This window comes from Lentzea albidocapillata subsp. violacea, from assembly GCF_900100275.1.
GTDB classification, from domain to species: domain Bacteria; phylum Actinomycetota; class Actinomycetes; order Mycobacteriales; family Pseudonocardiaceae; genus Lentzea; species Lentzea violacea.
In genome coordinates, this window is sequence record NZ_FNET01000008.1 from 281064 (window position 1) to 331077 (window position 50014).

A 50014-nucleotide genomic window follows, 5' to 3' on the forward strand; every position below is an offset into this window, starting at 1 on the left:
AGCGCATGGTCTACGACGAGGTGGGCGGCGCGGGTGCTTCCGTCGCCGTTCCCGCTTCCGAGGACGTGGCGAAGGCCCGGGGGATCTTCTCCGATGGCGTGCTGCCTGCCGACCTGCTGAACAAGAAGCACGGCATGTCGAACGCTCTAGCGGTGTCGGGTGCTCACACGGACAGCGGGAACCCGATCGCCGTGTGGGGGCCGCAGACCGGTTACTTCGCGCCGCAGTTGCTCCTGCTGCAGGAGCTCAACGGGCCCGGCATCCGTTCGCGCGGCGTCTCGTTCGCAGGCGTCTCGATGTACGTGCAGCTCGGCCGGGGTGTCGACTACTCGTGGAGCGCCACCTCGTCGGGCCAGGACATCGTCGACACCTACGCCGTCGAGCTGTGCAACCCGGACGGCTCTGCTCCGACAAAGGCCTCTTCGCACTACCTGTTCCACGGCTCCTGCCTGCCGATGGAACGGCTGGAGCGCAAGAACGCCTGGAAACCCACGGTCGCGGACGGCACGCCCGCCGGTTCGTACACGCTGGTGATGTACCGGACCAAGTACGGCCTGGTGACCAGCAGGGCGACCGTCGGCGGCAAGGTCGTGGCGTACACGACGCTGCGTTCGACGTACATGCACGAGGTCGACTCGATCATCGGCTTCCAGGAGCTGAACGATCCTTCGGCGATCCGTTCGGCCGCCGACTTCCAGCGCGCGGCCAACAAGATCGGCTACGCGTTCAACTGGTTCTACGTGGACTCCCGCGACTCCGCGTACTTCAACTCGGGCCTGAACCCGGTCCGCCGATCCACTGTGGACCCGAACCTGCCGACGTGGGGCCGGGCCGAGTACGAGTGGGTGGACTGGAACGGCGACGAGAATGTTGCTGCCTACATGCCGTTCGCCGCGCACCCGAACTCGATCAACCAGGACTACTACGTGTCCTGGAACAACAAGCAGGCCAAGGACTTCACGTTCGGCAGCTTCGGCCACAGCGCCGTGCACCGCGGCGACCTGCTCGACGTCCGCGTGCGCGCTCTGATCGCTTCCGGCCAGAAGGTCACGCGTGCTTCGTTGACTCGCGTGATGGCCGAGGCGGCAGTGGCCGACCTGCGTGCCGAGCAGGTGCTGCCCGAGTTGCTGCGGGTGCTGGAGTCCGCTCCGGTCGACGCCTCCCTGGCTCCGGTCGTGCAGAAGCTGAAGGACTGGCAGCGCTCCGGCTCGTTGCGCAAGGAGACCACGAAAGGCAGCAAGGCCTACGACCACGCCGAAGCCATCCGAATTCTGGATGCCTGGTGGCCCCTGCTGGTCGAGTCGCAGTTCAAACCGTCGCTGGGTGACGGGCTCTACAACGCCCTGGTCGCTGCCCAGCAGGTCGACGAATCCCCGTCCGACACGCACGGCGCCGCGCCGCACAAGGGTTCGTCGTTCCAGTACGGCTGGTGGGGCTACGTGGACAAGGACCTGCGCAAGGTCCTCGGCGACCCGGTCCAGGGCGCGTTCCCGCAGACCTACTGCGGTGGCGGCATTCTCTCCGGCTGCCGCACGGCACTCGTGAGTTCCTTGCAGGCAGCCGTCGCCAAGCCGGCGAACGCGGTCTACCCCGGCGACGCAGACTGCGCCGCAGGCGACCAATGGTGCGCGGACACGATCATCCACCGCGCCATGGGCGGCATCACCCAGGACAAGATCCACTGGCAGAACCGCCCGACGTACCAGCAGGTCGTGCAGTTCCCGTCCCGCCGGGGCCAGACCATCACCAACCTGGCGGCAGGCCGCACCACCACCGCGTCGTCACACGAAAAGGGCTGGAACAACCTCCCGCCGTCGAACGCGGTGGACGGCAATCCGACGTCCCGCTGGGCCAGCGACTGGAACGACAATCAATGGATCCAGGTCGACCTTGGCTCAGTGCAACGAATCGGTCGCACGGTGTTGCGATGGGAGTCAGCGTTCGGCAGGGGTTACCGCATCGAGATTTCCAATGACGGCACGACGTGGCGGAACGTTTTCTCCACAAGTGCTGGCGATGGCGGCGATGATGTCGTAGCGTTCACACCACAGGACGCGAGATACCTACGACTGACGGGTACCCAACGGGCCAATCAGTACGGGTACTCCCTGTACGAGCTTGAGGTCTACGTCTCGTAGGCCTTCGAGATGAGGACGCCGATCCACCCCCAGGGGTCGGCGTCCTCTACTTATTTCAGGCCCTGAACAGGTAGTTCCGGATCTCGCCCCCGATGGCGCCGGTCGGCACCCACTCACCGCCGTGCCACGTGCTCATCCGGTATCCGCGCTCGGTGAGGAAGTCGGCGACGTCCTTCGCGTGGTACCCGAACCGCTCGACGTGCCGTTCCTCGATCTCGAGCAGGAACGCGGGCTTGAGCCGCTCGATGGTCTCCACAGCCCCTTCGAGGACCCTGAGCTCGGCCCCCTCGACATCGGCCTTGACGAAGTCGAGCCGGGTGATCCCCTGCTCCTCGACGAAATGGTCGAGAGTGTCCGTCTTGACCAGTACGTCCAGATGCTGGTCGAACTCCTCGTTGGACCCGAGCCCGTTGGCCCCCACCGTGAGGAACGACCGCCCGGTCACCGGACTCCCGTGCCGCACTGGCACGGACATGACCTCACGCCCCTGCTTCTCCGCACCAAGCGCCACCGAGTGCCTCTTGATGTTGGCACCTTCCCGCGGCCGCAACACGTACGAAAGGGCAGGGTGCGCGAACACCAGCGGCTCAACGCTGTGCACAGTCCCTTGTGGACCGACCAGCCGCGACATGGTCACCGTGTAAAGCCCCAGCGCGGCCCCGACGTCAATGCAGACGTCCCCGGGCTTGACGACCTTGCGAAGTCCGATGAGCTCTGCCTCGGCATAGGGCGTGAGCCGGGCAAGGGCCTGCAACCCGGCGACAACAGCGGCACTGCGAAGTTGGGTCAACACCCAAGTCAGCCTAGACGTGCCCATTCGCATGCCGTTCGCCCGCAGGCAACCCGACCTGGTCGGCGAACTCAGCGGCCACCCGAGCCCCGCCATAGACACTGAGCGCCTTGACCAGGTGCAGCCGCAGGTCCCGCCGATGAGCGTCCCCAAGCTCAGGCATGGCCCGCTCCACACTGCTGACCAACGACTCGGCCCAGTTCGTGGCCGGCTCCCGCTGCGCGAGCTTCACGAGCTCGGCGAGGTGATCAGCCAGCCTGACCGCCTCCGCGACCTGATACCCGTTGCGCTGCAACCACCAGATCGTCGCCGTACCGACGTCCGTCAACACCTCGTCCCGCAGGTACCGGATCTCAGCGCGCTCGACATCCCGTTCGGCCAGCTTGAACGTGGAGTTCCTGAGCAGCTCGACATGCTTCCGAGCCATCTCCAGGTCCTCGTCGCCAACCGTGATCTTCACCTGCTCGGCCCGAGCCCAGACATGCGTCCCAGGCACCTGCCGTTCGGTGGCGAGCTCATCCCCCAACTGCACCTGCAGGGCAGCGTGATGCACCAGCATCGCCTTGGCACCGATCTCCTTGGCCCGCTGCAGAACATGATGGATCGCCGCACTACGCGGCGAGTTGTGCCGCAACCCCGTAGCCAGATCAAGCCGCCACACCACGGTGAACTTGAAGTGGAAGTCCAGCCCGTACACCGCACTCGCCAGCGGCGTCTCGAACTCCTGCTGATGACTGCTGGCCGGCGGCACGAAGGTGATGTCGTCAGCACGCTTGGGCACCCTCCTGCGCCACCAGGCCTTGAGGGAACCAAGCGGGCCAGGACGGAAGTCGGGCCAGGGTCTGCTCACGCCCTCTCCCTACCTGACGTTTGTGCCCGGCAGAAGGTGGCCTGCCTCACTTCCCTCCAACGGCCGCAGCCTGGTCTACGCAGCGCTCACGGTGCGTGAGCGACCTGCTGGTCCGCGGTAGCCGGGGGCGCTGGTCAACTCGGTGGCGGCGCCCCGGTAGACTGCTGTCGCCGGCCCTAGTAGCTCAGCGGATAGAGCATCGGTTTCCTAAACCGTGTGTCGCAGGTTCGAATCCTGCCTGGGGCACCACCTTTCGCCGGGTGAAATCAGGGCCTGACATGCTGAAACGCTGTCGGGCCCTGATCTATTCGGGCAGTCACCCGCCGGCGCGGACGTGACTGATGTACGGCTCGTAGGCCGACAGGTCACGGGACGGTTCGTACCTGCTCAGGTAGTAGTAGTCGGCCACGATATTGGCCTGTTGCTCGGTGTTGAAGTCGGCGAACGTCTTCCCGCGCAGACCTTCCGCGCCGCCGTAGTCGTAGAGGCCCTTCACGAAGAACCCGGCGATCGCGGTCGGCAGGAGGCTTAGGACGCTGCGGCCGTGTTGGTACTGGTAGGCGTGCGTTAGTTCGTGGACCAACCAGCGCTCGTAACTGGCCTGGTGTTGCGGCGTGGTGAGGACGCCCTTGGGGAAGGTGACGAGGCGCGGGAGGGTGCGGGCAACGCCGAAGCTGCCCAGCAGGCCGCCTTCGGCGAGGCTCAGTGCGCTGATGTCCAGGGCGTCGCCGAACACCTCGCGGGCTATCGAGGCCTCGTGCGACTCCAGGTTGCGGCGGAACACAGGTCGGAACACCACGGTGGCTCCCCTGCTCTGGCTTCGGGCTGTCGATGTCGAGCAAGGATGTCACGGGCCCGTCGGGGTTGGCCGATTCCAGGCCGTCCGGAAGGCCCCCAGCACGTGCCGGAGTCCTGTTTGGACAATGAGATCAGCCGGTGAGCCGGTAACGGATCTCCGCCAACTCGGCCCCGCCGATGGTCTCGGTCTTGACCGTGCCATCGGCGCGGAACCCAAGCCGCTCGTAGAACCGCCGCGCCCGCGGGTTCTCGTCGAACACCCACAGCACCACGTCCTGCTCCGCCCCGAGTGCCGCACGTGCCAGCTCGTATCCCAGCGGAGTGCCCCACGCCGAGGGCAGCACGTAGAGCGCGTACAGCTCGAACGCGGCATCGGGCTCACGGGACGGGCCGACGGCGCAGAAGCCGGCCACAGCGTCGTCGACGAGCCCGACCCAGACCCCACCGCGCGGGATGCTCCGTTCCCACATCGATGTGCGCTGCTCGACCGAGATCTCGTCCAGCAAGGAGTCCGGCACCAGACCGCGATAGGCGGCCTGCCAGGTCTGGACGTGCACCGACGCAACGGCGGGGGCGTCGGAGACTACTGCTGGACGGACCGTCATGGCTTCCCCACTGGCATGATCGGACGCATGCGGATCATCGTCGACGCGGACCCCGGCATCGATGATGCCCTCGCTTTGTACTACCTGCGCGCCCAGCCGGAAACCGAAATAGTCGCCATCGGCACGGTCCACGGCAACGTGCCGGTCCAGCAGGCGACGGCCAACGCGTTGAGGCTCATCGAACGCCTGAACCTCGACGTTCCCGTGGCCATGGGCGCGGCCAAACCGCTCGCGCAGCCGCTGAGAACCGCGGAGGACGTGCACGGCCCGGACGGCCTCGGCGGCCATGCGGGGGATGAGCCGAAGACCGCGCACACCAAGGAAAGCGCCGCCGAGCAGCTGGCGGACAAGGCACGGGAAAACCCAAAAGAACTTTGCCTCCTCGCGATCGGACCGCTCACGAACGTCGCTCTCGCCCTGCAGATCGAGCCACGTCTGCCGCAGTTGCTGGACAAGGTCGTGGTCATGGGTGGCGCGCTCAACGTGCCCGGCAACATCACCTCCCACGCCGAGGCCAACTTCTGGCACGACCCGGAAGCGGCCGACCTGGTCCTCGCCGCCGGCTTCGAGGACCTCACGATCGTCGGCCTCGACGTGACCATGGAGGGGCACGCGCCGCAGGAGTGGCTCGACGCGCTGCCCGACGACTGCTTCCCGAGGCGGATCCTCGGGTTCTACGCCGACTTCTACGCCAGCTTCCTCGGCAAGAAGGGGTTCGTGCCGCACGACCCGCTCGCGGCGGCGATCCTCTGCGAACCCGCCCTCGCCACCTACCACGAGGACCGGTTCGCGATCGAGCTCACGGGCCGTTACACGCGCGGCAAGATCGTTGCCGACCAGCGGTTCCTGGCGGCGGACAGTCCGTTCGGACGTGACATCGCCACCGAACGCACGAGAGCCAAGTACGCCGTCACGGCCGACAACGCCGGATTCCTCGCCCGGCTGAGGCACGCTGTGACACAACCATGACGAACCACCGACGGGACCTGGACAAACAACGGGCACCGTGAGAAGCATGAACGTCCACTTGAAACGATGGCTCGCGGTCTCGGGGGCCGCCGTGGTCATCGCGACGGGCGTCGTGGCCGGGGGCTCCTACTGGCGGCTCGAGAGCAATCTCAAGACCGTCGATCTCGCGAAGGAGATCACTCACCCCAGGCCTCCGTCGACTCCTGGCCGCCCCCTCAACATCCTCCTCATCGGCAAGGACGACGGTCGGTCCGACACCGCGATGGTCGTCCAGCTGAACGCGAAGGGCGACCAGGCTCGCGTGGTCAGCATCCCTCGCGACACGATGGTGCCGAGGCCGCGCTGCGGGGACAACCCGCCGGTCGCGATCGCCATGTTCAACAGCGCCTTCTCCACCGGCGGCGCCGCGTGCACGGTGGCGACGGTCGAGCAGATGAGCGGCATCCGGATCGACCACTTCGTGCAGATCGACTTCAACGGGTTCCGCGACGTCGTCGACCGGCTCGGCGGCATCGACGTCACGATGCCCGAGGCGATCGACGACGAGAAGAGCGGGCTGCACGTGCCGGCCGGGCCCACGAAACTCGACGGAACGCAGGCGCTCGCTTTCGTGCGCACCCGCTACAGCATCGGTGACGGCAGCGACCTGAACCGCATCAGGAACCAGCAGCTGTTCATGCGGGCGTTGAGCGAGAAACTGGCGAACGAGAACTGGCTCGCCAGCCCGGCGAAAACACTCGAACTCGCCGACATCCTCACGAAGTCCATCGTCACGGACACCGGAATCGGCTCGATTCCGAAACTGGCGGATCTCGCGGGCAGACTCACCGCGTTGAAACCGGACGCCATCACGTACGTGACGCTCCCGACCGAGTCCTATCTTCCCGATCCGAACCGGGTCCAGCCGAAGCAACCGGAAGCGGACGCACTCTGGCAGGCCGCCTGAGCTAGCAGACGGCGCCCTGCCACTCGCCGGGAAGCGGTCCTGTGGGCCACGGCTGAGGAGACCCCCTGAACTCCTCAGCCGTGGACGTTCTGCCCCAGTCGGCCACTTTCACGCGACGATCTCCCCGCTCGTGAAGGACGTGGAGTCGAGGTTGTCAGACCACCTCGTTATGGTGGGCCTCTGACTGCCTGTGCGGTGCGTGCGCCGCAGCTCAGACGGGCGGTCCTCGTTTTCCGGTCCGGACGAGGAGGAGGCCGGTTGGGACCCCGTGGCGTCTTCGCGGAGCGCTTCGCGCTGCTCTACGCGGAGGCAGGCGACCCTCCCCTGAAGAGGGTCACTGAATCGGTCGCCCGTGCCCGCCGGACGGACGAGCAGGGCAGGCCGCTGCGAGTGCCCGCCCAGCGGGTCAGCGACTGGCGGCGCGGGCGCAACGTCCCTGCCAGGTTCAGCGCGCTGAGCGCGGTCCTCGAGGTCCTCGTCGGCGAGGCCCGCAAGCGCAGGCCCCAGCCGGCGATCGACGGCCTGTACGAACTCGACGTGTGGCGCGCCCTCTGGGAGGCGGCGCTCGCGAGCCCGGTCACGGAAACGGACACACCCCCTCAGGAAGACAACTCCGTCTGCCCGTACATGGGTCTGAGCGCATTCGGGCCGCAGGACGCGAATTGGTTCTTCGGCCGGGAAACGGCGACGAACGCACTTCTCGACCGGCTGAACGACAACGGCATCACAATGCTCGTGGGCGCGTCCGGCGCCGGTAAGTCCAGTTTGATGAAAGCGGGCGTGCTGCCCAGGCTGGACAAAGACGCCGTCGTCATCTCGCCGGGCACCGATCCGTTGAAGGAGTTCGCGCTCCAGGTGCCGGAGCTGATCCACGTGCTGGAGGCGGCAGCCGCGGACGTGCGCGACGACCTCACGCACGAGGTGCAGCTCGCGGTCGGCGACCGGGTGGTGATCGTCGACCAGTTCGAGGAGGCGTTTACCCTCGGCGGCGACGAGAACCGGTTGCGGATCTTCGTGCAGGCCCTGCACGCGGCGGCGGAGAAGAGCGCTGTGGTGCTCGGCGTGCGGGCCGACTTCTATGCCCGCTGTCTCGACTTCCCGGAACTCGCCGAGGCCCTGCAGAGCAGGCAGATGGTGCTCGGCGCGATGTCCGCGGCCGAACTGCGCGACGCGGTGACGAGCCCCGCCAAGGCCGCCGGTCTGCAGCTGGAGGCCGGTCTGGTCGACCTCATGCTGCGTGACCTGGGCACGCACAACCGCCGCGGCAAGGACGCGTACGACGCGGGCGCGCTCCCCCTGCTCAGCCACGCTCTGCTGGTCACGTGGCAACGCAGGCAGGCGGGGCGCCTCACGATCGCCGGCTACCGGGCGGCCGGCGGCATCCAGGGCGCCGTCGCCGCCACCGCCGAACGCGCCTGGTCAGACCTCGACGAACCGGCCAGGGCCGCCGCGCGGCAGCTGCTCCTGCGCCTGGTCAGGGTCGGCGACGACACGCAGGACACGCGCCGTCGCTCCAGCCGCCACAGCCTGCTGGAAGCCAGCACGAATCTTTCCGCGACGGAACGCGCGCTCGAAGTCCTCACGCACGCCCGCCTGATCACCATGGACGCCGACTCGGTCGAGATCACGCACGAGGCGTTGCTGCAGGCCTGGCCCCGGTTGCGCAGCTGGATCGACGAGGACCGGGCGGGCAACCTCACCCGGCAACGGCTCGAGGAGGACGCGGCGACGTGGTCCGCGCACGACCACGACTCGTCGCTGCTCTATCGCGGCGCACGGCTGGAGGGGGTACGGCAGCAGCGGGACGTCACCACGATCGCCAAGGAGTTCGTGCGCACGTCCGAACGCCAGCACCGCAAGAGCGTCTGGCTGCGCCGTTCGGCGGTCGTGCTGGTGTCGGTGTTCGCGCTGATCGCGGCGGGCGCTGCCGTGATCGCCGTGAACCAGCGCAACGACGCCCAGTTCCGCCAGGTCGTCGCCGAGGCCGACCGGCTGGCCGGAAGCGATCCGTCGCTGTCGGCCCAGTTCCTAATGGTCGCGCACCGCATGCGCCCCGACGACCAGGGCGTGAACGCGAAACTGCTCGCCACCCAGCAGGTCCCGCTGGCCGTGCCGCTGGCCGGGCACACCGGAGCGGTCTATCTGACGACGTTCAGCCCGGACGGCTCGCTGCTCGCCACCGCCAGCTACGACCGCACGGCACGCCTGTGGGACGTCCGGGATCGCAGTCGTCCCAAGGAGATCGCGGTCATCGCCGAGCACACCAACTGGCTCAGTTCGGCCGTGTTCTCCCCCGACGGCAAGGTCCTCGCGACCACGGGCCAGGACGCGACGATCCGGCTCTGGGACGTGACGAACCCGAGTTCCCCCAAGGCTCTCAAGACGATCCAGACCGGCAACGGCCCCTCGTACCTGCTGGAGTTCAGCCCGGACGGCACGCTGCTCGCCGCGGCGAACGAGGACCGCTCGGCAAGGCTGTGGGACGTCCGCGACCCGGCGAACGCCAAGCCGTCCGGCGAGCCGTTGCGCGACCACTCCGCCGCGGTCCGCTCGCTCGCGTTCAGCCCGGACGGCAGGACGCTGGCCACCACCGGCGACGACCAGACGATCCGGCTGTGGGACGTCACCACGAGGGCCAGGATCGGCAAGCCGATGACCGGCCACACGCTCGGCATCCACTCCGTGGCGTTCAGCGCTGACGGCAAGCTGCTCGCCAGCGGCGCCGACGACAAGATGGTCCGGTTGTGGGACCCGGCCACGCAGGAGCCGGTGGGCCAGCCACTCGTCGGCCACACCGGAGCGGTGTGGTCGGTGAAGTTCAGCCCCGACGGCCTCACGCTCGCCTCCGGCGCGGCCGACGCCACCGCGCGCCTGTGGAGCCTGACCGACCCGGCCGCCCCGACCCCGCTCGGCCGCCCGCTCGCCGCGCGGGGTGCCAACGTCTTCGCGATCGGCTTCAGCCCGGACGGCGACGCGCTCGCGACCGGTTCGCTGGAGAACGCGGTGAACCTGTGGTCGTTGCCGCAGGCGATGCTGCTCGGCCACAGCTCGCACGTTCCGACGCCCGCGTTCAGCCCGGACGGCAAGCTCGTCGCGACCGGTTCCAGCGACAAGACCGTGCGCCTGTGGGACGTCTCGGACTCGCACCACCCCAGACAGCTCGGGCCACCGCTGCTCGGGCACGAACGGACGGTCGGCCCGCCGGAGTTCCGGCGCGACGGCAAGGTGCTCGCCACGGCGGCCGGCGACAAGACGGTGCGGCTGTGGGACGTAGCCGATCCCGCGCACCCGAAACCGCTGGGCGAGCCGCTCGCCCTGGACAACAGGTTCTCGGCCCGAGCGGTGTTCCGCCCGGACGGCGAAGTGTTGCTCACCAACCACACCGACGAGTCCGTGCGGCTGTGGGACGTCCGCGACCCGGCGAAGCCGGTACCGCTCGGCGCCCCGCTGGCCGGGCACGGCGGCTACGTCAACGACGCCCAGTTCAGCCCGGACGGCCGCACGCTCGCCACCGCGAGCAGCGACAGGACGGTGCGGCTGTGGGACGTGAGCGATCCCGCCCGGCCACGCCGGCTGGGCGAGCCGATCAAGGACGAACAGATCATGCTGCAGTCGCGTTTCACCGCGGACGGCAGGACGCTGATCACCTCCGGCCAGAACAAGGCGATCCGCTTCTTCGACGTACGCGACCTGGAGCGTCCGGTGCTGCTCAGCACGCTGCAGGGCCACTCGGGCACGGTCAGCACGGTGTCGGTCAGCGCGGACGGCAGGTTGCTCGCGAGCAGCAGCGCGGACCGGACGTTCCGGCTGTGGGACATCACCGATCCCGCCGAGCCGTCCTATCTCGGTCAGCAGATCACCGGCGACTGGGCATCCGAGCCGTTCGTCCAGTTCTCCCCGCAGGGCAGGCTGCTCGCCACCGGCAACGCGGACGGCATCGTGCGACTGTGGGACCTCGACGTCGAGCACGAGATCGAGCGGATCTGCACGGCCACCCGCGGCGTGCTGACCCCGGCGCTGTGGCAGGAACGTCTGTCTCAGATGGACTTCCGGGATCCGTGCTGACCCTCACCGAGCAACTGCCTCACCGGCAGCGCCGCATCGGTTACTGTCCGTTCCATGCGTCTTCTTGCTCGGGTCGGCAGCTTGCGCGCGATCGTCGCGGTGACCGTCGGGTTCATCGCCCTCAACATGATTCTGGTGGTACTGGGCAACGTCACGGACTACGGCACGAACGAGGCGTTCGTGCAGCACGTCCTGGCGATGGACACCACGTTCGGCACGGAACTGAGGTGGCGGGCGATCACGAGCCCGGCCGTCGTCACGATCGTCTACGTCGCGATCATCCTGTGGGAGGCGATCTCCGCGGTCCTGCTGACCGCCGGCACCGTCGCCTACCTGCGTGACAAGGAGGACAGCGCGCGCAGGTTCGCGTCCGCCGGCCTGCTGATGGTCGTGGCGTTGTTCCTCGGCGGCTTCATCACCATCGGCGGTGAGTGGTTCGCGATGTGGCAGTCGAAGGACTGGAACGGCATCAGCGCGGCCCTGCGCATGGTGACCATCGCGGGCTTCGCGCTGATCCTCGTGCACCTCAACCCGCGTCGGGCCACGCAGTAGTCGGCTCGACGCAGAACACCGGCCCGACACCCGCGTCGGCGCCGAGCTCACCCCACCAGTCGCGCTGCTCGGCGTCCTCGATCGCGTCGACCACCACGATCCCACCGGCCTCGTGCACGAACACGACGAGGTCGCTGAGCACGTGCGACACCAGCTCGTCCGGTTTCTGGGAACGCCCCTTCACCCGCACGGCCCGCACGCCGAGCGAGCGCACGAGCTCGATCTCCGCGGTGGAACCCTTGAAGTCGCGCGCCCCGATGTGGATGCCCAGGTCGGCCAGCAGATCGAGGTTGTCGGCGGCCTCGCCGTCCTCGGACGCGAGCACGTGCGCGGGGAAGCCCAGCAACAACCGCCCGGCCTGCAACCCGGTGTCCGCCAGCACGCGCCGCACGTCCCGAACCAGGTCCGGGCTGTTCGCCATGCTCTCGGTCAGACAGACCGCGAGCATCTCGTCGTACCGGCACGCGGTCTCGGCGGCCGTCCGCAACATCCACTCGCCGAGGGGCACCATCAGCCCGGTGTGCTCGGCCATCGACACGCACTTCTCGTGCGGGATCAGCCCGACGTCCCGATGCCGCCAGTTCAGCTCGGCCTCGAGGCACACCCGCGCCGTCCCGTCGAGCTTCATGACGGGGTTGAACACGACCTCGATCTCGCCGCTCTCCCAGGCCCCGGGCATCACGGCGGCCAGCGCGAGGTCTTCCTGCTCCCGCTTGTCCTGCGTCGCGTCGTGCAGTCCCCACTGCCGCCGCCCGATGCGCTTGGCCCGCCGCAACGTCATGTCGGAGGCGCGTAACACCTCGGCGGGATGATCCCCGGGATGCAACCGCGGCAGCACCCCGATCGACGCCGACACCGCCACCCCGTGCTCACCGAAGTAGACGGGCTCGGCGAGCTCGTGCTCGATCATCCGAATCGTCGTGTCGACGTCCGGCGTGTCGATCCCGTTCTCCACCAGCACAGCGAACTCGTCACCCTCGAGGCGGGCGACCATCGCCTTCTCGGCGGAGAACACGGAACTGAGCCGCTCGGCGACGAGCTTCAGCACCTTGTCACCGATCTCGCGCCCGAGCCCGTCAGTGATCACCGCGAAGGCGTCGAGATCGAGGTGGTACAGCGTCACCCCGTGCTCGATGTCGCTGTGCAGCAACGATTCCAGCCGAGTGGTGAGGTACTGCCGGTTCGGCAGCCCGGTCAGCGCGTCGTGCAGCGACTGGTACTGCAACCGCCCGCCGAGCAACGTGAGCTGGCTGTCGTCGTCGATCATCACCACGTAGTGGCGGGGGTTGTCCTCGGCGTCCTTCTGCACGGTCGCCGCGAGCAACACCCGGAAGTGCTCACCATCGCGATCGATGAGCCGGGGCCGTTCCTCGACCCGCTGCAGCCGCCCGTGCCGCAACCCGGCCAGCGCGTCGTTGACGAGCGGCAGGTCGGCGGGAGCGATCAGATCAGCGAGCGTCATGCCGTCCATGCCTTCGCGCCGAAGGATGGTGCACAACGCCTCGTTCGCCCGCCTCAACTCCCCGTCGAGGCCGACAATCGCGATGCCGGTGGACGAGTGCGTGAAAATGTCCTCGAACCGCTCCTCGCTGGCCTGTAAATCCAGCTGCACAGCACGATTCGCCCGTAACAAGGCGTGGCTGATGCTTTCCTGCTGCTCCAGCACAAATGCCTGAATGGCCGCCGTGTAAGCAGCGGACACGGCACCGATCACCAGCGCGGCCTGCCGGGCGTCCGCCCCCTCCTGCACGATGAACCGCGCAAGGACCTCGACGGACTCCCGCAAACTCTCAGCGCCTACGCAGTGCATCTCGACCAGCCGGGTACCGACCCACGAGGCCACATCGGGCTCGTCGACGAGCGCCTCGGCCACCACGTTGAGCAGCTCGCGCAACTCTTCGGTCAGCTTCGCCGCGGAAAGCGGCACGTACGCGGTCCGGCTGATCTTGACTGCCCAGTCATGCGCCAGCTCGTCGCGTCCCACCGGACGTGACGGTCTCGCGTCGTCCTGGCTCGGCAACCGTTCCACCTGACCTGCTCGGCGAGCAACGGTGCGGAAGCCTACCGCCAGCAACCCTCACGGTCCCTACGCGCCGAGACGTTCCCTCCAACGGGGTAATAGCGATCTCTGAGCGTTACAACAACTACTCGCTCGTTCGGGCCAATTTTCGCACGAACCGGCCGCTTACGCGGACCCGACGATGTGCCGCAACTGGCCCAGCAGATCCGACCGGGACGTGGACCCCAACCGCTGCCGCATCCGAGCCATGTGGTGCTCAACGGTCTTGGCGGAGATGAACAACCGATCCCCCACCTGCCGATAGGTCATCCCCTCCAGCACCAACTGAGCCACCTCCCGCTCCCGATCGCTCAACTTCCCGGCGTCCTCGGCAACGGCCACGACATCGGCCTCAGCCGCACGCCGGGCGGACACCGGCCTGCCCTGCAACAACCGGGCACAGTCCAGCAACCGGACCATCGCCTGCCGATCGGAGGTCCGGATCGCGGCCTGCCCGGCCAGCCGGGACGCGTCCCACCACAATCCGACCGCGTGCAGGCTGCGAGCGGCTTCCTCGACCCGATCGGCGTCGACGTCACCGGCCACCACGTCCAGCCAGCATTCGGCCGCGGCGGACAGGATCGCGCAGTACCGGCTGCGCTCCCGATGGACCGCCAGCGCGGCGGCATGTTCCTCGGCGGCGGCGGAGTTCTCGTCGATGATCGCCGCGTGCAGCAGACTCCAGTGCAGCTGCGTTGCCCACATCGGCGGATTTCCCAACGACCGCAACAACACTGCGGCCTGGGCCAGGTGGGGCGCCAGCCGCTCCTTGTCCCTCAACCGGGCAGCGGCAGCGGCGAACTCCCCCAACGGCAGCAGGCTGAACAGGTCCACCGGGTGCCGGAGAACGGCCTCGCAGGCCTGCTCCCAGGTCCGGCGCAACGTCGCGAGATCCGAGTTCCGCCGGGCGACCCCGACCTCCAGTGCCACCGCGAAGATCCAGTCACGAGGCTCGAAAGCCCCCCGGACGGACATCAGCGTCTCGCGAGCCACCGCCAGGTTCCCGCGCAACATGTGCAGCCAGGCCTGCAACAGGCGATGCCGCACGGACATCAGCACCCCACCGGTCCCGGTCTCCACGGCCCGGTCCAGCACCGACTCGGCCACGTTCGGCTCGCCGCAGTGCACGGCGACCAACGCGGCCAGCGCAGCCGGACTGTCCGGCAACAGCACAGCCCCACCGGCCGGTTCGAGCATCGACGAAGCACGCACCAAAGTGGACAGTGCCGCGGTCTCGCCGCCGGCCACCGACTGCCGGACTCCCTGCAGCATCAACGAGGCCGCGCCGCCCAGCATCGTCGGCGGCTGCGGAGGCGTCTCCTCGAAAACATGTCCGGTACCGATCAGCCCGATCCCGGCGAAGGCAGCGGCATAGGGAGTGGCGGCCCACCGGAACAACTCGGTGCTGCGCGCCAACTGCCCGCGGTGGGCCAGCGCGACGGCCGCCACCTCGGCAGCGGTCCGCCGATGCGGCGAGTCGGCGGCGCTGATGACCTGGTCGGCAAGACGCAGAGCGCCGTCCAGGTCCCCGGCCATGGCCGAAGCGGTGGCCCAGGAGGCAGCCGTCTCGGCGGAAGGCGTGCCTCCGCCGGTCGAGGCCTTGAACAGGCGGGCGGCAAGTGCGGGATCGGAGGCCAACGCCTCACGGGCAGCCGCGACGAACACGGGCCCGCCGATTCCGGTGTCGAGCAGGGGCCGCACGAGATCCAGCACCGGACCACCGCGGTCGAGCTGCAGCTGCGCCAGCTTCTGCCGCACCGCGATCCGGCGCTCGGCGCGGGTCAGCGCACCGACCGCCCGCTGCGCCAACGGCAGCAGGGTGCCGTCCTCGGCGAGCATGCCCGTGGCGCGAGCAGCCTCGATGATGTCGCTGACCGCGTCGAAGTCCTTGTCCAGCAACGCGGACAACAGGTCCAGCCGCTGAGCGGCACCGGCCTCGGCGGCCAGCAGGAACTTCTGCAGGTCCGCGTCCAGCCAGTCGAGATCCGCACGGAACGCGCTGAGCGCGTCAGCGGATACCTCGGACACGGCCCCGAGGCGTTCGACGAACAGCGGCACGCCACCGGTCTGGGCGAACACGAAGTCGGCAACGGGCTTGGCCGCGCCGAGCAGTTCGCGGACGCCGTCACGGGAGAGCGGCGCCAGCGGCACCACGACGGAGCCCTGGCTCAGTTCGGCCAGCGCCGCACGGCGCGGCCAGGGCCGGTGGGCGAGTACCAGAAGGGGTTCCGAGGCAAGTGAGCGCAGGGAGGCGTCGTCCAGCAGGTGCGCGTCGTCCACCACGCGCACGGCGGAGTTGGTGATCTCCGAAAGCAGCGCTGTCTTGCCGTAACCACCAGGCGCCGCAACGACAACGCGCAGGCGGGTGCCCGCGGCGGCTTCGTTGATCCGGTCGAGGACGCCTCGCACTGGGGCGTCCAGCACCAACCTGGCTCGCATGGTCACGCTCAACGGCCGTCCTCATCATCGTCTCGGGATCGGGAGCCGGAACCGGAGCGGCGTCCGGCGGGCTTCAGCACGCGCGCGACGCGTTTCGCCCGCCTCGGCGGCAGTTCCAGCGGCGACACGTCCACCGGCGGGCGGGGCGGTGGCGCGGTGAACTCGTCGTCGAGGCTCGGGACCTCGCCGACGGGGAAGCGCATCAAGGCTTCGCGGGTGTGCACGAGGACCGACGTGTCGAGCGGTTCCGGCTCGGCCTCGGGGCCCAGCAGGACCCGCCGGGCGGTGACCGCGAGGCCCTTGGCGACCGAGTGCTCGGGGCGAGCCTCGGCCAGCACGCGGCAGTCGACCGCGGACGACAGCGCGTTGCCGATCACGGGCATCCGGCAGGCGCCGCCGACGAGCAGCACCGCGTCGGGCTGCACGGTCCCCAAGGCACGAACGAAGGAACCGACCAGGTGGTCGACGGACGGCCGGATCTCGTCCACGAACTCGTCGCGGGCGATCTCCACCCCGCTGACCACGACGGACGGCGCGGAGGGGCCGAACGCCCGCTTCGCCGCCTCGCACTCGGCGGACGACACGTGGCCGTCCTTGCCCAGCCGGCCGCGCACCAGCCCGAAGAGCAGGTCGTCGAAGTCGGCGCCGGTGTGATGATCGACGCCGTCGACGTGGTTGACCAGTTCGAACGTCCGGTTCTGCGCTCGCCGGACCACCGACGCGGAAAAAGCGTGGCTGCCCAGCGAAAAGACCGCCAACGACGCGTCGGGCACCACGCGAGAACGCACGGCGTGGTTCTCGGCGGCCGCCAGCGGCTCCGGCACGAGGTTCGCGTCGGACAACCCGACCGCCCGCAGGGCCGCGTAGAGCTGTCCGCGGCGATAGGGACCCCACCCGGCCGGGTGACTCACCGCCAGGTGACGGGGCTGTTCACCCTCCCGGGCGACCACCTCGCCGACGACCCACATGATCAGCAACGCGGTGAGCTCCTCGGCCGGGCACATCTCCGGGCCCAGCGCGAACGGCACCGCGTCACCGACCCGCCGGGCGAAGCCGGAGGCGGTCCAGCCGGCCACCCCGCGCTCACCGACCGAGAACGTCCCCGCCTCCGTGAGCTGCAGCGACGACGGCACCACCAGGGCGATCTCGGCATCCCGGGCACCGTCGAGGCGGCACACGGCAGCCGTCGTCCGGGTGGTCCCGACATCGACTCCGAGTACGTACGCCAAGTCTCTTCCTCACCTGTTCGCAGCAGCGACCAGTACCTACACGGGTGAACGAGAGACGCTCAAGCGAGGCCCCTAATCCCCTAGGGGGTCAACGACCGTCACCCCATCGGGGAACGGGGATTCACTGGGAGTGATCCCCGATGCCGGTCAAGGGTCCGCTCTCATAGCTTTCTGCCACACACCCCTGCCGAATCCGTGCCTCAATCAGGAGAGTTCCTTCAGATGATCCAGCCCAGCACGCTCCATGACTTCGTGCTCAACCTGCTCAGCGACCCGTCCCTCAAGGATGCTTTCGCGACCGACGCTCAGGGCACCCTGGAGCAGGCTGGGCTGGCCGACATCACCGCCGTCGACGTGCAGGAAGTCATCCCGCTGGTCCTCGACCTGCTGCCCGCCACCCCCGCTGGCCTGCCCGCCATCGACGGTGTCGACCTGACCCTGCCCGCCGGTGACCTCCTCGCGGACGGCCCGCTCGGCGCCATCAGCCAGCTGCAGGCGGTCGCGTCTCAGCTGACCTCGTCGGGCGTGAACCTCACCGACCTGCAGACCTCCTCCGCCGGCATGCTCGCGGTGAGCGAGGACGGCCTGCAGCTCGCGGCGGCGAACCAGAGCCTGGGCGAGTACGCCCGGGCCGGCCTGGGCCTCGACGGTGACTTCTCCGCCGTGACCGACGTGACGTCGGTCCTCGACCAGACCGCGTCCCCGCTCACCGGCACCGTCCTCGACGTGGCCGACACCGCCACCGCCACCGCCGACGCCCCGCTCGACGGCGTCACCTCGGCCGTTCCCGGCCTGGACGGCGCCCTCGGCCAGCTCGGCGGCGTGACGGGCCTCGGCCACGATGCGCTCGGCGTGCTCGGCGGCGGCGACCTCAACCTGGGCGTGCTGAACACCAGCGGCCTGGACGACCTGGCCAACGGCGAGGTCGGCGCGCACTCGCTCGACACCATCGGCCAGGTCACGAACACCGCGACCGGCCTCGCCGGCACGGCGACCGGCGTCGCGAGCAGCGCGACCGGCGTTGCCGGTGACCACGGTGTCGGCAACGTGCTCGGCACCGTCACCGACGTGACCCACAACGTCCCGGTCGTCGGCGACCTGGACCTGGGTCTGCTCGGCTGAGCCACCCTCCAACGCGGACCGGCCCTGTCTCTCGTGGACAGGGCCGGTTCGTCGTCTCGGTGAGCAAGGTCACCGCCCTCCCGAACAGCCCCGTCTGCTCGAACGAAAACCGGTATCGGGTTCAAGGCTTTCACCCAAGGGGGTGAACACGGCACTATGAGTCAGGTGATGGCACCGCCCTGGCTCGACGTGCTCGACGAGACGATCGGGGCCTGCGTCACGCACCGGAGGCCCGATCTGGAGGCCCGGCTGCGGGAGAAGCGGGCACAGCAACTGGACCCCAAGTTGCGCGTTCTCGTCGTCGGCGAGTCCAAACAAGGCAAGAGCCAGCTCGTCAACGCGTTGCTCAACGCACCGGTGTGTGCGGTGGGCGACGACATCACGACGACCGTGCCGACCTTCGTCCAGCACGCGGACACCCCGTCCGCGGCTCTGGTCCGCAACTCCTCGGTGGGCGGATCGATCTTCCACACCCCGACCGAGCGCATCGCCGTGCCGATCGACCAGGTGACGAAACAGGCCGCCGCGCAGCACGTCGTGCGGGCCGAGATCGGCATTCCGCGCGCGCTGCTCGACAGCGGCCTGGTCCTGATCGACACCCCCGGCGTCGGCGACACCCGTTCCGCGCACACCGCCAGCACGTTCGCGGCGCTGATGCAGGCCGACGCCGTGCTGCTGGTCTCCGACGCGACGGGTGAGCTGACCTCGGCGGAGATGACGCTGCTCAAGAAGGTCATGGAGGCCTGCCCGAACGTCACGGTGGTCGTCACCAAGATCGACCTGGTGCCGAGCTGGCGGCACGTCGTGGAGCGCAACCGGGCGTTGCTCGCCCGCGCCGGCATCCGCGCGAAGCTCATCCCCGTCTCGTCCGCACTGCGGCTGCGCGCCGCGAAGACCGGCGACCAGCGCCTCAACGCCGAGTCGGGGTTCCCGGAGCTGGTGACGTGCGTGCAGAGCGACATCGTGGCGAGCGCCGAACTGCTGGCCCGCCGCGCCGTCGCCGTCGTGGCGTCGTCGGCGATCACGCAGCTGGTCACGCCGTTGCGCGAGGAGCTGACGGCCCACGACTCGTCCCGCACGGTCGCCACGATCTCGACGCTGCAGGAGGCCCAGCGGCGCGTCGACGAGCTGCGGCGCCGGTCCGCGCGCTGGCAGAACGTGCTCAACGACGAGATGGCCGACCTGATCTCCGACGTCGAGTACGACCTGCGTGACAGGACCCGCAAGATCCTGCGCGAGGTCGACAAGACCTACGACGAGGCCGACCCCGCGATCGGCTGGGACAAGTTCGAGCAGTGGCTGGAGGACAACCTCAACGAGGCCGCCACCACGAACTTCGCCTGGCTGATGGAACGCGCGGAGTGGGTGGCCGCGAAGGTCGCCAGGAACTTCCCCGTGTACCGCGAGGACCTGATCCCGGGTTCGGTGCTGCCGGACGACCTGCTGGAGCCGGCGAGCAAGCTGGAGAAGCCGAAGATCGAGCCGTTCTCGGTGCCGCAGAAGCTCTTCACCGGCCTGCGCGGCTCCTACGGCGGCGTGCTGATGTTCGGCCTGGTCACGTCGCTCGCGGGCATGCCGCTGATCAACGTGATCTCGCTCGGCGCCGGCGCGCTGTTCGGCGGGAAGTCCATTTTGGACGAGAGCGACCAGCGACTCAAGCGCCGCCAGGCAGCCGCGAAGGCCGCCGCGCAACGGCACGTGGACGACTTCTTCATGAAGTTCTCCAAGGACGTCCGCGATTCCGGGCGGCACATCCAGCGCTCGCTGCGCAACCACTTCAGCACGCTCGCCGAGGAGCTGCAGGAGACGTTGCTGGAGTCGGCCCGCAGCGCCAAGCGCGCGGTGCAGGACGACCAGACCGAACGCGAGCGCAGGATGCGCGAAGGCCGCAAGGAGCTGGACAAACTCGTCCTGCTCTACAAGCGGGTGCAGGCACTCGGGGGTCCCGCGATGGAGCTCACCGCGTGACATTGGACCGAGTCGTCTGGTCGATGCTGCAGGAGGCGCTGGGGGTCTACCGGGACAGCCCCCGCGCCACCGCCTGGCTGCGCTCGCACGCCGAGCGCTACACCGAACCCGTGCGGATCGCGGTGGCCGGCCGGTCGCGGATCGGCAAGTCCACTGTGGTCAACGCGCTGGTCGGCGACGAGTTCACGCCGCAGAACTCGTTCGTCTGGTACCGCGGCGGTACCGAGCAACGGGCACACGTGTTCAACGGGCCCGGCCGGCCGCACGAGGTCGGGATCGGCAGGCGGGGCAGCCGCAACCACGTCGAGACGGGCCAGTTCGACCGTTCCGACCGGATCGTGGTCGACTGGCCCGCGCGGACGCTGCGCGACGTCGTGCTGATCGACACCCCGTCCGAGGCCACGCCGGAACAGGTGCTCGGAGACGCGGACGCGTTGCTGTACCTGATGCGACACGTGCAGGACGAGGACCTGAAGTTCCTGCAGTCCGCCAACGACCACCCGATCGCCAGGACCGCCGCGGTGCACACGGTCGCGGTGCTCGCCCGTGCCGACGAGATCGGCGCCGGGCGGATCGACGCGCTGTCGTCGGCCAAGCAGATCGCCCGCCGCTACCGTCGTGACCCGGCCGTACAACCGTTGTGCCAGAACGTGGTCTCGGTCGCAGGGTTGCTGGCGGTGGCCGCGAAGACGTTGCGGGAGGACGAGTTCGCCGCCCTGCGGGTGCTGTCGTCGTTGGGACGCGAGGAGCTGGAGGACCACCTGCTGTCGGCGGACCGGTTCGCCGGCGAGCAGTTCCCGCTGACGATGGAACCCGCTGTGCGGCAGGCGTTGCTGGAGCGGTTCGGGATCTTCGGCGTCCGGCTGATCACGGCGTTGATCAGGCAGGGCTTCGACTCGCAGGTGAAGCTCACCGGCCAACTGGTGCAGCGCAGCGGGCTCGGCGAGCTGCGCGACTCGATCGCGGTCCACTTCGTCGAACGCCGCGAGGTCCTCAAAGCACGTTCGGCGCTGCTGGCGCTCGACGTGCTGTTCCGGATGGAGCCGCGGCAGAACGCGCGCAAGCTGATGGCCGACCTGGAACGGGTCGTCGCCTCCGCGCACGACTTCCGCGAGCTACGGCTCGTGGCCGCACTGCAGTCCGGCCGCACGAAGCTGCCCGCCGAACTGCAGACCGAGGCGCTGCGGCTCGTCGGCGCCGAGGGCGTGGCGCCGTTGGCACGGCTGGGTTTCGAGTACGAGGCCGACGCCCGTGAGCTGCGCGAGGCGTTGCTCGACGCGCTGGTCCGATGGCAGGCGCTGGCCGCGGACGTCCACGCGACCCACGCCCATCGGAAGGCCGCCCAGATCGTGGTCCGCACGTGCGAGGGGCTACTCCCGCAGTTCAGCTGAGGCACGATGGTCCGCATGGAACTCGTGCGTTGGGAGAACGAGCACTTCGGCTACCTGCTGAGGTGGGCGTCCGACCCGCAGATGACGGCGTACGTCGGCAACGGCATGCCGTGGACCCCTGACTACGTGACCGAACGGCACGAGCAGGCGTTGCGGCACTGGGAGGTGCATGGCTTCGGCCTGCACGCCGTCGTCGAGGACGGCGTGGTCATCGGGCTCGCGCAGATGCTCGACGGCGACCTCGGCGAGATCGAGATCGGCTACTGGATCGACCCAGCGTGGTGGGGACGCGGGATCGCCTCCCGGGTCGCGGTGGAGCTGCGGGACCGGGCGCTCGCCATCTCGGACCGGGTCGTGGCCGGGACCGACGCCGGGAACCGCGCTTCGGGACGGGTGCTGGAGAAGGCCGGGCTGAGGTACTTCACCAGCAGGAACATGGGCGGAAGACTTCAGCACTGCTACGCGTTGGACCGGGGTATGAGTGACAAGGGCGTCCTGCGGTACAGCGCGTTCACGACCGATCCGGCCGGCGGCAACCCGGCGGGTGTGGTGCTCGACGCGTCCGATCTGAGCGACGAGGAGATGCTCGGGATCGCGGCGAAGGTGGGCTACTCGGAGACCGCGTTCGTGGTGCCGCGGACCGAGCGCGAGTTCGACGTCCGGTACTTCAGCCCCCAGGCCGAGGTGCCGTTCTGCGGGCACGCCACGATCGCCACGTCCGTCGCGCTGGCCGAGCGGATCGGGGACGGGCCGCTGACGTTCCACACGCGGGCCGGGGAGATCACCATCGAGACCTCGGGCCGGACGGCGTCGCTGACCAGCGTGCCGACGAGCACGTCCGCCGCGGCTCCGGCGCTGGTCGCGGACGCGTTGGAGGCGTTGGGCTACAAGGAGATCGGTGACGGGCCGGTGCACGTCGGCTTCGGCGGCGCACGCCATCTGCTGATCCCGCTGAAGGACCGCGAGCAACTGCGCGAGCTCGACTACGACTTCGACGCGTTGCGCGACCTGATGCTGGCGCACGACCTGACGACCGTGCACCTGTTCTGGCGGGAGTCCGCGGATCTGGTGCACGCCCGCGACCCGTTCCCGGTCGGCGGTGTCGTCGAGGACGCGGCGACGGGCGCTGCCGCTGCGGCGTTCGGTGGCTACCTGCGCGACCTCGAAGGGCCGCAGCGGTTCGTCATCAGCCAGGGCGAGGACATGGGCAGGCCGTCCCGCCTGGAGGTCGACGCCACCCGCGAGGATCGCCGCGTGACCGTGACGGGCGCCGCGGTGCCCATTCCCTGACGCACAGGACCGACGCCGCTGCCACGAAGCGCAGGGTAAGTGGCAGCAGCGTCGGACCGAGGGGTGCGCACCCTCCCGCGCCGGACCCGAAGGCGCTGCCGCAAGCGCCGGGCCGGAAGATCGATCGAGTGCCATGATGCCCCGATCGAAGGGTGGCGGCGCATTCAGAAGGGGGATACAAGGTCTTTATGCCCGAGCTGGAGCTCAGACACCTCCGCGCGGTACGAACCATCGCCGAGGAAGGCAGTGTCACCAGGGCCGCGACGCGGCTCGGTCTCACCCAACCCGCCCTGTCCGCCCAGCTGCGCACCGTCGAGAGACTCGTCGGCGGCCAGCTGTTCGACCGAACGCGCAACGGTTGCGTCCCAACGGACCTGGGCCGCCGGGTGCTGGGCACCGCACGACTGGTGCTCGACGAGATGGCGCAGCTGATGGCCAACACCCGCGAGACGGACCGGCGCGGACCGCTGTTCTTCGGCTGCCCCCCGATCCTGTACTTCGCCCGGCTCGTGGAGGGCCTGCGAGGGCTCAACGCGGACGTGCGCGCCGAGGTCCGCCCTTCGTCCGCGGAGATCGTGGACATGCTGGAGGCCGGACAGATCCACGTGGCGCTGTTCGAGTTCTTCGACGGCATGCACGCGCGTGACCTGGCCGGCATCGAGCTGCGGAAGCTGGTGACGGAGCCGGCGTTCGTGGCGTTGCCGGAGACGGACCCGCTGGCGGCGCAGGAGGAGGTCGACCTGGCTTCCCTGGCCGATCGGGACTGGGTCACCCCGCCCAAGCAGCACATCGGCAGCCGGACGCAGATGTTCCAGGCCTGCGCGGATGCCGGTTTCGTGCCCCGGCTCACCCACCACACCGGCGAGGCGAGCATGGCCCGCGGGCTGGTGGCCGCCGGGTGTGTGTCGTTCGCCGCCGCGCCTTCGCGGACCGGGGAGGGGATCGTGATCCGGCGGTTGCGGGGGATGCCGTTGATGACCGACATCTTCGTGGCGACCCGGCGGGACTCTCCGGTGGCTGGGCGGGCACATGAGGTGTTCGCCTGTGCGGCTGAGGCTTATCGGTCGGTGCTGGACCGGAATCCGGAGTACCGGAGGTGGTGGGATGCGCATCCGGAGGCGCACCCGGAGTTCACGTGACGCGGGTGGGCTTGCGTTGGCTGGCGCCGGTTCCAGCGGGGTTGGTCGCGTTCCCGTGCGAGAGGTCGCCTTGCGAGGGTGGGCGCGCGGGTCGTGACGGAACTGCGCGGGGTTGCGATGGGGCTTGACCTCGAGCCTCTGGCGGGATGCTTGACGGCCGGAAAAAGGCCGGGCTGAAAAGCGCCCGGCCGTGCCCGAGAGGGGAGCATCCCGCCCACTCAAGGTCAAGCCCCAATCGCCGTGAGCGGACCCGAACCGCTACCCAGCCCTGAAGGTTCAGACGGCTCGCTTCGCCTCGCCACGCCAGGACTCGTACGTGGTCGCCTTGCGTAGGCGGGTGCCTGGTGGCACCGCGCGGGTCTGTTTGCGGTGGCTGGTTCCTGTTCCAGCGGAGGGGTCGTTCAGGCGGTGACCTTGATCGGCGTCGAAGGGCGGCCGAGCAGCTTCTCCAGGTCCGGCCGGACCTCGGCGAACACGCCGTTGCGGATCGCCACGAAGAAGTCGACCAGGAACGCCGGTACGCCGGAGGCGATCAGGTCGTCGTCGCTCACGTCGCGGTACCTGTCGCCGGCCAGTTCGGGGAACGACCAGCTGGTCGAGCCGGTGAGCTCGTAGGTCTGGTTCTCGTGGCCCGTGGTGGTGAGGGCCGCGGCGGCGGCTTCGGCGAAGTCCTCGCGGGACGCGCTTGCCACCCGGCCGTCCTTCGTGGAGATCGCGACGGTGTCCGCGGAGAGGGCGCCCAGGTAGTTCTCGTGGTACATGCCGTTGCGCAGGAACGTGAACGGGACGCCGGTGGCTCGGATGATGCTCTCGGTGGCCTTGTGCGCTGCTGCCGCGCCCACCGATGAGGTGTCCGCGTCGGTGATGCTGGTGTAGAAGATGTGGCCCACGCCGTGCTCCACGGCCTTGGCGATGGCGTTCTCGTGCTGCTTGACGCGCACGTCGGTGTCGAAGTCGTCGGCCGACACGATGAGGAGCTTGTCGACGCCCCGGAAGTCGAGGGTCTCGGGCTTGCCGAAGTCGCCCTGCCTGACCTCGACGCCTTCCAGGGTGAACTTCTCCGGGGAGCGCACGGAGACGATGACCTGCTCGTCCGTGCGGTCGAGGACGTGGCGGACCACTGCGCTGCCGAGCTGGCCGGTTGCTCCGGTGATGAGGATCGTCATGCGTTCAGGTTGCGGTTAGCGCTATCCTTTGGAAAGTACCCACTTTGAAGTTGGGTACTTACGTGGAGGTGAGCATGCAGGTCACGGAGTGTCCCGAGCGGGCGATCATGGAGCACGTCACAAGCAAGTGGGGCGTGCTGGTCCTGCAGGCCCTGTTCGACGGGGCCTCCTGGCGGTTCAGCGACCTCCGGCGTGAGCTGGAGGTCGTCAGCGAGAAGATGCTCACGCAGACGTTGCGGACGCTGGAGCGGGACGGGTTCGTGCACCGGGAGGTGCATCCGGTCATCCCGCCGCACGTCGAGTACACGTTGACGCCGCTCGGCAAGGGGGCGGCCGACCACCTCGTGGCGCTCTTCTCGTGGATCGCCGCGAACCAGCCCGAGGTGACCCAGGCGCAGGAACGCTATGACGGCTCCTGAGGTTCGCCGGAGCACTGACGAGCAGACATCGGGCTGGTCACCCTTATGCGCAGTGAAAGTTCTCACTAGAACCGCCAAAATCGGGGGTAGACATCGGATGGGTCACGATTAGGGGGCGCCAGCTGGCCCCTCCGACTGGCACAATGGACCAATGGCCCAACCGTTCACCGACGAAAGCCATCCGGCTGAGCCCTATCCGGGTACTCGTCCAGACCACTGTTTTGTCCACGTCGACGAAACGGGCTGGCCAGTGCGACCGGACCTCACGATGGAGTCGGGATGGCGTGTTGAGCCGGAGAACATCGATCTAGACCAATGGCTGGCGAACCACGGCGAGCCCCCGTTGGCGGGCCGGATGCCGGTGCTCGGCTACGGGTCGAACGCCAATCCCAGCAAGCTCACCTGGCTCCGTGAAGAGCTCGGTCTCGAAGGCCCCGCGGTCGTGCTGCGTGCACGGTGCGAGGGCCTTACTGCTGTCTGGGCCGCTGGGCTGCGCATGCGCGACGGACAGCGGCCGGCGACGCTCGCGGGGGCACCCGGCGTCACCGAGGAGCACTCGATCTGGTTCGCCACGCCTGATCAGTTGCGTGTGCTGGACCGGTGCGAGGGGCGCGGGCTGCGCTATCGGCTTGTACGCGTGCACACGGGCCGCGTGGTGCTCTACAACGGCGGCGTCATCGACAGCGTTCTGGCGTACACGGCAGGCTCCAAGAAGCGGATGCCCGTGCTCTTCAACGGCCGTATGGTCCGTTGCGCGGACGTCTCGCAGCGGGGCGCGCGGGTACTGGGCGAGAGGCCTGCGATGAACGACGGACTGGACGTCACCGAGATCCACGGCGAACCGTCGGCCGACGACTGGCCCGAGCTGCTGTTCGTCTACGGCACCCTGCAGCCGGGCGCAAGCGCTTGGCACCTGATGGAACCGCACGTCGTGGAGTCCGCGGAGACCCACCTGCCCGGCACGTTGTTCGACACCGGCCTGGGCTATCCCGCGCTGCGCCCTGGCGCCGGCCTCGGCGTGCCCGGCTTCGTGCTGCGGCTCAGGTCGCCCGAGGACGCGCTGCCGCTGCTCGACGAGTACGAGGGCGAGGACTACCGCCGCGTGCGCGTCGTGCTGCCGGACGGGCGCATCGCCTGGACGTACCTCTGGACCGCGGCCGTGCAGGGCATGGCGGAACTTCCGGACGGATGGGACGTCCACCAGATCCAGTGAATTTCCGGCACGTTGTGTTGGTTGATTGAGAATCGGGCACATCCTTCGGTGGTAGGAGGTGCACCCATGACTCGACGGTTGATCGCTTGCGGACTGCTGGTGCTCGCTTCCGTGACGGCTTGCGGGACGAGAACACCGGACAACGCCTCGCAAACGCTGCCGACGGCGCCGTCGACGCCGTCGTCGACGGCTTCGTCCGCTCCCGCGTCGGACGACCCCCAGGCAGCCTCGCGCGACGGGGAGCGCTGCGACGCGGCGACGTTGAAGGGCGAGGTCGTTCCCACTGATGCCGGCGCGGGCAACAGGTACGGCAAGTTCGTGGTGACGAACAGCGGCACGGCGCCGTGCACGTTGAACGGCTACAGCGGTTTCCAGCTGGAGAACGCCTCCGGCGCCGTACCCACCAAACTCGAGCGCAAGGCCGACCCCGGTCCCACCGCTCTGACCCTCGCGCCTGGCGGAAAGGCCACCGCGAACCTGCACTGGAATGTCGTGCCCGCGGGCAGCGAGCCGGTGCAGGGGACGTGCCAGCCGGAGCCGACGAAGGTCTCGGCCATCCCGCCGAACGAGACAGCTCCGCTGTCCGTGCCATGGACCTTTGGCTCCGTCTGTTCCGGTGGCCGGATCGAGATCAGTGCCTTCTACGCTTCGTAGATGCACGTACCTGGATGGCTCGCCGTGCTGCCGCACGGCGAGCGCATCGCCTTCTCGCTGCGCACCGCGGGTGTTCCGGTCGTGGTGAGCGAGAACTTCGAAACGGTGATCGAGGCCGCTGACCGGCCGGTCGTCCTCATTGGACACTTCACCGCCGCGCCGGCCGCGGTCCGCTGTGCCCAGACGCGTTCCGGGCCGGCCGCGCTGGTGCTGATCTCGCCGGTGCTCGGCATGTGGGACGGCGCGTCGAACGAACTGGCCGACCTGATGGACGAGGTCGGCCTCGGGCCGGCGCTGGGCGACCTGCCGACGTTGTGGCTGCACGGCTCGGACGACGAGATCGTGCCGATCGCGGACACCCGCGCGGGCATCGACCGGATCCGCGGCTCGGCGTTCGAGGAGTACGTCGCGGACGGGCTGCTGACCGACGGCGAGGCCGTCACTCGGGTGCTGGAGTTCACGCGGAGGGTCATCTGACACCATTTCGGGTGTCATGGACGAAGACGACCTCGTGCTCCTGATCACCGTGGTGGTCGAGGCAGCGGACGAGCAACAGGCGCGTGCCGCGTGCGACGCGCTCATCAACCGTGCGGGCGCTCAGATCGTGGACGCCCGCGACTGTTCCGACGAAGAGCCGGGCTGCTGGGCCGTCGTGATCACACGGCCCAGCACGGAGAAGGCCACCCACAACGTCGCAGCGGCGCTGGCACGGGCCGTTCGCACGTTCGTGCGCGGGCTGGGCGAGGGCTTCTCGGCGCCGCGGGTGGCGTGCGAGCCGCCGACGGCGTGGACCGTGCTGGACGAACCCGAGCTGATCAACGAGCTCGTTCCGGGCGCCGAGCGCGTTCTGGTCGAGGTGTGGGCCGGAGATGACCCTTTCGGGGCAGGAACTTTGCGTGACAACTCGCCCTCGAAGCCGTCTTGATTCACCCGGCTGGTCGGTATGAACGCTCAACGGGCTGTAGGCGTCGTTGTGAGAGTTGCTACACGCGTGGACAAGCGGCCTGCGGCGGACTCAACTGATCATTAAATCAAGGCCCGTTCGAGTGGATTCAGGCATCCACCCGGTTAGCCGATCTTCGGTCTCAACTGTGAAAATCTGGGCACAATCTCTACTAAGGGTGGTCGTCAGACCATCTTGTTCCGGAGGGTTCGGGAGCCGACATGGCCAGCATCGAAGAGGTCCGTGCCGCAATTGCCCAGGCGATCGACAAGGCGGCTCAAAGCCAGTCGGCCCTCCAACAGGCGGCTGAGCTCGCCGAGGACGCGCAGCAGCTGCTGACATCGGTCACGCAGGGCTCCGTGCAGGCGGACGTCGAGACGACGAACGCCCAGTTCGCCCAGGTCGTGTCGGGCGTGAGCGAGCTGCAGAACTACCTCGGCGCCGGCATTTCCGGGGCCGAGGGCATCAACAGCAGGCTTTGATGGCGTCCATCGGCGAGGTTCGTGCCGCGCTCGAGCAGGCGGGCGAGATCCTGCGTGAGTCGTACCGCAACGTGCGATCAGCGCAGGAGGGCCTCGACGAGGCGGTCGCGATCCTCGCCGAGTCGAGCGAGAACCACCACGAGTCGCTGCTTCCAGTGGAGTTCGTGCGCGCGAAGGAAAGATTCCCCGATCAGCTGGAACTGATGGTGGGAACCCTAGAGCGCATCCAACGACTCACCGTGGAGCTGTGATGAGCAGGCGGGACGACCGGCGGACGAAGATCGAGACCGCCTTCGGGGAGTTCCAGCGCGCCGTTTCGGCCGCGCTGGGCTCGGTGGCGCGCGAACACCGGTTGCTCGCCACCGAGCACGCCAAGGACATGTTCGAGTTCACCGTGCGCGGCATGGGCGTCGACAGGGCGTTGCAGGACGTCGCCCTGAAGAACGTGACCTCGTTCCTGACGGTTGACGAGAAGCGCCAGAAGAACCCTCGTCAGGCGCCACTGTCGATGGCCGAGTTCGCCGAGCGGCTCGACCAGATCAAGTACGACTGGCAGCAGTCGTTCCACGAGTGGACGACCACGGGCCCCGAGCAGCTGACCGAGCTGGTGAACTCGGTCGCCGCCGGCCCCGCGTCGTTGCCGCACGGGTCGTGGCTCGGCCATCCGGGCACGCACGACGGCAGCGAGGGCGTGCCGGAACTGTGGCGGATCGGCACCGGCGTGGTGACGTCGGCACCGACACCCGTCCCGTTCCCCGTCGCGGTGCCGCTGCTCGATCAGGCACACCTGCACATCTCGTCCACTCCGGACACTCGCCACGTCGCGGACTCGCTGGTGGAGAGCCTGTTGCTGCGCGTGCTGTCGCACTTCCAGCCGGGGCTCGTGCACGTGCACGTGTGGGACGTCGGCCAGCTGACCGGGTCGTTGCCCGGCCTCTACCCGCTGACCCGCGCGAACCTGCTGACGGTGCACGATCCGGCACGGCTGCACGAGCTGCTCGACGAGATGTCCGAGCACATCCGCCAGGTGCACACCAAGGTCCTGGTCGACGGTCACCTGACCGTTCGTGCGGTCAGCGGTGAGGGCCGGCGCACCGAACCGTGGCGGATCGCCGTGCTGTTCGGCAACCGCAAGGCGTTGAAGGAAGACCAGCAGCAACAGCTGCAACGCGTGGCGCGCAACGGTTTGGCGTGCGGCGTGCAGCTGTTCATCGTGGACATTCCGATCACGATCAACTCGCCGGTGGAGACGGTGTCGTTGCGCGGCGACGGCACCGCGTTCTGCACGATGACCGGCAAGGACGTGACCGTCACGCTGGATGAAGCGCTGCCGCGCACGTTGGTGCCGCGCGCCTGTGCCGCCATCGCGGAGAAGCGCGAGGAACGGCGTTCGCGCATGAGCACGTTCGGCGACCTGCTGCCGGACCGGCCGTGGACGGAGAACTCGTCGGCCGGAGTCATCGCGCCCGTCGGCTTCGACGACGGCGAGCAGGTCTGCGTGCAGCTCGGCGACACCTCGCCGCACGCGTTGATCGGCGGGCCTTCGGGTTCCGGCAAGACGAACTTCCTCTACGCGATGCTCGGTTCGTTGTGCGCGCGCTATTCGCCGAACGAGCTGGAGCTGTATCTGCTGGACTTCAAGGAAGGCGTGTCGTTCGCGCAGTTCGCGCCGGGCCGCAAGGACCCGTCGTGGCTGCCGCACGCCCGCCTGGTCGGCGTGAACGTCAACACCGACCGCGAGTTCGGCGTGGCACTGCTGCGGTTCCTGTCCGACGAGATGCGCCGGCGTGCGGACGCGGCCAAGCAGCACGAGGTCACCAAGCTGGAGCACCTGCGCGCCGAGGACCCCGGTGGCCGCTGGCCGCGGATCGTCGCCGTGATCGACGAGTTCCAGTACCTGTTCGGCGAACGCGACCAGGTCACCGCCGCCGCGACGCAACTGCTGGAGGACGTGGCGCGCCGCGGCCGTTCGCAGGGCATCCACCTGGTGCTGTCGTCGCAGGACGTCTCGGGCATCGAGGGCTTCTGGGGCAAGTCGGCGATCTTCGAGCAGTTCACCGTCCGCATCGCGCTGCCCAAGGCCCGCCGGGTGCTGGCCGAGCCGCAGAACGACGCCGCCGTGGAGCTGCCGCGCTGGCACGCGGTGATCAACCACGAGTCGGGTGTCAAGCCCGGCAACGAGATCTGCCGCGTCCCGGACTCGACGGCCAAGGGCACCATGGACTTCCTGCAGACCGAGCTGTGGCGCCGCGAACCGGGCCGGGCACCGGGTCTGTTCGACGGCAGCAAGATCCCGCTGATCGACGCGACGCAGGACTTCCTCGACCTGCGACCGGGCGAGGCATCACCTACCGTTCTGCTCGGACAGGTCATCGACGTCGCCGGCAGCGCGGCACGTGTGCGTTTCGCCCGGACCCCGGGCCGCAACATCGCGGTGATCGGCTCCGTCGTCCAGGACGCGGCCGCGGTACTCGGCGGAGCGGCCGCGTCACTGGGCAGGCAGCACCACCCGCACGAGGCGAGGTTCTCGCTGGCCTGCCTGGTGGAAGAGGCGATGCCCTCGGCGTTGTACCTGGCCAAGCGCCTCAGCGCGGACGGGCACGACGCCGAGGTGGTCCAGATCGACGGCCTCCGCAGGCTGCTGGACGAGACGGCGGCCCAGCTGCAGTCGATCAACACGGGCCAGGCCGACGCGCCGATGCAGCCGCACTACCTGGTGCTGTACGGCGTCGACGCCGCGCAGACGTTGCTGGAACAGAAGGATCCGGCGACCCGGATGTCCGGTGTGGACAGTCTCCGCACCGTGCTGAAGCACGGCCCGGAGAACCGCACGCACGTGCTGGGCTGGTGGCGCGGTGTGCAGAGGCTGAAGGCGAGCCTCCCGCCCGGCGTCTACGACGACATCGGCGCCTGGGTGGCGTTCGACGTCCAGGGCAAGGAACTGCTGTCGCTCGGACCGGAGCAGGTGATGTCGTGGTCGCCGAGGCCACGCCGCGGCCTGTTCTTCGACCGGTTCGAGCACTCGCGACCGCAAGTGATCATCCCGTTCGACACTGGAGAAGCGTCATGAACCCGATGATGACGACGATGTTCGAGTCGGTCCCGTCGCAGCGTCAGAGCGAGGAGGTGATCGAGGTGCCGGCGATCTCCGCCGTCGAGCGCTACAAGGAGATCATCGCCATCGCCACCGACGCGGCTGCTCGCCAGCGCAAGCTGGACGAGGTGCGGTGCGCCGAGCTCGCCGAGCGGATCGCGGCGACCCAGCACGAGATCGCCGAGGTGCGCGATCGCGAGCGGGTCGTGCGGATGGGCGCCGCCCTGCACTGGGAGGCGGCGGTCGAGCAGCTCTGGGACGAGCGCTGGCTGCAGATGGTCACGTTCCCGCAGCCGGACGAGTCCGTCCCCCCGCGCCCCCAGGGCGAGTACAACCGGGTGATGGACCTCGCGTACCAGGCGCTGGAGGACTCGCTCGCGAAGCGAACCCTGTTGCGCCGCAAGCAGAAGGACTGAGTGCGCCGGTTACGCACCACCGCCGACGTGCAGGACGCCAGCGACGACCCGATGGTCCGCTGGGCAGCCCAGGCACTGTCGTCGGGCGGTGCGGCCTGGGCGCACGGTGACGCGGTGGCGGTGCATGCCCCGTCGCTCACCCGACGGCGCCGGCTGGTCCTGTCCGGGCCGGCCGAGGGTGTCGCGTCCCTGCTCGCGGCGCACGGCCGGGGTGTGGGGTTGCGGCCGTTGCTCGAACGTCCGCTGGCGCTGGAGGTGGCGTCGCTGATGCCGTCCCCGTGGCTGGAGGACAGGCCGTTCGGCTGGATGGACCGCTCGGGGGCGCTGGACCTCCCGGCCGAGGCCGCCTGGCTGCGGTCACCCGACGGGGTGGAACCCCTCCTGCGCGAGGCCAACCCGGATTCCTGGGCCTGGCCCGGCGAGAAGGGGGTGCGCCGCTGGGCGGGCGTGCACGAGGGCGGCGAGCTGGTCGCCACCGCGGCCGAGGCCTGGTCGTCCGCCGACGTCGGCTTCATGATGGGCGTGGCCGTCCGGCCGTCCTGCACGAACCAGGGGCTGGGCCGGCGCATCTGCCAGTTCGTGGCCTCCACGCTGCTCACCCTCTACGGCACCTGTGCGCTCTTCGTGGAGAACTACAACGCCCCGGCGATCGCCGTGTACCGCAAGCTCGGGTTTGCTTATCGGGACATCACGACACTTCTTCCTGCGGTCTAGGTCACATTCCGGAACAGTCGTCACCGGCGGGCGGTTGAAACGGATAACTGATCCGCATGACCTCAGACAGGGAGATGCTCAGACCATGACGAACACCGCGCTGGAGGTCCGGCTCGCGTCCCGCCCGAACGGCTGGCCGACCGAGGAGACCTTCGAGATCGCCGAGGTCGAGATTCCTGCCCCGGGCGAAGGCCAGATCCTGGTGCGCAACGTGGTCATGAGCGTCGACCCGTACATGCGCGGCCGGATGAACGACGTCAAGTCCTACGTCCCGCCGTTCCAGGTGGGCGCCCCGCTGGACGGCGGCGCGGTGGGTGAGGTCGTCGCGGTCGGAGCGGGAGTGGAGGGCTTCGCCGAGGGCGACAACGTCCTGCACGGCCTGGGCTGGCGCGAGTACGCCGTCGTCAACGCCAAGCACGCCGTGAAGGTCGACAGCTCGGTCGCCCCGCTCTCCACCTACCTGGGTGTCCTGGGCATGCCCGGCCTGACCGCCTACGCGGGCCTGCTCGCCACCGCCGAGTTCAAGCCGGGCGACGCCGTCTTCGTCTCCGGTGCGGCCGGCGCCGTGGGCCAGATCGTGGGCCAGATCGCCCGCCTTAAGGGCGCCAGCCGGGTCATCGGCTCCGCCGGTTCCGCGGACAAGGTCAAGTACCTCACCGAGGAACTCGGTTTCGACGCCGCCTTCAACTACAAGGACGGTCCGGTCGCCGAGCAGCTCGCGGCCGCCGCCCCCGACGGCATCGACGTCTACTTCGACAACGTCGGTGGCGAACACCTCGAAGCGGCCATCGAGGTCCTCAACCTGAACGGACGGATCACCATGTGCGGCGCCATCTCGCAGTACAACGAGTCCGAGAAGCCGGCGGGCCCGAGCAACATGATCCAGATCCTCGCCAAGCGCCTGACCCTGCGCGGCATGCTGGTCGGCGACCACAAGGCCCTGCAGCAGCAGTTCGTGTCCGAGGTCGCGGCCTGGATCGCCTCCGGCGAGCTCAAGTACTCCGAGACCGTCGTCGAGGGTGGCGCCCGCCAGGCCCCGTCCGCGTTCCTGGGCATGCTGCGCGGCGAGAACACCGGCAAGATGCTCGTCAAGTTCTGACGAACAGCTAGACCAGCTTGCCGGGGTTCAGGATCCCGGTCGGATCGAGCCGCTCCTTCACGGCACGCAGCACGTCGACGCCGATGGGCCCGATCTCCTTCTCCAGCCAGGGAAGGTGATCGCGGCCCACGGCGTGGTGGTGGGTGATCGTGCCGAGCCGGGAGATCGCGTCCGAGGCCGCGATCTTCGCTTTCGCCCACTGCCCAACAGGATCAGCGAGATCCCTGGGCACCAGCACGGTGAAGTAAAGCGAAGCTCCGGTCTCGTAAGCATGCGAGACGTGGCACATCACCACGGGATTCCCGAGCTCCGTGACCAACGCGTCCCGCACGGCGTCGCGCAGTTCGGAGACCCGGGACCAGTGGGTGGCGGTCTCCAGGGTCTCGACGCAGACACCGGCGTCCAGCAGGGCATCGCGCTGCCGAGGCCCGTTGAACCGCCCGTGCAGCCACGAAGCACCCATCGCCCGGCCGAGTCGCACGACCTTGGTTCCACTCATGGCACTCATGGTCGCGGCACGGGACCGGCACTCCCACCCGAGGATCACCAGGCAGGGCTGCTTCACCCCGCGCACCCGCAGGTACTTCTTCAGAAGATCGGCCTTGGACCCGGCGAGCGCCAGGGCGACCTCGGTCTCGTCCACATCGGACAGACGGGTGATGTCGGCCAGCGCCCCGGACTGGGCCAGGGACCGCACGAGCGAGGTCCCAGCCTCCCACCCGTCGACGACGAAGCCCTCGTACCGCGGCCCGTACGGCTTGGGCCGTACCCGCACGGACACCTCGGTGATGACCCCGAAGAGCCCTTCGCTGCCGAGCACCAGCTGCTTCAGGTCCGGACCGGCAGCGGACGCGGGCGCGGTCCCCGCGACCCACTCCCCCACCGGCGTGGCGATCCGGACCGACTCGACCATGTCCTCGAAGCGTCCGTAACCGGACGAGGCCTGGCCGGCGGACCGGGTGGCGGCGAACCCGCCGATCGTGGCCCGCTCGAACGACTGCGGCACGTGCCCGAGCGTGAACCCGTGCTCCCCCAACAGCTTCTCCGCCTCAGGCCCGGTGATCCCGGCCTGCAGCACGGCGACCCGGGACACCGGATCGACGGAAACGAGCCGCCCGAGCCCGGCGAGGTCCAACGCCACCACAGCGGACTTGGGCCCGCGCAGGGCCTCGACGCCACCCACCACGGACGTACCGCCGCCGAACGGCACCACGGCGATGTCGTACTCGACGCAGACCTGGAGGACCTCGAGGACTTCCTCGGGCGACGCAGGCTGCACCACGGCGTCCGGCACAGCGAGTTGCCCGTGCCCGCGATGACGCAGCAGGTCCAGGTACGACAGCCCACCGGCGCGTCCGGCCCGGTCCGCATCCTCGACGGAGACCGCGCACACGGCCTCCAGCGCGGTGAACGCGTCCTCGGTCAGCTCTGAAGGAGGCACCGCGACGGGCACCTCGGGGAGCGGCTCCCCCAGGCCGACGCGCTGGCTCAGCCAAGCCAGCGCATGCGGCGGCAACGGCACGGTTTCGGAAGTCCATCGGGCCCTGGTCACTGCTACAGTGTTACACATGACGTCTCAACGTCACACCCACGACGCTCTGCTCGACGCCACCCGTGAGTGTGTTCTGGAGGTGGGGGTCCGCCGGACGACCCTCACCGACGTGGCGAAACGGGCCAACGTGAGCCGCATGACGCTCTACCGCCGTTACCCGGACGTCGACCACCTCGTCAGAGCCCTGATGACCAGGGAGTTCGCCGCGTTGCTCGAAGAGGTCGAACGGGCGGGCGGGCACGGCAACGCGCGCGAGCAGCTCGTTCAGCGGGCCGTGGACGCCATCCGGCTGCTCGACGCCAACCCGCTGATGCAGCGCGTCCTGCAGCTCGACGCGGACCTGATGCTGCCGTACCTCACCGACCGGCTCGGCAGCACGCAGCGGCTGGTCGAGCAGTTCCTCGTCGCGCAGGTCGAGGCCGGGCACCGCGACGGCTCGATCCGGTTCGGCGACGCCAAGACGCAGGCCCGTGTGGTGCTGCTGAGCACGCAGTCGATGGTGCTCTCGACCAGACCGGCCACGTCCGGGCTCGACTTCACCGCGCTACTCGACGAGCTCGCCAAGCAGCTGGACGGAGCCCTGAAACCGTGAACACGTCCCTGAACGCCGCGAGGCGCCTGCAGGACCTCGAAGCAGCGCAACGGGAAGTCGCCGACCTGCTCGTCATCGGTGGCGGCGTCACGGGCGCGGGGGTCGCGCTCGACGCGGCTTCCCGAGGCCTCAGGACCGTCCTGCTGGAGGCGCACGACCTGGCGTTCGGGACGTCCCGGTGGTCCAGCAAGCTCGTCCACGGCGGCCTGCGCTACCTCGCGAAGGGCGACGTGCGGCTCGCCCACGAGAGCGCCGTGGAGCGAGGCATCCTGATGACCAGGACGGCACCGCACCTCACGCGCACGTTGCCCATGCTGTTCCCCCTGCACGCGGGCGCGGGCCACTTCGTCATGTCGGGATTCCGCGCGGGCAACGCGCTGCGCATCGCCGCACGCACGCCGTCGGACGTGCTGCCACGTCCCCGCCGGGTACAGCGGCACGAGGCCATGGCGCTGGTCCCCGGTCTCGACCCGGCGAAGCTCACCGGCGGTCTCCTGAGCTACGACGGCCAGCTCGTCGACGACGCGCGGCTCGTGGTCGCGCTGGCCAGAACCGCCGCCGGGCAGGGCGCGAGGATCATCACCCGCGCGAAGGTCGTGACGCTGCAGGGCGATGGCGCCGAGGCCGTGGACACGCTGACCGGCACCACCTTCACCGTGCAGGCCAGGGCGGTGGTCAACGCGACCGGCGTCTGGGCCGGCACGCTCGCCCCGGTGCACCTGCGCCCGTCGCGCGGCTCGCACCTCGTGATCGACGCGAGGAGCGCGGGCCTCACCGGCACCGCGCTGACCATCCCCGTCCCGGGCGAGCGCAACCGCTACGCGTTGCTGCTGCCCCAGGCGAACGGCCGCGCGTACCTAGGCCTCACCGACGAGCCGGTGGACGACATCCCGGACGTGCCGCAGGTCCCGGAGTCCGATGTGGACTTCCTGCTCACGACCGCTTCCCACGTCCTGCAACGAGATCTCACGAGGGACGATGTCATCGGCAGCTACGCGGGCCTGCGCCCGTTGATCGAGGCCGAGGGCCGGACCGCGGACCTCTCCCGCAACCACGCCGTGCTGAGGGCGCCGAACGGCGTGATCACGGTCGTCGGCGGCAAGCTCACCACCTACCGCAGGATGGCGGCGGACGCGGTCGACGCGACGAACCTGACGCGGATCCCGTGCCGCACCAAGGACATCCGCCTGGTCGACGACCGGCCGACGCCGACCACCCCGATCGCGCCCGGTGTCACCGAGGCCGACGTCGTCCACGCGATCCGGCACGAGGGCGCGCTGGACGCCGACGACGTCCTCGACCGGCGCACGCGCATCGGGCTGGTGCCGAAGGATCGTGAGAAGGCCGCGCCCGAGATCGAGAAGCTCCTGACGAACGCGTGAAAAACGGGGCGTCCGCGAAGGACGCCCCGTTCTCAGCGCAAGGAAATCAGTGCGAGGTCACTCGCCGATGACCGGCTTCGCCGCCTTCGGGGGCTCGACCAGGGACTCACCCTCGATCCGCACCTTGCGCTTGTGCTCGTTGCTGCCGCCCTGCTGACCGGCTCCACCGGCCATCGGAGCGCCACCCATCATGCCGCCCATGCCGGCACCGCCCTTGGCACCGCCACCGGCACCACCGGCCGCGGCGGGAGCCGCGGGAGCGGCACCACTGCCGGCCGCCATGACGCCGGCCGCGCCACCGAACTGCGTGGCCGAGGTACCACCGGCACCACCGCCACCGGCCGGGCCACCGCCGAAGCCGGCGGGCATACCGCCTCCGCCACCACCACCGCCGCCGCCCTTGGGCGCGCCGCCGCCTGCTCCGCCACCGCCGGCCGCAGCGGCCGCGGAGTCGGTGGCCGGCGGGCGGTACCAGTCGTTCGTCGTCGGCGGGGTGCCGATCGACGGAGGCCTGGTCCCGGCCTCGCCACCGGCCGTCGTGGTCGTGCCGGACTCCCAGTGACCGGGAACCCAGCGACCCGTACCGGCGCCAGTACCGCCGCCCGAGCCGGAGCCGGGCGGAACGTAGCCCCCGCCACCGCCGGCGCCGCCTCCGGTGTTGCCGGCGGCGGGAGGCGTGTAGACCGGACGCACGGCCGGACCGGCACCGACGCCCGGCCCCTGCCCGTACGGACCCTGGTAGCCGTCGGTGTTGCCGCCCTGGTAGCCGGGCCGGACGTTGGTCAGGCCGTCACCAGCGGTCGGCCGGCCACCGGCGTAACCGCCGCCGGCGCCGCTGGTGAACGTGCCGCCCGCACCGCCGGACGCGCGGGACTGGTCGTCGGCGCGGATGCCGTCGAAGCCGCCCGCGGTGTTGCGGACGGAACCGCCGCCACCGCCCTTGCCGCCGTTCGCCATCGTGGAGATCGCGTCGATGACCTGCTCGGCGACCTTGGCGATCTGCGAGACCGACTTGATCAGGTTCATCAGCTTCTGCACGGAGCCGACGAGCTTCTGCAGGAAGTCGGCCAGCTTCTTCGCGTAGTTGACCGCGGTCGTGACGATGTCCGCGATCGCGCCGGCGATGGCCGCGCCGAAGGTCAGGAACGACGCCGCCAGCCATTGGATGATCTTCATGACCATGTCGGACACGGCCTGGCTGATCAGGTCCATGATCATCTTGCGGACGGTGCCGACGAGCTCGCCCGCGCCCTTGACCGCGCCGGCGATGCCCTCGACCGACTTGGCGAGGGTCTCCAGGCCACCGGCGTGCCGCTTGGCCGCGGCGCGGTAGCCGTCGGCCGCCTTGCCTGCCCACTCACGGGTCTGGGAGACGCAGATCTTCTCGTACTCGTTCGCGATGCTGTGGACCTGCTTGCCCGCGTTCTGGAAGGACTCGGACATCTTGGCGATCGACTCGGGGCTGCCCAGCAGGACGTCGAACGGCTCGCGCAGGAAGTCGACGTGCTGGATGGCCCAGCTGAAACCGGCGGAGAGGAAGCCGCTCAGCGGGTTCGACGACATGCCGACGATGCCCATGGCCGAGTTCGCGATGCCGAGGCCCGCGTTGACCCAGTCGCCGCGCTCGATGGCGGAGTAGGTGTTCGAGATGTTGCTGATCAGCTGCTGGGTGTCGGCACCGCTGGACTGCGTCGCTGGGGCGTTCATCCCCGGCCTCCCTTGAAGCCGAACATGTTGTCGAGGTCGACCTGCTCGTACTGCTCGATGGTCTGCTTGAGACCGCCGGCCATGTCCATCAGCGAGTTGGCGGCCTTGCCGAGGCCGTCCTGCGACAGGCCTGCCTGCTGGAGGACGTTCTGGGCGAGGAAGCCGAGGAACACGCCGAACGCCTCGGTCGTGAGGGCACCCGGATCGCACGTCTCGGTGGCCTTGCGCATCCGTTCCATGAGCCGGTCCACGTTCGCGGCGTGGGTTCTCAGCTCGTCCAGGTCGATGTTGAAGTGCTGCTGCATGACTGACCCCCTCCTGCACTCAGGCCATGACGTCGGGCGGGTTGGTGAAGTACTCGTCGTCGGGCCGGACGTCCTTGCGCTCCAACTCCGACTTCGGTTCTTCCTCGTCGGTTCCGTCGCCCGCGTATCCGTTCGGCATCTGCGCCTTCACGAACTCGAGCGCGGGGCTGTCGCCGACGAAGTCCGTCATGATCTGCACGACCCGCCCGGAGGCGTCCCGCTGGGCCTTGGTGGAGGCGGTGAGCACGGCGGAGGCGATCTCGCTGGGGTCCATGCCGCGGGCCTCCGGCTTGATCTGGAGATCGGTCAACACGCCTGTCGCGTTAACTGTCACCGTGATCAGGCCATCTGGCGAGCTGGCGCTGCCACCCACACCACCGAGCTGGTCCCGGGCCTGTTCGGCGTGCTGCTTGGCCTGCTCGATCTTGGCCCCGTACTGCTTGAGCCACTGATCCGGGTCAATGGGCTGCATGGTCACCCCCGTTGAGTGAATTGGTCGTTCGTTCGATTCGCCGTAGACGCCCGTATCGTTTCACTCGTTCCCTGCTCGCCGATACTTTCAGTCCGATTACCGCCATCCGGACCAACGAAGGGGTTAACCGTGCCTGAGGGAGTGCTGGAGATCGACCGGATCTCCAAGCGCTACGGGGAGGTCGTCGCCCTGCGGGACATGTCCTTCGACGTGCGCGCCGGCGAGCTCTTCGGATTCGTCGGCAGCAACGGCGCCGGGAAGACCACGGCCATGCGCATCGCGCTGGGCGTGCTCGTGGCCGACTCCGGCGAGGTGCGGTGGAACGGCAGAACCGTCGATCTCGACACCCGGCGCAGGATCGGTTACATGCCGGAGGAGCGCGGCCTCTACCCGCGGATGAAGGTGCTCGACCAGCTGGTCTACCTGGCCGAACTGCACGGCATGAGCACCAACGAGGCCCACACGAGCGCGGAGAACTGGATCGCGCGCCTCGGGCTGCGCGACCGTCGCACGGACGAGGTGCAGCGCCTGAGCCTCGGCAACCAGCAGCGCGTCCAGCTGGCCGCCGCGCTGGTGCACGAGCCGGACGTGCTGGTGCTCGACGAGCCGTTCTCCGGCCTCGACCCGGTCGCGGTGGACGTGATGAGCCAGGTGCTGCGCGAGAAGGCGTCCGCCGGGGTGCCGGTGGTGTTCTCCAGCCACCAGCTCGACCTGGTCGAACGGCTGTGCGACCGGGTCGGCATCGTCAGCGCCGGTTCGATGGTCGCGAGCGGAACAGTGGATGAACTCCGGTCGAGTGGCGAAGCTCGCCTCGTGGTGGAGTCGCCGACGACCGAGTGGGCTGCCACCCTGGGTGGCGTGCGGGTGATCGAGAGGAACGGGACGCGGTGCGTCCTCGAACTCGCCGACGGCGTGGACGACCAGGCGGTCCTGCACGCGGCGCTCGCGGCCGGTCCCGTGCACGAGTTCTCCCGGCAGCGCCCGTCGCTGACCGAGCTGTTCCGCAACGTCGTGACCATCGAGGGCAGGAGCGCATGACGTCGGCCCGAGCTGTCTCGCTGGTGGCGAAGCGCGAGTTCGTCACGAAGGTGCGCACCAGGTCGTTCCTGATCGGTACAGCGGTGATCATCGCCGTGCTCGCCGGGTACGTGGTGCTGCAGTCGGTCCTGTTCGACGACCAGCAGCACAGCGTGGTGGGGCTGTCCGGGCAGGCCACGCAGCTCACAGACCCGTTGCGGGACAAGGCGAAGGCGTTCGGCATCGAGGTCGAGACGCGGGACGTCACGACCGCGGGCGACGCCGAGCAGCAGGTCCGCGACGGCTCCCTGGACGCGCTGGTGACCGGCGCGCCGCCGGAGCTGAAGATGATCGTCAAGGACTCCGGCAACGAGGTGCTGGCGACGGCGCTGAACGACGTGCTGCGCCAGCAGGTGCTGACCGCGAAGCTCGCGGAGGCGGGCATCAAACCGCAGGAGGTCGCGGAGAGCCTCGCGAACGCCCGCGTGGCCGTCACCGCGCTGGAACCCGTTGACCCGCAACGAGGTCAGCGCCTCGCGATCGGGTTGATCGTGGCCGCGCTGCTGTACTACTCGCTGCTCGTCTACGGCACGATGGTCGCGCAGGGCGTGGTCGAGGAGAAGTCCAGCCGCGTCGTGGAGATCCTGCTCGCGACCCTGCGGCCGTGGCAGTTGTTGCTGGGCAAGGTGATCGGGCTCGGCGCGGTCGGTCTGCTGCAGCTGCTGGTGATCTCCACCGTCGGCCTGGGACTCTCCTCCGCCTTCGACGTGATCGACGTGGGCACGCTGGGAGGTACCGCGCTGCTGACCGGCGTCCTCTGGTACCTGCTCGGGTTCTTCCTGTACGCCACCGTGTTCGCGGCCGCCGCGTCGCTGGTGTCGCGCCAGGAGGAACTGCAGTCGGTGCTGACGCCGATCAGCATGACGATCATCGTGGCGTTCGTGGCCGGCATCAACCTGATGATCGGCAGCCCTTCCGGCACAACAGTCACGGTGCTGTCGATGTTGCCGCCGTTCGCCCCGATCCTGATGCCGGGCCGGATGGCGCTGGGCGTCGCTCCGGCCTGGCAGGTGCTGCTCGCGGTCGTGCTGGCGCTGCTGGCCATCGCGGCGATCACGTGGCTGGGCGGCAAGGTCTACGCGAACGCCGTGCTGCGGACCGGCGCTCGCGTCAAGCTCCGCGAGGCGCTCAGGCTTTGATCGCCTGGTAGCGGTCGAGCGCCACCTGGCGTTCGACCGCGTGGTCCACGATCGGCGTGAGGCTCGGCGAATCCGGTGCGTACCTGCGCACGTAGGCGCCGTCCGGGTCGAACTTCTTGGCCTGCGTCAGGGGGTTGAAGACGCGGAAGAACGGCGAGGCGTCCGTGCCGCTGCCCGCGACCCACTGCCAGTTGTGCTGGTTCGAGGCGATGTCGCCGTCGATCAGGTGCTTCATGAAGTGCCGCGCGCCCCACCACCACGGCAGGTGCAGGTCCTTGACCAGGAAGCTCGCGACGATCATGCGCACCCGGTTGTGCATGAAGCCTTCCCGCAGCAACTGCCGCATGCCGGCGTCGACGATCGGGAACCCGGTGCGACCCTCGCACCACGCCTCGAAGAGCTCCTTGTCATCGTCCAGTTCCATGCGGTCGAACTTGCGGTCGTAGTTCTCGCGCGCGGTCTCCGGCTTGTGCCACAACACGTCGGCGTAGAACTCACGCCACGCGAGCTCGCTGCGGAACGTTCCGGCACAGTCCTGCAGCAGGGTCCGGGGGTGCAGCACGCCCCACCGCAGGAACGCCGACATCCTGCTGGTCGCGTCCAGGTCGGGCCGGTCGCGGGTCCTGTCGTAGTCCGCCAGCCGTTCGTCACGGAACCTCTCCCAGAGTTCGAGCGCGTCCGGCAGTTTCTCTTCGATGGCAGGGATCTTCACGCCGTACTCCGGCCTGATCCAGTCCAGAGTGGACGCGCCGGTGTCCGCGGGCTTGCGCCAGCCGTGCTCCAGCCAGGCGTTGCGGAACGGCGTGAAGACCTTGAACGGCGTTCCGTCCTGCTTGCGCACCCGCCCCGGCGCGACCGCATAGGGCGAGCCGGAGCGGACGAGTTCGATGTCCCCCAACGCTTCCTCGACGGCCTCATCGCGTTTGCGACCGTACGGCGCGTAGTCCGCGGAGATGTGGACACTCTCCGCACCGATTTCCTTCGCGATGCGCGGAACCGTCTTCACCGGGTCGCCGTGCACGACCATCAGACGGCCGCCCAGTTCGTCGTTCAGGGCGTGCAGACAGCGGTGCAGGAAATCGATTCGCGGCTGTCCGGACGGTTTCAACAACCTGTCGTCGAGAACGAACAACGCGAGTGCGCGAGGCGATCTTTCCGCTGCCGCGAGAATGGCGGGATGGTCGGATGTCCGCACATCGCGGCGGAACCAGACGACCGATGGGGAACTCACGATTCGACGCTAAAGCGAACGGGGCACGCCTGCATGACAGGCGCGCCCCGCTCGGGTGAAGCAGTGTCTGACTAGCGGTTCTCCATCGCGATGAAGTCGCGCTCGGTCGGGCCGGTGTAGATCTGCCGCGGGCGGCCGATCTTGGTGGCCGGGTCGTTGATCATCTCGCGCCAGTGCGCGATCCAGCCGGGAAGCCGGCCGAGCGCGAACAGCACGGTGAAGAACTTCGTCGGGAAGCCCATCGCCCGGTAGATCAGACCCGTGTAGAAGTCGACGTTCGGGTAGAGCTTGCGGGAGATGAAGTAGTCGTCGCTCAGGGCGGCTTCTTCCAGCTGCTTCGCGATGTCGAGCAGCTGGTCGTCGGCGCCGAGCTTGCCGAGGATCTCGTCGGCGGTCTTCTTGATGATCGCGGCGCGCGGGTCGTAGTTCTTGTAGACCCGGTGGCCGAAGCCCATCAGGCGGACGCCGTCCTCCTTGTTCTTCACCTTGTTGACGAACGACTTCACGTCGCCGCCGTCGTTCTTGATCTTCTCCAGCATCTCCAGCACCGCGCTGTTCGCGCCGCCGTGCAGCGGGCCGAACAGGGCGTTGATGCCCGCGGAGATGGAGGCGAAGAGGTTCGCCTCGGAGGAGCCGACCAGGCGCACGGTCGACGTGGAGCAGTTCTGCTCGTGGTCGGCGTGCAGGATGAAGAGCAGGTCGAGCGCGCGGACCAGGTCCGGGTCGAGGTCGTAGGCCTCGGCCGGGAACCCGAAGGTCATCCGCAGGAAGTTCTCCACCAGGCCAAGGGAGTTGTCCGGGTAGAGGAACGGCTGGCCGACCGACTTCTTGTACGCGTAGGCCGCGATGGTCGGCAGCTTGGCGAGAAGACGGATCGTGGAGATCTCCACCTGGTTCGCGTCGAACGGCGACAGCGAGTCCTGGTAGAAGGTCGACAGCGCGGAGACCGCGGACGACAGCACCGGCATCGGGTGCGCGTCGCGCGGGAAGCCGTCGAAGAAGCGCTTGAGGTCCTCGTGCAGCAGCGTGTGCCTGCTGATCTTCTGCGAGAAGTCCTCGAGCTGGGCGGCGGTCGGCAGCTCGCCGTAGATCAGGAGGTAGCTGACCTCGATGAAGTTCGAACGCGCGGCCAACTGCTCGATCGGGTACCCGCGGTAACGCAGAATTCCGGCGTCACCGTCGATGTAGGTGATCTCGGAGGAGCAGGAGGCCGTGTTGACGAAACCGGTGTCCAGGGTTACCAGACCGGTCGTCGACAGCAGCTTGCCGAGATCGATGCCGGACGCGCCTTCGGACGCCCGCACCACCTTCATCTCGAGCTCTGCGTCCCCGTGGCGCAGCGCGACGGTCTGTGGGTCGGTCGGCGCAGTCGTCGCGTCGGGCATTCAAGTCCCTCTCAACGCTCGGACGGGGTGGCGGCAGTCCACGCTGGGTCTGCCGTCGTCTCGGACCACCCCGTTGGGATCTGAGTCTTCAAGTCCACTCACGCTAGTCGGCGGAAGGCCCGCCTCGCAGTAGCGGTGTGAACCGATTCTGAGAGATGGGACCGGCATCACATCGGTAATGCCAGTTTCTAGCGCGGCTACCCCACGGTAGTCCGATCCTCCGTTTTATCCACCCAACGCAACGGTGAGTTCGCTCGCAAAGGGCGGTTCGGCACCCGCACGGGAACATGTGATCGCGGCGGCCGCACCGGCGTACGTCAATGCCGCGGTCCATTCCTCCGTGGAGAGGCCACGGATCTTCTCCGCGCTCAAGGCATCGTGGTCGTGCAGCCACGCGAGCAGGGCGCCTTGCACCGTGTCGCCCGCCCCGATCGTGTCGACCACGTCCACCTTCACGGGTGGCACGTCGACCTGTCCGGTGGCGGTGATCACGGACAGACCGTCGCCGCCCTTCGTCAGCACGACGGCGGCCGGTCCCTGTGAAATCCACGTCCTTGCGATCTCGATCACGTCGTCCTCCTCGGCGAGCCACCGCGCGTCCTCGACCGAGAGCTTCAGCAGCCCGACGTCCGGCAGCCACGACCGGAACCGCGCGCGGTAGGCGCCCGGATCGTGGATCAGGCCCGCCCGGATGTTGGGGTCGAGCGCCGTGAGCAAGCGCTTGCTCTCGCGCCGCAGCACCGTCTCGTAGACCGAGGCGCCGGGCTCCAGCACCAGCGAGAGCGTGCCGAACGACACGGCCTTCGCTTCCGCCGGCAGCGGACCGGGATCCTCGACGAGCCGGTCGGCGGTGCCGTCGACGTAGAACGAGTAGCGCGCCGAACCGTCTTCAGCCAGCCCGACAACGGCGAGCGTGGTGTTCTCCCGTCCACGTTGGACCAGCGAGGTCTCCACCTTCGACGCGTGCAGCCGCTTGATCAGCTGCTCCCCGAAGTGGTCGGTCGACACCCGCGACAGGAAGCCCGTCGGCACGTCCAGCCGCCCGAGCGCGACGGCCACGTTGTACGGCCCGCCACCGAGCTTCGGCGCGAGCGGCGTGAGCTCGTCGTCCCCCACCGGCACCATGTCGACCAGCGCCTCACCAGCAACCACGATCACGCGCTCTACTCCTTCTGGGAGACACCGTTCCGCTGGAGCCCATCCAACAACAGTTCGCCCAGTGCGGTGAACGCCTCGGCGTCCGAAACGCCTGCCCGTTTCGTGAGGACTCCCGTCTGGATGCTCTCGATGAGCAGCCCGGCCATCTCCGCGAACAACGTGGCGTGCACCTCACGGAACACGTGCCGCTCGACGCCGTCCTGGATGAACGCCTTGATGCGCTCGGCCGCAGCACGCGCGTTGCGCTCGTACGTGGCGCGCGTGGGCGGGAAGTCCGAGACGTCCGCGATGAACGCCGCCGACGCCTTGTTCAGCTCCTCCGCGGCCCCGGCGAGGTAGCTGCCGATGCGTTTGCGCACGTCATCGAGGCCCGCAATGCGCTTCTCGATGCGCTCGGCGGCCCCCTTGAAGTACCGCCCGACGACTCGGACGGCCAGCTGTTCCTTGCTGCCGGCGAGCGCGTACAGCGTCGATTTCGAGCAGCGCAACCTGCCCGCGATGTCATCCAGGGTGAGATGCCCGAAGCCCTCGGCGAGGAACAACGCCTCCAACCGGGTGAGCAACTCGGCCTGCCGCTGCGTGAGCGCCCGCGTCATGTGACGACCCTGCCACATTCACTGGCAGCTGTACTGCACAACGCACTAGAGTACAGCTACCAGTACACACCGGAGGTCGACGATGCCCGCCGAGCGGTTGCTCCCCACCCAAGAGGCCGAGGACCTGATCGCGCTGGTCAAGGAGATCGCGCGGGACGAACTGAAGCCCCACGCCGCCGACGCGGAGGAGAACGAGAAGTTCCCCCGCGACGCGTTCCGCCTGCTGGGCAGGTCCGGCCTGCTGGGCCTCCCGTACCCGGAGGAGTTCGGCGGCGGCGAGCAGCCCTACGAGGTGTACCTGCAGGCCCTGGAAGAGGTCGCCTCCGCGTGGATGACGGTCGCCGTGGGCCTCTCCGTACACGTGATGTCGTGCTACGGCCTCGCCACCTTCGGCACCCGCGAACAGCAGGACCGCTGGCTCCCCGAGATGCTCGAAGGCGAACTCCTCGGCGGCTACGCCCTCTCCGAGGTCCAGGCAGGCTCCGACCCGGCTGCCATGTCGACCAGGGCCGTCCGCAAGGGCTCCGAGTACGTAGTGAACGGCACCAAGGCGTGGATCACCCACGCCGGCGCCGCCGACTTCTACACCCTGATGGCCCGCACGTCCCCCGACGCAGGCCGCGGCATCTCCTGCTTCCTGGCCCCAGGTGAGGCCCAGGGCATCACCGCCGCCACCCCGGAACGCAAGATGGGCCTGACCGGCTCCATCACCGCACAGCTCCAGTTCGAAGACGTCCGCTTCGGCACCGACCGCCTGATCGGCAACGAGGGCGACGGCCTCAAGATCGCACTGTCCGCTTTGGACTCGGGCCGCCTGGGCATCGCCGCCTGCGCCGTGGGCCTGGCCCAGGCCGCCCTGGACGAGGCAGTCGCCTACGCCAAGACCCGAACCCAGTTCGGCCGCCCGATCATCGAGTTCCAGGGCCTGGAATTCCTGCTCGCAGACATGGCAGCAGCCGTGGAGTCGGCCCGAGCCACCTACATCTCCGCTGCCCGCCGCCGCGACCGCGGCCTCCCGTTCCGCCAGCAGGCGTCGATCGCCAAGCTGATCGCCACCGACGCGGCGATGAGGGTGACGACCGACGCCGTCCAGGTGCTCGGCGGCGCCGGCTACACCCGTGACTTCCCAGTGGAGCGCTACATGCGCGAGGCCAAGGTTTTGCAGATCTTCGAGGGCACCAACCAGATCCAGCGCCTGGTGATCGGCCGAGGCCTACGGTGATTTTTTGAACTACGGCTGGTCGCGGTAGAAGGGGTCGGCCACGACCCCTTCTCCAGCAGCCTCGTCCCACGTGTAAACCTCACGCCCCTGCACGAACACGTGCAACGCCCGGCTCATCACGTCAAGCGGATCCCCGGACCAGATCACGACATCACCGTCGAGCCCAGGCTTCAACGCCCCAACGCGGTCGTCCAGCCCCATGATGCGCGCAGGGTTCGTAGTGATCGACTGCAGCGCCACATCACTGTCCAACCCTTCCTTCACCGCCAAAGTGGCCTGGTGCACCAGAAAGTGAATGGGCACAACAGGATGGTCGGTGGTGATCGCCAACTCCACCCCGGCCCGAGCCAGGATCCCGGGGTTGCGCAACCCCCGGTTCCGCAACTCCACTTTGGACCGAGTGGTGAACAGCGGCCCGATGATGACCGGAATCTGCTTGTCAGCAATGACATCCGCGATCAGATGCCCCTCAGTCCCATGATTGAGGATAAGCCGATACCCGAACTCCTCAGACAACCGAATCGCCGTAGCGATGTCGTCGGCCCGATGCGCGTGCTGACACCAGGGCAACTCACCACTCAGCACCTTCCCCAGGATCTCCAGCGTGGTGTTGCGGTCAAAGGACTTCCCGTCAGCCTCAGCCTCGGCCTTCTTGGCAAGGTAGTCCTGCGCCTTGGTCAGCTCATCCCGAATGACCGCCGCAACCCCTTGCCGAGTAGACGGCAACTTCCCCTTGTCGCCATAGACCCGCTTCGGATTCTCACCAAGCGCACTCTTGACGCTGACAGGCTCCTTGACGAGCATCTCGTCAACCGTGCGCCCCCAACACTTGATCGCCACAGTCTGCCCACCGATGGGGTTACCAGACCCAGGCTTGATCACCGCCGTAGTAACCCCACCACTGAGAGCGTCGGCAAAGCCGAGGTCAGCGGGGTTGATCGCGTCCAGCGCCCGCATCCGAGCCCCAACAGGATCAGTCATCTCGTTGGTGTCCTGCCCAGCCCACCCCTCGGCCTCCTCATGGACGCCAATGTGCCCATGAGCCTCGACAAACCCAGGCAACACCCAAGCCCCGTCAGCGTCGACAACCTGAACACCGTCAGGAATGTCAACGTCAGCACCAACAGCAACGATCTTGCCGTCCAGAACGAGAACAGTGCCGCCTTCGACAGGTTCGCCACAGACGGGCACGACATAACCACCGGTGATCGCGATGTCCATGGTTAGCAACGCTAACGGTTACACAAGCAGCAAGCCACCCCCAACCACAGCGAAGCCGAAGGCGAGCCGTCCTTCCATACGGGCCAGGCGGTGGGGTCCCATCACGAGTCGCGCCATAGCTCTTGCTGCACCTGAGGGGTGAGGTCAAGTCGACACGCTTTTCGTCGACTTGACCTCACCCCTCAGGTGTGGCCCGCTCTTGGCTCGGCTCGTGATGGGACCCCACCGCCAACGCACACCGATACGCAACAGGCAGCCGCCCAAAGCAACAGAGAGGATGTTGTGGCGGGATCGCCTGGGCTGGTCTGACCCTCAAAGCAACTGACCAGGGTGTCTTTCGCCGGATCTGTCGTCCGGCCTGGCGGTCTCGCGTGCACGTCACCAGGCGGGCGGAAGTGACCTGATAGGAGCCTGTCTCACCAGGA

Annotated in this window: 43 protein-coding genes and 1 tRNA gene (1 of these 44 running past the window's edge); 27 read left to right on the forward strand and 17 right to left on the reverse strand. The window is 68.6% G+C overall.

The window, feature by feature from the left end:
- Positions 1–2138, forward strand: partial view of a penicillin acylase family protein gene (locus BLR21_RS20385; RefSeq protein WP_090007392.1) — the 3' portion only. It extends 1063 nt beyond the left edge of the window; only the last 2138 of its 3201 coding nucleotides appear in the window; its start codon lies off the left edge, out of view; its stop codon occupies positions 2136–2138.
- Positions 2139–2193: 55 nt separating this feature from the next.
- On the opposite strand, the gene BLR21_RS20390 is transcribed toward BLR21_RS20385, so the two are convergent.
- Together BLR21_RS20390 and BLR21_RS20395 are read right to left on the reverse strand one after the other, a co-directional pair.
- Positions 2194–2931, reverse strand: a complete 738-nt coding sequence (locus BLR21_RS20390) for an FkbM family methyltransferase (protein WP_176929714.1) — start codon at positions 2929–2931, stop codon at positions 2194–2196.
- A 10-nt stretch (positions 2932–2941) separates the two neighbouring features.
- Positions 2942–3778: a hypothetical protein gene (locus BLR21_RS20395; RefSeq protein ID WP_090007394.1), complete on the reverse strand. Its 837-nt coding sequence runs from the start codon at positions 3776–3778 to the stop codon at positions 2942–2944.
- A gap of 173 nt (positions 3779–3951) precedes the next feature.
- Between BLR21_RS20395 and BLR21_RS20400 the strand changes: the two genes are divergently transcribed.
- Positions 3952–4027, forward strand: a tRNA-Arg gene (locus BLR21_RS20400).
- A gap of 67 nt (positions 4028–4094) precedes the next feature.
- Here BLR21_RS20400 and BLR21_RS20405 read toward each other — a convergent pair.
- A complete protein-coding gene (locus tag BLR21_RS20405; protein ID WP_090007395.1) occupies positions 4095–4577 on the reverse strand; it encodes a hypothetical protein in 483 nt (160 codons plus the stop codon).
- Between the two features lie 130 nt (positions 4578–4707).
- Positions 4708–5181 carry a GNAT family N-acetyltransferase gene (locus BLR21_RS20410; protein WP_090007396.1) on the reverse strand — a complete coding sequence of 158 codons (474 nt, stop codon included), beginning with the start codon at positions 5179–5181 and terminating at the stop codon, positions 4708–4710.
- Between the two features lie 27 nt (positions 5182–5208).
- On the opposite strand from BLR21_RS20410, the gene BLR21_RS20415 reads away from it, so the two are divergent.
- The 4 genes from BLR21_RS20415 (at position 5209) to BLR21_RS20430 (ending at position 11713) form a co-directional block, all read left to right on the forward strand.
- The gene (locus tag BLR21_RS20415) at positions 5209–6150 is read left to right on the forward strand and encodes a nucleoside hydrolase (RefSeq protein ID WP_176929715.1); all 942 of its coding nucleotides are present in this window, start codon (positions 5209–5211) and stop codon (positions 6148–6150) included.
- 46 nt (positions 6151–6196) lie between these two features.
- On the forward strand, positions 6197–7096 hold the full coding sequence (locus BLR21_RS20420; protein ID WP_090007398.1) for an LCP family protein: 900 nt from the start codon (positions 6197–6199) through the stop codon (positions 7094–7096).
- A 258-nt stretch (positions 7097–7354) separates the two neighbouring features.
- Positions 7355–11161, forward strand: a complete 3807-nt coding sequence (locus tag BLR21_RS20425; protein ID WP_090007399.1) for an nSTAND1 domain-containing NTPase — start codon at positions 7355–7357, stop codon at positions 11159–11161.
- 54 nt (positions 11162–11215) lie between these two features.
- Positions 11216–11713 carry a DUF2165 domain-containing protein gene (locus BLR21_RS20430; protein WP_030481388.1) on the forward strand — a complete coding sequence of 166 codons (498 nt, stop codon included), beginning with the start codon at positions 11216–11218 and terminating at the stop codon, positions 11711–11713.
- Here BLR21_RS20430 and BLR21_RS20435 read toward each other — a convergent pair.
- From BLR21_RS20435 to BLR21_RS20445, 3 genes are all read right to left on the reverse strand, one after another.
- The gene (locus BLR21_RS20435; protein ID WP_143027792.1) at positions 11688–13697 is read right to left on the reverse strand and encodes a bifunctional diguanylate cyclase/phosphodiesterase; all 2010 of its coding nucleotides are present in this window, start codon (positions 13695–13697) and stop codon (positions 11688–11690) included. The two genes, BLR21_RS20430 and BLR21_RS20435, sit on opposite strands and share 26 nt — an antisense overlap.
- Positions 13698–13898: 201 nt before the next feature.
- Positions 13899–16211: a helix-turn-helix transcriptional regulator gene (locus BLR21_RS20440; RefSeq protein ID WP_090007467.1), complete on the reverse strand. Its 2313-nt coding sequence runs from the start codon at positions 16209–16211 to the stop codon at positions 13899–13901.
- An 8-nt stretch (positions 16212–16219) separates the two neighbouring features.
- Entirely contained in the window at positions 16220–17440 is a 1221-nt protein-coding gene (locus BLR21_RS20445) for an Hsp70 family protein (protein ID WP_143027793.1), read from the reverse strand.
- A 222-nt stretch (positions 17441–17662) separates the two neighbouring features.
- Between BLR21_RS20445 and BLR21_RS20450 the strand changes: the two genes are divergently transcribed.
- The 5 genes from BLR21_RS20450 to BLR21_RS20470 all read left to right on the forward strand — a co-directional run bounded on the left by BLR21_RS20450 (position 17663) and on the right by BLR21_RS20470 (position 24350).
- Positions 17663–18562, forward strand: a complete 900-nt coding sequence (locus BLR21_RS20450) for an IniB N-terminal domain-containing protein (RefSeq protein WP_090007402.1) — start codon at positions 17663–17665, stop codon at positions 18560–18562.
- A gap of 156 nt (positions 18563–18718) precedes the next feature.
- Positions 18719–20530, forward strand: coding sequence for a dynamin family protein (locus BLR21_RS20455; RefSeq protein ID WP_256334814.1), 1812 nt, complete (start codon positions 18719–18721; stop codon positions 20528–20530).
- A complete protein-coding gene (locus BLR21_RS20460) occupies positions 20527–21921 on the forward strand; it encodes a P-loop NTPase family protein (RefSeq protein ID WP_090007404.1) in 1395 nt (464 codons plus the stop codon). The genes BLR21_RS20455 and BLR21_RS20460 overlap by 4 nt, the downstream gene beginning before the upstream one ends.
- 15 nt (positions 21922–21936) lie before the next feature.
- On the forward strand, positions 21937–23211 hold the full coding sequence (locus BLR21_RS44545; RefSeq protein ID WP_176929716.1) for a PhzF family phenazine biosynthesis isomerase: 1275 nt from the start codon (positions 21937–21939) through the stop codon (positions 23209–23211).
- A 188-nt stretch (positions 23212–23399) separates the two neighbouring features.
- Complete coding sequence (locus tag BLR21_RS20470) at positions 23400–24350, forward strand: LysR family transcriptional regulator (protein WP_090007406.1); 951 nt, start codon at positions 23400–23402, stop codon at positions 24348–24350.
- Positions 24351–24751: 401 nt separating this feature from the next.
- On the opposite strand, the gene BLR21_RS20475 is transcribed toward BLR21_RS20470, so the two are convergent.
- Positions 24752–25516 carry an SDR family oxidoreductase gene (locus BLR21_RS20475; protein ID WP_090007407.1) on the reverse strand — a complete coding sequence of 255 codons (765 nt, stop codon included), beginning with the start codon at positions 25514–25516 and terminating at the stop codon, positions 24752–24754.
- A 74-nt stretch (positions 25517–25590) separates the two neighbouring features.
- On the opposite strand from BLR21_RS20475, the gene BLR21_RS20480 reads away from it, so the two are divergent.
- The 11 genes from BLR21_RS20480 (at position 25591) to BLR21_RS20530 (ending at position 34550) form a co-directional block, all read left to right on the forward strand.
- A complete protein-coding gene (locus BLR21_RS20480) occupies positions 25591–25935 on the forward strand; it encodes a winged helix-turn-helix transcriptional regulator (protein ID WP_090007468.1) in 345 nt (114 codons plus the stop codon).
- Between the two features lie 250 nt (positions 25936–26185).
- Positions 26186–27148: a gamma-glutamylcyclotransferase gene (locus BLR21_RS20485; protein ID WP_256334815.1), complete on the forward strand. Its 963-nt coding sequence runs from the start codon at positions 26186–26188 to the stop codon at positions 27146–27148.
- Positions 27149–27214: 66 nt separating this feature from the next.
- The gene (locus BLR21_RS20490) at positions 27215–27802 is read left to right on the forward strand and encodes a DUF4232 domain-containing protein (protein ID WP_090007409.1); all 588 of its coding nucleotides are present in this window, start codon (positions 27215–27217) and stop codon (positions 27800–27802) included.
- Positions 27803–28279 carry an alpha/beta fold hydrolase gene (locus BLR21_RS42610; protein WP_090007410.1) on the forward strand — a complete coding sequence of 159 codons (477 nt, stop codon included), beginning with the start codon at positions 27803–27805 and terminating at the stop codon, positions 28277–28279.
- 16 nt (positions 28280–28295) lie between these two features.
- Positions 28296–28727, forward strand: coding sequence for a hypothetical protein (locus BLR21_RS20500; RefSeq protein WP_090007411.1), 432 nt, complete (start codon positions 28296–28298; stop codon positions 28725–28727).
- 239 nt (positions 28728–28966) lie between these two features.
- Complete coding sequence (locus tag BLR21_RS20505) at positions 28967–29227, forward strand: hypothetical protein (RefSeq protein ID WP_030481403.1); 261 nt, start codon at positions 28967–28969, stop codon at positions 29225–29227.
- The gene (locus BLR21_RS20510; protein ID WP_090007412.1) at positions 29227–29478 is read left to right on the forward strand and encodes a hypothetical protein; all 252 of its coding nucleotides are present in this window, start codon (positions 29227–29229) and stop codon (positions 29476–29478) included. Before BLR21_RS20505 ends, BLR21_RS20510 begins: the two co-directional genes overlap by 1 nt.
- Positions 29478–32297: an FtsK/SpoIIIE domain-containing protein gene (locus tag BLR21_RS20515; RefSeq protein WP_090007413.1), complete on the forward strand. Its 2820-nt coding sequence runs from the start codon at positions 29478–29480 to the stop codon at positions 32295–32297. Before BLR21_RS20510 ends, BLR21_RS20515 begins: the two co-directional genes overlap by 1 nt.
- Entirely contained in the window at positions 32294–32737 is a 444-nt protein-coding gene (locus tag BLR21_RS20520) for a hypothetical protein (RefSeq protein WP_090007414.1), read from the forward strand. The genes BLR21_RS20515 and BLR21_RS20520 overlap by 4 nt, the downstream gene beginning before the upstream one ends.
- Entirely contained in the window at positions 32738–33451 is a 714-nt protein-coding gene (locus BLR21_RS20525; protein ID WP_090007415.1) for a GNAT family N-acetyltransferase, read from the forward strand.
- An 85-nt stretch (positions 33452–33536) separates the two neighbouring features.
- On the forward strand, positions 33537–34550 hold the full coding sequence (locus BLR21_RS20530) for an NADP-dependent oxidoreductase (protein WP_090007416.1): 1014 nt from the start codon (positions 33537–33539) through the stop codon (positions 34548–34550).
- A gap of 7 nt (positions 34551–34557) precedes the next feature.
- Here the strand turns inward: BLR21_RS20530 and BLR21_RS20535 are convergent, their stop codons facing one another.
- Positions 34558–36120 carry an FAD-binding oxidoreductase gene (locus BLR21_RS20535; RefSeq protein WP_090007417.1) on the reverse strand — a complete coding sequence of 521 codons (1563 nt, stop codon included), beginning with the start codon at positions 36118–36120 and terminating at the stop codon, positions 34558–34560.
- Here BLR21_RS20535 and BLR21_RS20540 point away from each other — a divergent pair.
- Together BLR21_RS20540 and BLR21_RS20545 are read left to right on the forward strand one after the other, a co-directional pair.
- Positions 36119–36694 (forward strand): TetR/AcrR family transcriptional regulator, encoded by a 576-nt coding sequence (locus BLR21_RS20540; RefSeq protein ID WP_090007418.1) that lies wholly within the window; start codon positions 36119–36121, stop codon positions 36692–36694. The two genes, BLR21_RS20535 and BLR21_RS20540, sit on opposite strands and share 2 nt — an antisense overlap.
- Positions 36691–38076, forward strand: coding sequence for a glycerol-3-phosphate dehydrogenase/oxidase (locus BLR21_RS20545; RefSeq protein WP_090007419.1), 1386 nt, complete (start codon positions 36691–36693; stop codon positions 38074–38076). Before BLR21_RS20540 ends, BLR21_RS20545 begins: the two co-directional genes overlap by 4 nt.
- A 57-nt stretch (positions 38077–38133) precedes the next feature.
- On the opposite strand, the gene BLR21_RS20550 is transcribed toward BLR21_RS20545, so the two are convergent.
- From BLR21_RS20550 to BLR21_RS20560, 3 genes are read right to left on the reverse strand one after another with little or no spacing between them, the layout of a single operon-like run.
- A complete protein-coding gene (locus BLR21_RS20550; RefSeq protein WP_090007420.1) occupies positions 38134–39783 on the reverse strand; it encodes a WXG100 family type VII secretion target in 1650 nt (549 codons plus the stop codon).
- Positions 39780–40088, reverse strand: coding sequence for a hypothetical protein (locus BLR21_RS20555; protein WP_090007421.1), 309 nt, complete (start codon positions 40086–40088; stop codon positions 39780–39782). Before BLR21_RS20555 ends, BLR21_RS20550 begins: the two co-directional genes overlap by 4 nt.
- 19 nt (positions 40089–40107) lie before the next feature.
- Positions 40108–40560, reverse strand: coding sequence for a YbaB/EbfC family nucleoid-associated protein (locus BLR21_RS20560; protein ID WP_030481414.1), 453 nt, complete (start codon positions 40558–40560; stop codon positions 40108–40110).
- Between the two features lie 129 nt (positions 40561–40689).
- Here BLR21_RS20560 and BLR21_RS20565 point away from each other — a divergent pair, with 129 nt between their 5' ends.
- Complete coding sequence (locus tag BLR21_RS20565) at positions 40690–41598, forward strand: ABC transporter ATP-binding protein (protein WP_090007422.1); 909 nt, start codon at positions 40690–40692, stop codon at positions 41596–41598.
- Positions 41595–42776, forward strand: a complete 1182-nt coding sequence (locus BLR21_RS20570; RefSeq protein ID WP_090007423.1) for an ABC transporter permease — start codon at positions 41595–41597, stop codon at positions 42774–42776. Before BLR21_RS20565 ends, BLR21_RS20570 begins: the two co-directional genes overlap by 4 nt.
- On the opposite strand, the gene BLR21_RS20575 is transcribed toward BLR21_RS20570, so the two are convergent.
- The 4 genes from BLR21_RS20575 to BLR21_RS20590 form a co-directional block, all read right to left on the reverse strand.
- A complete protein-coding gene (locus BLR21_RS20575) occupies positions 42766–44007 on the reverse strand; it encodes a cryptochrome/photolyase family protein (RefSeq protein ID WP_090007424.1) in 1242 nt (413 codons plus the stop codon). The two genes, BLR21_RS20570 and BLR21_RS20575, sit on opposite strands and share 11 nt — an antisense overlap.
- Before the next feature lie 71 nt (positions 44008–44078).
- The gene (locus BLR21_RS20580; RefSeq protein WP_090007425.1) at positions 44079–45392 is read right to left on the reverse strand and encodes a citrate synthase; all 1314 of its coding nucleotides are present in this window, start codon (positions 45390–45392) and stop codon (positions 44079–44081) included.
- A 225-nt stretch (positions 45393–45617) separates the two neighbouring features.
- Positions 45618–46550: a carbohydrate kinase family protein gene (locus BLR21_RS20585; protein WP_090007426.1), complete on the reverse strand. Its 933-nt coding sequence runs from the start codon at positions 46548–46550 to the stop codon at positions 45618–45620.
- Between the two features lie 5 nt (positions 46551–46555).
- The gene (locus BLR21_RS20590) at positions 46556–47146 is read right to left on the reverse strand and encodes a TetR/AcrR family transcriptional regulator (RefSeq protein WP_090007427.1); all 591 of its coding nucleotides are present in this window, start codon (positions 47144–47146) and stop codon (positions 46556–46558) included.
- A gap of 82 nt (positions 47147–47228) precedes the next feature.
- Between BLR21_RS20590 and BLR21_RS20595 the strand changes: the two genes are divergently transcribed.
- The gene (locus BLR21_RS20595) at positions 47229–48368 is read left to right on the forward strand and encodes an acyl-CoA dehydrogenase family protein (RefSeq protein ID WP_090007428.1); all 1140 of its coding nucleotides are present in this window, start codon (positions 47229–47231) and stop codon (positions 48366–48368) included.
- A gap of 9 nt (positions 48369–48377) precedes the next feature.
- Here the strand turns inward: BLR21_RS20595 and BLR21_RS20600 are convergent, their stop codons facing one another.
- Positions 48378–49589, reverse strand: a complete 1212-nt coding sequence (locus tag BLR21_RS20600; protein WP_090007429.1) for an amidohydrolase — start codon at positions 49587–49589, stop codon at positions 48378–48380.
- Positions 49590–50014: the final 425 nt, after the last annotated feature.

Excerpts from the sequence above, each read along its gene's own strand:
- BLR21_RS20580 (WP_090007425.1), bottom strand. The coding sequence starts at position 45,392 with ATGCCCGACGCGACGACTGCGCCGACCGACCCACAGACCGTCGCGCTG.
- BLR21_RS20410 (WP_090007396.1), bottom strand. The coding sequence starts at position 5,181 with ATGACGGTCCGTCCAGCAGTAGTCTCCGACGCCCCCGCCGTTGCGTCG.
- BLR21_RS20515 (WP_090007413.1), top strand. The coding sequence starts at position 29,478 with ATGAGCAGGCGGGACGACCGGCGGACGAAGATCGAGACCGCCTTCGGG.
- BLR21_RS20590 (WP_090007427.1), bottom strand. The coding sequence starts at position 47,146 with ATGACGCGGGCGCTCACGCAGCGGCAGGCCGAGTTGCTCACCCGGTTG.
- BLR21_RS20490 (WP_090007409.1), top strand. The coding sequence starts at position 27,215 with ATGACTCGACGGTTGATCGCTTGCGGACTGCTGGTGCTCGCTTCCGTG.
- BLR21_RS20500 (WP_090007411.1), top strand. The coding sequence starts at position 28,296 with ATGGACGAAGACGACCTCGTGCTCCTGATCACCGTGGTGGTCGAGGCA.
- BLR21_RS20480 (WP_090007468.1), top strand. The coding sequence starts at position 25,591 with ATGCAGGTCACGGAGTGTCCCGAGCGGGCGATCATGGAGCACGTCACA.
- BLR21_RS44545 (WP_176929716.1), top strand. The coding sequence starts at position 21,937 with ATGGAACTCGTGCGTTGGGAGAACGAGCACTTCGGCTACCTGCTGAGG.
- BLR21_RS20540 (WP_090007418.1), top strand. The coding sequence starts at position 36,119 with ATGACGTCTCAACGTCACACCCACGACGCTCTGCTCGACGCCACCCGT.
- BLR21_RS20520 (WP_090007414.1), top strand. The coding sequence starts at position 32,294 with ATGAACCCGATGATGACGACGATGTTCGAGTCGGTCCCGTCGCAGCGT.
- BLR21_RS20550 (WP_090007420.1), bottom strand. The coding sequence starts at position 39,783 with ATGAACGCCCCAGCGACGCAGTCCAGCGGTGCCGACACCCAGCAGCTG.
- BLR21_RS42610 (WP_090007410.1), top strand. The coding sequence starts at position 27,803 with ATGCACGTACCTGGATGGCTCGCCGTGCTGCCGCACGGCGAGCGCATC.
- BLR21_RS20420 (WP_090007398.1), top strand. The coding sequence starts at position 6,197 with ATGAACGTCCACTTGAAACGATGGCTCGCGGTCTCGGGGGCCGCCGTG.
- BLR21_RS20450 (WP_090007402.1), top strand. The coding sequence starts at position 17,663 with ATGATCCAGCCCAGCACGCTCCATGACTTCGTGCTCAACCTGCTCAGC.
- BLR21_RS20430 (WP_030481388.1), top strand. The coding sequence starts at position 11,216 with ATGCGTCTTCTTGCTCGGGTCGGCAGCTTGCGCGCGATCGTCGCGGTG.
- BLR21_RS20595 (WP_090007428.1), top strand. The coding sequence starts at position 47,229 with ATGCCCGCCGAGCGGTTGCTCCCCACCCAAGAGGCCGAGGACCTGATC.
- BLR21_RS20505 (WP_030481403.1), top strand. The coding sequence starts at position 28,967 with ATGGCCAGCATCGAAGAGGTCCGTGCCGCAATTGCCCAGGCGATCGAC.
- BLR21_RS20415 (WP_176929715.1), top strand. The coding sequence starts at position 5,209 with ATGCGGATCATCGTCGACGCGGACCCCGGCATCGATGATGCCCTCGCT.
- BLR21_RS20510 (WP_090007412.1), top strand. The coding sequence starts at position 29,227 with ATGGCGTCCATCGGCGAGGTTCGTGCCGCGCTCGAGCAGGCGGGCGAG.
- BLR21_RS20560 (WP_030481414.1), bottom strand. The coding sequence starts at position 40,560 with ATGCAGCCCATTGACCCGGATCAGTGGCTCAAGCAGTACGGGGCCAAG.
- BLR21_RS20570 (WP_090007423.1), top strand. The coding sequence starts at position 41,595 with ATGACGTCGGCCCGAGCTGTCTCGCTGGTGGCGAAGCGCGAGTTCGTC.
- BLR21_RS20600 (WP_090007429.1), bottom strand. The coding sequence starts at position 49,589 with ATGGACATCGCGATCACCGGTGGTTATGTCGTGCCCGTCTGTGGCGAA.
- BLR21_RS20530 (WP_090007416.1), top strand. The coding sequence starts at position 33,537 with ATGACGAACACCGCGCTGGAGGTCCGGCTCGCGTCCCGCCCGAACGGC.
- BLR21_RS20475 (WP_090007407.1), bottom strand. The coding sequence starts at position 25,516 with ATGACGATCCTCATCACCGGAGCAACCGGCCAGCTCGGCAGCGCAGTG.
- BLR21_RS20455 (WP_256334814.1), top strand. The coding sequence starts at position 18,719 with ATGAGTCAGGTGATGGCACCGCCCTGGCTCGACGTGCTCGACGAGACG.
- BLR21_RS20555 (WP_090007421.1), bottom strand. The coding sequence starts at position 40,088 with ATGCAGCAGCACTTCAACATCGACCTGGACGAGCTGAGAACCCACGCC.
- BLR21_RS20470 (WP_090007406.1), top strand. The coding sequence starts at position 23,400 with ATGCCCGAGCTGGAGCTCAGACACCTCCGCGCGGTACGAACCATCGCC.
- BLR21_RS20535 (WP_090007417.1), bottom strand. The coding sequence starts at position 36,120 with ATGTGTAACACTGTAGCAGTGACCAGGGCCCGATGGACTTCCGAAACC.
- BLR21_RS20440 (WP_090007467.1), bottom strand. The coding sequence starts at position 16,211 with ATGCGAGCCAGGTTGGTGCTGGACGCCCCAGTGCGAGGCGTCCTCGAC.